The sequence below is a fragment of the Streptomyces sp. NBC_01723 genome, assembly GCF_036246005.1.
GTDB lineage: Bacteria > Actinomycetota > Actinomycetes > Streptomycetales > Streptomycetaceae > Streptomyces.
In genome coordinates this window covers 962,252-1,017,224 of record NZ_CP109171.1, presented here as the reverse complement: position 1 = coordinate 1,017,224, position 54,973 = coordinate 962,252, and the positions used below count along the sequence as shown (strand labels likewise).

The window sequence follows — 54,973 nt, the reverse complement described above, 5'->3', positions numbered from 1 at the left end:
GCTGCGTCGAGGCGGCGGGTGGCTTCCTCGGCCACGGGTGCCATGGCGTCGAGGCCGGTGAGGGTGACCATGGTGCCGGGATCGACGGCCTGGACGATGACTTGGTCTCCGTCGGACCGGACGACCACGTTGCAGGGCAGCAGCAGCCCGATCGAGCGGTCGGCTTCGAGTGCCTGGTGGGCGAGGGGCGGATTGCAGGCCCCCAGGATCAAATAGGGCTCCATGTCATGGCCGAGCTTGGCCTTCAAGGTCGCCTGCACGTCGATCTCGGTCAGGACTCCGAATCCCTGGTCGGCCAGGGCGCGGCGGACGTCCTGCTGTACTCGGTCGAACGGTGCCTGCACGGTCACGGTGCGGTCGTAGGTCACGTGACTTCCTCCTCAACTCTCACTGCGGCGTGGTTCGGGTGCTCCCCTCGGAGCCCCGCTGTGCCGGTTGCCACTCTCTGAAATATACCCCCCGGGGTAAAGGTGTTAGGGTCGATTGCATACCCCCGGGGGTAATTTCCGTGCGGAAGGAGTGTCGAGGTGTTCTTCGTTGACGTGATCGAGTTGGAGGGTCTGGGCAACCGCAGCTACATCGCCGGCGGCGAGTCGGCGGCGGTGGCGGTCGACCCGCCGAGGGACATCGACCAGGTACTGGCCGCCGCGGCGCGGCGAGGGGTGCGTATCTCCCACGTGGTGGAGACCCACATCCACAACGACTACGTCACCGGTGGCCTGGAGCTGGCCCGGATCACCGGCGCCGTCTACCTGGTGCCATCCGGTGCGCATGTCTCCTTCGCCAGGACCCCGGTCTCCGACGGGGACGAGGTCGACATCGATCCCGGCGCCGGTCTGAGTCTTGCGGCTGTTGCCACGCCTGGGCACACGCCGCACCACACCGCCTACGTCCTGCGGGAGGCGGATCGACCTGTCGCGGCGTTTACGGGCGGCTCGCTGCTGATCGGCACGGTGGGCCGTCCCGACCTCGTCGAGCCGAGGCTGACCGAGCAGCTGGCTCGCGCTCAGCACGCCTCCGCGCGCCGGCTCGCCGACGCCCTGCCCGACGATACCCAGGTCCTTCCCACCCACGGCTTCGGCAGTTTCTGCTCGTCGGCGCAGGCGGATGTCGAGTCCACGACGATCGGCAAGGAGAAGGCCGCGAACACGGCGCTGACCGTAGATGTGGAGACCTTCGTCGCCGATCTGCTCGCGGGCTTGGAGGACGTGCCCGCCTACTACGCGCACATGGGACCGGCCAACGCGGGCGGCCCCGACCCGGTCGACATGACCCCGCCCGCCGTCGCCGACCCGCACGAGATCGCCGCGCGCCTGGCGGCAGGGGAGTGGGTCGTGGACCTGCGCAGCCGGATCGCCTTTGCCGAAGGGCATGTGGCGGGCTCGTTCAACTTCGAGGCGGACGGCAAGCTGGCCACCTATCTGGCCTGGATGATCCCGTGGGGCAAGCCGGTCACCCTGCTCGCCGAGACGGCCGAGCAACTGGCGGCGGCACAGCGGGAACTGGTCCGGGTCGGCATCGACCGGCCGGCCGCCGCGGCGACCGGCGGTCCCCGCAGGTGGCTGCGGGAGGGCGACAAGCCGGCTTCGTTCCCGCGGGCGGCGTTCGCGGAACTCGCGGACCAGGATCGCGACGGGATCGTGGTCCTGGACGTACGCCGTGACTCCGAGCGCGCCGAGGGCTGGATCGCCGGTTCGGTCCACATTCCGATCCATCAGGTGCACCGGCGCCTCGGTGAAGTGCCGGACGGCACGGTCTGGGTGCACTGCGCGGGCGGCATGCGCGCGGGCATCGCCGCCTCGCTCCTGGATGCCGCCGGTCGCCGGGTGGTCGCCGTGGACGACGGCTTCGACGCCGCCGCCGACGCCGGGCTGAGCATCGTCACCGGCTGAGCGCACTTGTCCGGGCCCACGTCCGGGGGCCGTAAAAGAGCGAATGACGAGAGAAAGGCGAGAGTGCTGATGTTCTTGTTCCGAAAGAGCGAGAGGCGCGTGTCCGCGGACGAAGCGCGCACTCGTACCGGTGGTGAGCCGCCCGAGGCCGTCCTGCTGGACGTGCGGGAGCGGCCCGAGTGGAAGTCCGGGCACGCCCCCGGCGCCGTGCACGCTCCGTTGACGGGCCTGGCCACGGGCGCGTCCCTGCCCGCCTCCGCCCAGGGACGTCCGCTGGTCGTGATCTGCCGCAGCGGTCACCGTTCGCAGCAGGCCGCGAAGCTGCTGGCCGAACGGGGCGCGGACGCGGTGGACGTGAAGGGCGGCATGAACGCGTGGGCCGCCGCCGGGTATCCGGTCGTCGACGAGCGCGGAAACAGTGGCTCAATAGCGTGAGCATCCTCGTCCTCGCCCTGGTCGCCGGGGCCGTCATCGGTCTGGCCCTCGGTGCCCTGGGTGGCGGCGGCAGCGTGCTCGCGGTCCCCGCCCTGATCTACCTGCTCGGCTTCTCCCCGGCGTCGGCGACCACCGCCAGTCTGATCATCGTCACCGCGACCTCCGCCACCGCCCTCTACGCCCACACCCGCGACGGCAACGTCGCCTGGAGGACCGGGGCGCTCTTCGCGGCGGCAGGTATCGTGCCGGCCTTCCTCGCGGGCGCCGCAGCGGGCCACCTACCGGCACGCGTCCTCACCGGAGCCTTCTCCGCCGTAGCAGCCCTGGCCGCTGTGCGAATGCTCTGCCCGACCGACTCCGAGCCGCCGGAGCGGGTGCGCCCCGCCAGGGCGCTCCGCGCCGGCGCCGGACTCGGCGCGGTGACCGGGTTCCTCGGCGTCGGCGGCGGGTTCCTCGCCGTCCCGGCCCTGGTGGGCGCTCTGGGCCTGCGGATGAAGCACGCGGTGGGCACCAGCCTGCTGGTCATCACCGTCAACTCACTCGCGGCGCTCACCGCGCGAACGGACGCGGGCGGGGACCTGCGCTGGGAGGTGATCGCCCCCTTCGCCGGCGCGGCGATCCTGGGCGCCTGGGACGGCAAGCGTCTCGCCACGAAGATCACCGGAGAGAGACTGCAACGCGTCTTTGCGTTCGTTCTGCTGGCCGTGGCGGCCGTGATGCTCATCGACGTGGTCGTCTGAGCCGCACGCCGCCGCCCCGCGGTGGGGTCAGGCCAGGGACAGGAACAGCTTCTCCAGCCGGCCGCGCAGCTCGTCGCGGTCCTCGGGAGTGCGGCTGCCGTCCTCCACCTCGGTCAGGCACTGCTGGAGCCCGGTGGCGATGATCGCGAACCCAGCCCGGTCCAACGCCCGCGACGCGGCGGCCAGTTGCGTCACGACCTCCTCGCAGTCCCGGCCCTCCTCGATCATCCGGATCACCCCGGAGATCTGCCCCTGCGCGCGGCGCAGCCGGTTCAGGACCGCCTTCAGCTCCGCAGCCGCCAGATCAAGTTCCATCTTCACTCCTCATTGCATACCCCCAGGGGTAATATACTCCCCCTCCGGGGCCCCGCCCAAAGCAAAGGACGACCCTTCCATGACCACGCGCACCACCCTCGGCACCGGTGAGGCCAGCACCCGCCTGCACGAACTGACCGTGATCGACGTCCGCACGCCGGGCGAGTACGCGGGCGGTCACCTGCCCGGCGCTTTCAACATCCCCCTGGACCAGGTCCAGCGGGCGCTGCCCGACATCAGGCATGCTGCCGAGCGCGGAGACGTCCTGGTCGTCTGCGCTTCCGGAGCCCGCTCCGAGAACGCCTGCCGCGTCCTCGCCGACAACGGCATCGCCACCGCCACCCTCTCCGGAGGCACGGGAGCATGGGCCGCCGACGGCCACGACCTGCACCGCCCCGAAGGCGCGGCCCCTGCCCCCTGGGGCATGGAACGCCAAGTCCGCCTCACGGCCGGCACGCTCGTCCTGCTCGGCCTCCTTCTCGGACACCTGGTACACCCGGCCTTCCAGGTCCTCTCGGCGTGCATCGCCGCCGGACTGGTCTTCTCCGCCCTCACCAACACCTGCGGCATGGCCGCCATCCTCGCCAAGCTGCCGCACAACCGTCCCCGCGCCGCCGACCTCGACGACACCCTGGCGAAGCTCCGGGACCGCTGAGCAGGGAGAGGGGCGGGAATCCGGTTCTCCGAGTCCCTGAGCCACCCGCGTCGGCCCCTCGTCGCCGAGCGACGGCTCATTGCTCCATGGCGCTGTGCCGGTCCACCACCGACCCGGCCGCAGTGCGGGAGTGGCCCAAGGGGTGGAACGGACCGGTACGACTGCGGCGTGTCCGCGCTGTACGCAAGGCGGACATGCCGCCCAAGGACAGAGGCCGCCACTGACAAGGATGACCCGGGATCCCGACAGCAGACTCTCCCGCCGCCACACCCGCCTCGAGCCGCTTGCTGGAGACCAGACGGCCGTGCGCCCGCTCGTGGTGGATGCAGTTGCCCGATCAGCGGGGCTCGGAGCACTCCTGGGTGGCATGCCGCGCATGACGTCGCGTGGAGCTCGCGCTCGTGAGTGGGGTCGGGGTTGTCCTGGCGGAGGTTGGCGGACACCAACAGGGACAACCCCGACCGCCAGGTCCGGCTGAGCTTCCTGGGCTGAGCAGGATCGTTTTGGGTGTGGCCGCCGGATCTCCGTACGGTGCGTCACCGACCCGATGACCCGGCCGAACTCTGACGCGGTCGCCGCCCCGAGAACCACAGCCCGTGCGAGGGAACGGACCGTCCGTTACCCGTCAGCGCCCGCGGGTGGGTCGGCGAAGACACCTTTCAGCATCCCGGTGGCCTGCCCCACCTCGATCAGGTAGCCGTCCGGGTCCCTCATGTAACAACGCACCTCCGCCTTACGATCGATCGGCTCGGTCACGAACCGCGCCCCCTTCGCGCTCGCATCCGCATAGAAGGCGGCGATGTCGGCCACCCGAACGTTGAGGAAGCCGGACACCCTCGCCGGGTCTCCCGGCGGCTCCAGCGAGATGCCGGGCTTGTCGGGGGTGGGGCCGCCCCCGGGATTCATGATGATCCAGCTGTTGGCGACCTTCACGATGGCCGGGTTCTCCTCCAGCACGATCTCCCCGCCCAGGACATCGGCGTAGAAGCGCCGGGAGACCGCCACGTCGCGGACGGTCAGGAAGTGAGTGAGGACCAGCCCCTCGGCCGGAGCCGGTAGGTCTTGCTGCGCCATCGTCCATACCTCCTGAACGGAGTGTGGGGATCGAACGGACATGAGCCGAGTGCCCGCCTCCGGCCGCGCCCAGGCATCCCCGCACCCCGATCTCCTCGCCCCCGGTGGGCGTGGCGGAAGCGGCAAACTTCCTGTGCCGACCTACGGTGCTGGTCGCGGCGCTCTCGAACTGCTCACCACGCACCCAAGGGGAACCGATCATGGCAGGACCCGGAACGGAAGCAGGCGCGAGGTCCACAGACGGGACCGGACCTCGTTTCGACGGGCTGCGGGCACTGTTCGTCAACGCCACCCTCAAACGGTCACCTGAGGTCAGCAACACCGGCGGCCTCATCGACCGCAGCGTGGCGATCATGCGGCAGCACGGAGCGCAGGCCGACATCGTCCGGGCCGCCGACCACGACATCGCCACCGGCGTCTGGCCGGACATGACCGAGCACGGCGCCGCACTGGACGAGTGGCCCCAGCTCTACCGTCGTGTGATGGACGCGGACATCCTGGTCCTGTGCGGCCCCGTCTGGCTCGGTGACAACAGCTCCGTCATGAAGCAGGTCATCGAGCGCCTGTACGCCTGTTCCAGCATGCTCAACGACGCAGGTCAGTATGCCTACTACGGCCGGGTCGCCGGCTGTCTGATCACCGGCAACGAAGACGGCGCCAAGCACTGTGCCATGAACGTCCTTTACAGCCTGCAGCACCTGGGCTACACCATCCCGCCGCAGGCAGACGCGGCCTGGGTCGGAGAGGCCGGGCCGGGACCGTCATATCTGGACGCCGCCTCCGGTGGGCCGGACAATGAATTCACCAACCGCAACACCACCTTCATGACCTACAACCTGCTCCACCTGGCGGCGATGCTGCGCGCAGCCGGAGGCATCCCGCCATATGGCAACCAGCGCACCGCATGGGACGCCGGTTGCCGCGCCGACTCCAGCAACCCGGAACACCGATAGCCGAAGCGGAGGTGGACCCCGTGAGCCTCCCGCACTCACCCACCGCATCCGAGTCCTCGCACCGCGCAGCATGGCCCTCACTACGGGTGGCCGACTGGACCAAAACCCGTGACACCCTGCACATGTGGACACAGATCGTAGGCAAGCTGCGGCTGGCCCACGCTCCCATGGTCAACCACTGGTGGCAGGTGACCCTCTACGTCACCCCGAGAGGCCTGACGACCGGCTCAGTGCCCTACGGCGACGGCGCCTTCGATGCGGAGTTCGACTTCGTCGAACACCGGCTCGTCATCCGCAGCAGCAAGGGCGCGAGCCGCGAAGTGGCCCTGAAGCCCAAGTCGGTCGCGACCTTCTACACCGAAACCATGCAAGCCCTGGAGGCGCTGGGCATCGAAGCCGCCTTCCAACGGCGGCCCAACGAGGTGGAACCCTCCATCCCGTTCGCCGAGGACGAGCAGCACTGCTCCTACGACGCGACGGCAGCTCACCTCTTCTGGCGCCAACTGCTACAGGCCAACCGGCTCCTGGGCCGCTTCCGCGCGGAGTTCATCGGCAAGGTCAGCCCCGTTCACTTCTTCTGGGGCGCCATGGACCTGGCCTGTACCCGCTTCTCCGGCCGGTCGGCTCCCACTCATCCTGGCGGCGCCCCGAACTGCGGCGACTGGGTGATGGCGGAAGGCTACTCACGGGAACTCTCCAGCTGCGGATTCTGGCCCGGCGGCGGCGACGAGGGTGCCTTCTACTCCTATGCGTACCCCGAGCCCGACGGTTTCGCGGAACACCCGGTGCGCCCCGACGGCGCCTACTACAGCGCCGAGAACGGACAGTTCCTGCTGCCGTACGAGACCGTGCGCACCGCGCGCGATCCCGACCACGCACTGATGGAATTCCTGCACACCACCTACGAGGCCGCTGCCAAGCACGGCGACTGGGACCGCGCCTCACTGGAGAGTGATCCGCGCCGTTGGGACCGAGCTGCCCTACGAGCAGAGCCGGGCTGAGCGTGTCGTCCCTGACCTGACAATCACGTACTTGGGGGGGGGGGGGGCTGAGAGCGATGTCCGGGCCTCCTGCGGACGGGTGCCCACGTCAGGAACCTTCCGGGTGCCAGGCGGAGATACGGTCAGGAGGGGATGCTGGGGGCGTCCGGGTTGATCACTGGGTGTCCATGGTGGCCCGGGCCGCGATGCCTGATGGGCGGATCCGCCTGCGGAAACGAGCGGCAGGGCGCACCCTGTACGCGTTGATGTCAGCGATCAAGCGCACCCTGCCGCCTGAGAAGCAGGGAACGTGGTCCGCCTGCAGTGATCCCTCCGGTGGGGGCCCGCGCCTGTGCTGTCAGCGCGTCCCCGAAGGCAAGGTCGTGAAGAACCGGGCGCATCTCGACGTGCGGGTCGGCACCGGGCTCGTGATGCTGGACATCGAGGGCAACGAGTTCTGTATCGACTGAATCCAGATACCGGAAAAGGGCAGGACGGGAACAGGCTGCTGGGTCCGGGCAGAACTCACAACTCGTGCACCCGGTAAGTCCGTTCTCATGTGGCGGGCCCGTGGCGTCACTCTTGATCGTCTTCTGAGCGGCGCCTAGGCTCCCATGCCCATGGAGATGGGGGAGCCGGACCGCGGGCGGCGGGGATGGTACGACAGGCCGGTCAGACGTCGTATCGCCGCAGGTCTGCTGGCCGGGGCGGGTCTGGGCATGCTGGGCGTGCTGTTCGTCGTGCTGCCGGGGGTGGTGGTCGACCACGACCTCGCCGGGGCGAGCGTCGCCGCGCAGGACCGGCTGAAGGCGGTGAACGATGTCCGCACGACGCTTCTGCAAGTGGTCGGTGGCCTGATCGTGCTTTTCGGCGCCTACGCCACCTGGCGGCAACTGCGGGTGAGCCAGGACGGATTGCGTGCCACCCGGGAAGGCTACGTCACGGACCGATTCAGCCGCGCCGTCGACCAGCTCGGCAGCGACAAGCTGGATGTGCGCATCGGCGGGTTGCACGCGCTGTGGCGGATCGCGGAGCAGTCCACCCGTGACCGGGAGGCCATCATCTCCATCCAGGCCGCATATCTGCGTACACACCTGCCCTGGCCACCTGCGGGACCGGAATCACCGGCGCCGGACGTGCCCATCAACGACATCGCACCGTTGGAGATCCGCACCGCCGACGCCCAGGTGGCGCTGACCGCGCTCGGCGTGCTCTGCCGGCGCCGGGAGCAGTCCTGGGTCAATCTCAGCGTCACTGACCTGCGCCGAGCGGACTGCGACGGGCTGTGGTTTCCCGAGGTCAACTTCGACCGCGCCTGCATGGAGGCGGCGAGTCTGTACCGCGTCAATCTGACACAGGCGTCCCTGGTCTCGGTCAACCTGCGGCACGCCGACCTCACCACGGGGGTTCTCCGCCGGGCTCGCTGCGTCCTGGCCGACCTGCGGGCCGCGAAGCTGGTCGAAACCGACTTGTGCGACGCCGACTTCACCGAGACCGACCTGCGCGAGGCGAACTTGCGCAAGGCCACCGCGCACGGTGCGGTCTTCCACCGCGCCGACCTCCGCATGGCTGACTTGCGCGGCACCGACTTGAGCACCGCCAACCTCGCCGAGGCACGCCTGACCGGCGCCCTGGCCAGTGAGCACACCCGCTGGCCGGCCGACTTCGATTACACGGCTGCCGGAGTCGTCGACTCCGACGACCCTGGACCCGAGCCCTCGCCCCTGCTCCAGCCGCCGGGGGTGACGTGGCAGGCACCGTCGCTGAGGTCCACCTCCTGAACATGGTGGTCAAGACCGCGGGGAAATCCCGATCCGCCTGACCGCCGTCTGACCGGGCGATGAGTTCTCGCGGTGCCGGGAGTCTCACCAGACGAATGCCGGGGTCGAGTGAAGGATGAACTCATGCGCAACGATGTCTGGCCGATGGTGCATACGGAGCGTGTTGCGCTGATCGACGACCTCGCGCACCTTGAAGAGGAGCGGTGGGGACAGCCATCGCTCTGTGAGGGGTGGACCGTGCATGACGTGGTCGCACACCTGATCGACACGGCCCGGACGACACGTCTTGGGTTTGTGGTCGGTCTCGTCCGTGAGCGGTTCGACTTCGACCGCCAGAACGCACGCGGCGTGGAGCGGGAGCGGGGCGCCTCACCGCAGGAGACGTTGCAGCGGCTTCGGCAGGTCGCGTCGCGTAGGTCGACGCCCCCTGCGCCGCTGGACAGCCGGCTCGTCGAGCAGGTCGTCCACGGTGAGGACATCCGCAGGCCGCTGGGCATCACCCGCTCCTATCCGCCGGAGGCTGTCGTCCGTTCGCTGCGCCTGCAGGCTCGCACTCCCGCGTCGTTCGGCGGAGCCAAGGAGCTGACAGCCAGTATCCGGCTCACAGCGGTAGACGCCGACCTGTCCATCGGAGACGGTCCGGAAGTCAGGGGGCCTGCGCTTTCGCTGCTGCTGGCTGTCTGCGGGCGACGGGTGGCTCTGGAGGAGCTTGACGGACCGGGGACCGATTCCCTCGTGGCACCACGCCGGTGACGCCGGGGTGCGGCCGGCGCGTGGCATGCCCGGGGGCCGACGCCCACATTGACCCGCACCACCTGTGTGCGGGCCGTGGCGCGACGCCGAGACGTCGGCTTCGTGTCGGTGGCCCATCCGGGATCCTCACGCACGGCCACAGTCCAGCGGTCAGCTGCCCGCGGCGAGGTCCCCGTCGAGGAGTCGTGCCGTGAGTTCCATGCACCGCGTCCGGGCCGCGGAGAAGCCATAGGGCATCTTGGTTACCGCTTCGAAGGCACTCATCCGGGCGTCCTCCGCACCGCTCACCTCGGCGTCGTAGATCTCGAAGAGCTTCTCCTCGGCCACCTCCAGTCCGGCCGCATCAATGGCCTGGAGCAGGGCCTTGTGGTGGGCGCAGTGCCGCGCGGCGAGTTCCTCGACCTGCGGGTCGTGTGGGTCGACGGTGTCATCGAGGGCTGCGTCGGCCGCGTCGAGGCGGTCTGCCTCGGCCCGTAGGCCGGGATGGGTCGCCAGGATGATGAACACGCCGGCCTGAATCGCGGCTCCCAGCGGTCCGAAGATCCGTTCCGTGACCAGCAGGGCGTCCAGGTCGGAGGGGCGCAGTGCGCCAGGAGGCAGGTGGCTGAGCCGGTCCGTGACCAGCGGCGAGAGCAGGCCCAGTGGGCTGCCCACGGCCCGCAGGCGCTGGACTGCGGCGCGCTGACGCTTGATGGCGGCCTCCTGGGCGGCCAGGGTCTCCTCCAGCCGTCCCAGGACATCCTCGACGTCCCTGGCTTCGTCGAAGGCGGCCCGCATGTCATCCAGGCTGATGCCGGCCTCGGACATCTTGCGGATCCACAGCAGGCGGATCATGTCGTCGTAGCCATAGCGGCGGCGTCCGTCTCCGCCTCGTCCGGGCTCCGGCAGCAGACCGATCTGGTGGTAGTGACGAATGGCGCGCGGAGTGGTTCCGGCGAAGGCGGCGGCATCGCCGATCTTGACCTCGCGGGGAGGCATGGCGGAGGGATACATCGCAGACAGGGCCTTTCGTGCTCTGGTGCCCTCGACGACACCACATGCCGCTACGGCATGTGCAACCACACACCCCCGGACCCTCATGGGCAGTACACCGGCGAGCCCGATCGGATCACGTGCCACAGCAGCCTTCCTCAGCCACGAGCCCGTCTTCCGGGTGACACGGAAGAGCCCCTGCGCAGCACTGATTCCCAGCGCGTCTTCGCGCGGACCTGCGGACCTGCGGACCTGCGGACCTGCGGATCTGCGGATCTGCGGATCTGCGGACCATGGATGTCAATGGCCCACTAGCACTGAGTGCGATTGGCCCAGAGGTCTGGGCCTCCTCGATCGTAGGCTGGGACGCCCGCGTCCACGAGACGCGATGCCCGCTTCCTGAACCTCTCCCACTCAGAGGTGGAACCCCTCATGCAAGCCATCACCGTCCAGGACCGCAATGCCGGTGTCAGCGGCCTGACCCGCTCCGAGCTGCCCCATCCGCATGCTGCCGAGAACGACGTGATCGTGGAGGTCCACGCCGCCGGATTCACCCCGGGCGAGCTGGACTGGCCCGGTACCTGGACCGACCGGGCCGGCCGTGACCGGACCCCGAGCGTGCCCGGCCACGAGCTGTCCGGCGTGGTCACCGAACTCGGTTACGGCACCACCGGCCTGACGGTCGGGCAGCGAGTCCTCGGTCTGACCGACTGGACCCGCAACGGCACACTGGCCGAGTACACGGCGGTCGAGGCCCGTAACCTCGCCCCGCTCCCGGCCGATGTCGACCACATCACGGCCGCGGCGCTGCCGATCTCCGGACTCACCTCCTACCAGGCCCTGTTCGACCACGCCCACCTGATCACCGGCCAGACCGTGCTCATCCACGGTGCCGCGGGCGGCGTCGGCTCCATCGCCGTGCAGTTGGCCCGCGAGGCCGGCGCCCGAGTGATCGGTACCGGCCGGTCCGGTGACCGCGACACCGCCCTCGGCCTGGGCGCCAACGCGTTCGTCGACCTTCAGGCGGAGAAGCTGGAGGACATCGGGGAGGTTGACGTGGTCTTCGACGTGATCGGCGGTGAGATCCTCGAACGTTCCACCGCGCTGGTCCGTCCCGGCGGCACGCTGGTGACCATCGCCGAGCCGCCCACCGTCCACCCCCGCGACGGACGCGCCGTCTTCTTCGTCGTCGAACCCGACCGGGCCCGGCTGGCCGACCTGGCCCAGCGCCTGCGCGACGGGCGCCTCAAGCCGATCGTCGGGGCCGTCCGGCCGCTCGCCGAGGCTGCCTCGGCCTTCGCGCCGGACAAGCGGACTCCCGGAAAGACGATCATCCGCGTGCCGGGCCCGGAACGGGATGCTCAGAGGTAGGCCGCGACCGGGGGTATCGCTGCGGTTTCCGCGTCGCCCACGCTTCCGCAAGGGATGTCCGGTGCGCTCCCGCGCTTGGCATTCGCCTCCGAGCCGACCTCACCGCGCCGCAGCACGACGACGGCCTTCGCGCTGATCCACTCCGTGGTGAGAGCACAGGATCAGACGAAGGCCGTCTTCACGTCCGCCGGTCTACCAAGCGCCGATCAAGTGCAGGTCGCCGCGTTCAACGTCGGACGGTGAACCTCGAGGTCACGGCAGGGTCCACTTCTGGTTGGCGCCGGTGTGGCAGGTCCACAGGTGGACCGGGGTTCCGTCGTTCCAGGTTCCGCCGGAGGCGTCGAGGCACTTGCCGGACTGTGGGTTGCGTATCGTGCCGTCGGCCTGCGGCTGCCAGGACTGCGCGCCCGTGCCGTTGCAGGTCCAGAGCTGGATGCGAGTCCCGTCCGCGCTGCCACCGCCGGAGACGTCGAGGCACTTGCCCAGTGCCTTCACCGTGCCGTCTCCCTGCACCGTCCACTTCTGCGCGGCCGTGCCGTTGCACGTCCACAACTGGACCTTCGTGCCGTCGGCGGTCTGCGAGTTGTCGACGTCCAGGCACTTGCCGTGCACGCCCTTCACCTCGCCCGCGGACGGACCGGCGTTCAGTACCTTGGCCCGGATGTTGCGGAACGACACCGCGTCACCGTCACCGTGGTTCTGGATGCCGATGTGACCCTGGCGGAGGCTGCGGGCGGGGTCGGTGTTGGTGAAGTCGTTGATCTTGCGGCCGTTGAGGAAGATCTCCAGCCGTTCGCCGGTGACGCGGAGTTCGTAGGTGTTCCACTCTCCGGGTGGGTTGAGTGCGGCGTCCCGCGCGGCGATGTCCGCCGCCTGGAACCCGTACACGGAGCCCGTGGTGCGGTCCGGGGAGTCGGTGGCGTCGATCTGGATCTCGTAGCCGTTGTTCACCGCGGACCAGGGGTCGTCGGAGGCGGGGAAGCCGAGGAAGACACCGGAGTTGGAGTCGTCGTCCATCCTCCAGTCCAGCTTCACGGAGTAGTCGCCGGTGAACTCCCTGGCGTTGTACCACATCATGCCGAGCCCGCCGTACGACGTCAGGGAGTCATCGGCGAGCGTGAAGCCGCCGGGACCCGCCTGGCTCCAGCCGCTGGTGCCGGAGCCGTCGAAGAGGCCGGTGTATCCGGTCTCCGGACGGCAGTCCGACTCGGTCATGCCGGCCGCCCACCGGACACCGCCCAGCAGGTGGCGGCGGAACTCGGCCTGTCCGTAGGACTCGTCGGTGTGGCCGCCACCGGTGTAGAAGGCACGGCCGCCTTGGTAGTCCTTGCACCAGGCGATCGGATGGTCGCCCGACATGGAACCGCCGGAGTAGCTCGACTCGTCCAGCGAGGCCAGGACGCGGGCGGAGGCACGCGGGTTGGAGCGGTAGTCGTACCACTCGTCGGTGCGCTGCCAGGCCCGGTCGAGATGGGCGGTGGCGTCGTGGGCCCGGTCCTCGACCTGGACCGTGGCGGACTGGACGGCGGGATGGGACTGGAAGAGGGCACCCGCCAGACCCTCGTAGAAGGGCCAGTCGTACTCGGTGTCCGCCGCCGCGTGCACGCCGACGTAGCCACCGCCGTTGTTGATGTACTGCTCGAAGGCCGTCTGCTGGGCGTCGTTCAGCACGTCACCCGTGGTCGAGAGGAAGACCACCGCCTCGTAGGGGGCCAGTCCGGCGGCCGTGAAGGCTCCCGCGTCCTCGGTGGCGTCGACGGTGAAGTTGTTGGCCGTTCCCAGTTCGCGCAGGGCCGCCAGCCCGTCGTCGATCGAAGAGTGGCGGAACCCGGCCGTCTTGGAGAAGACCAGGACCTCGTAGTGGGGGTCGGCGGCGGCCTGAGCCGCCTGAGCGGTGGGCGCCGACGGCGGGGACGGTCTCTCGGGCGCTGCCGCGGCGTACGGCGTGGCACTCAGCGCTGCCGCCGCGATCAGGGCCAGGGTACCGATCAGTTTTCTGTGCAAGACGGCGTCATCTCCTTCATTGAGAGGGGACGGACTGCGGAGTTGCGCGGAGCGCGAGGCGGGAGGTGCCGTCTGACGGCGTGCCGGACACCAGTCCCGTCGCACCGCGCACGGGGGGGAGTGCGGGGTTCAGCGGGCATGCCGGGGCGCCGCGCCCGGGCATGCCGAACGAGATGACGGGCGAGTTGCCCCGGCGAAGCTCGCATCGCGGAGATTGGGCGCGGGACGGGGCCCGGAGTTCCCGTCCGTCAGACCTCGACGTCCCGGCATGCTGTGCCGCGATGGGGGATGCACGACGTGGGAGTGTCCGCCGACGCCGTCGGCCAAAGGCGGTCGCTGGGCCGGCTGTGGGTGCCGCCGAGGCGGAGAAGGAGCGTGGAACGGGCCGCCGATGGCAGGTGGGTGCGCCGCCGGCCTGGGGTTCTGCTTCCTAACGGTCGTTTCGTGCGCACAGGTGTCTCCCGAAGCTGTGAGGGGTTCAGGCATGCATGCCCGTCAGACGGCATGTGCTGGGAGTACTGGCGCGCGCCGTCGCGCCGATGTGCGGCTGTCGGCAGGTCATGACATGGCCGCAACAATGAAGCTAGCGGTCATCGGGTGACTGCGTAAGACCTTCAGCGCGAAACACGGCCACTTTTCCCTTGATCGGGACAAAGGGGGCCTTGAGCGCGTTCGAGTGGTAATCGAGTGCTGGGTCGCGGCGGCGCAGGCGTGTCGGGCGCGGTGGCTTTGCGTATCGACATCGGTACGAAGCGTCGCTGATGGATGGTCGGCCTGTTCGGCCACGGTCTGACCGACTTCGTCCCGGAATGGCAGGCCGCCACACGGGGCGCCGGACCTGAGCGGGGCCGGTTCCGGTGAGTGGGGTGCGTCTCACGTTCTAGTATGAAATGAGCTATAACGGTACTTTCCTCCGGCAGGGGAGGGCTTCACCGTGTCTGCCAGGTATCTGCCCGTCTCGGAACACGGGCTCATCGGAGACCTGCGCAGTGCTGCTCTCGTGGGGACGAACGGCACGATCGACTGGTACTGCTGCTCCCGATTCGACGCTCCCAGTGTGTTCGCCTCGATCCTCGACGCCGAGAAGGGAGGGAGCTTCGAGCTCGCGCCGGACGTGCCGGCCCGCACGAAGCAGTTCTACTTTCCCGACACCAATGTGCTCATCACCCGCTTCTTCGCGAATGACGGTGTGGCCGAGATCCAGGACTTCATGCCGATCGTCGACAACTCGCGTGAGGCCGACCGGCATCGGCTGATCCGCAGAGTGGTCTGCGTCCGCGGATCACTGCCCTTCCGGGCCAACGTCTCACCACGGTTCGGGTACGCGACCGAGCCGCACACCATCCGCACCGAGCACGGCTGTCCGGTCTTCGAGTCCGCCTCGCTCTCCCTGGCGCTGACCTCCAGCGTGCCGGTGGAGCACGACGGCCGGGACGTGTGGGCGCTCTTCAAGCTCCACGAGGGCGAGAGCGCCGTCTTCGCACTCGACCGTGTCGGGGAGAGCGTCGCCCCCCGGGCCTGCGCCGTGGCCGAGGCGGAGGAACTGTTCCAGGCCACCGTCCGGTACTGGCGGGGGTGGCTGTCCACGTCGCGCTACCGCGGCCGCTGGCGCGAGATGGTGCACCGCTCCGCACTGACGCTCAAGCTGCTGACCTACGTCCCGACCGGCGCCATGGTGGCGGCACCCACAACGAGCCTGCCCGAGCAGATCGGCGGCGAACGGAACTGGGACTACCGGTACGCGTGGATCCGCGACGCGGCCTTCTGCGTGTACGCGCTTCTGCGGCTCGGTTTCACCGAGGAGGCGCAGGCGTTCATGCGCTTCCTGACCGAGTACGCCCACCCCTCCGACTCCGGAAACGGCCCGTTACAGATCATGTACGGCGTCGACGGTCGCCGGGACCTGGCCGAGCGTGAGCTGCCCGGTCTCGAGGGCTACCGGAGCTCTTCCCCCGTCCGTGTGGGCAACAAGGCGGTCGGCCAGCTGCAGCTGGACATATACGGCGCCCTCGTCGACTCGGTCTACCTCTACGACAAGTGGGGAGAGCCGATATCCAGCGCCCACTGGGACACGGTCTGCGACCTGGTCGACTGGGTCTGCGACCACTGGGACCAGCCCGACGAGAGCATCTGGGAGACCCGCGGCGGACGCAAGAGCTACCTCTACTCGCGGCTGATGTGCTGGGTGGCGATCGAGCGGGCGATGCGCCTGGCCCGTCGTCGCGGGCTGCCGGCCGACATCGCGCGCTGGAGCGGCACGCGCGACGCCATCTACCGCCAGATCATGGACCGCGGCTGGTCGGCCGAACGGAAGGCGTTCCTCCAGCATTACGGCGACAGCGTCCTCGACGCCTCCGTGTTGATGATGCCGCTGGCCAAATTCATCTCCCCCACGGATCCGAAGTGGCTGTCGACGCTGGACACACTGGGGGAGGAGCTGGTCGCGGACTCCCTGGCCTACCGGTATGACCCGCAGGCGAGCCCGGACGGGGTGCGGGGCGAGGAGGGAACGTTCTCGATCTGCTCCTTCTGGTACGTCGAGGCACTGAGTCGCGCCGGACGTCTGGAGGAGGCGCAGCTGGCGTTCGAGAAGATGCTCACGTACGCGAACCATCTCGGGCTGTACGCGGAGGAAATCAGCCACACCGGCGAGCAGAACGGCAACTTCCCGCAGGCGTTCACCCATCTCGCCCTGATCAGCGCGGCCTTCAACCTCGACCGGGCGCTGGGCTGAACAGCGCGGCACCGGCGGAGGTCCGCCGACACATCCTGCAATTCACGCAGGGTTGCAGATGCCTCGCGAATTGAGTGACCTGCCAAGCATGCACAGGCCCTGTTTGGTATTTCGCCTCGCAGATGCGAGATAGAAATTTGTTCGGGGCGGGTGGTCATGGCGGTCACCGCCCCGGTCAGGTCCCGGTCCACGAGGCGAGGTCTCCCATGGTCATGCGCACTCACGACGGCAGCGCCGGTGACGTCGGCTACGGCGGCATCGGCTCCGGCCGGGCCCGCTCGCGCCGCCCCGACCCGACGCCCGCATCGCCCAGGTCATCGCGCAGGCTCTCGGCCGGGCCGACACCGTCCTGAACGTCGGGGCGGGCACCGGCTCCTACGAGAACCCCGCGCACGTCATCACCGCGGTCGAGCCGTCGTCGGCCATGCGCGCGCAGCGCCCCGGCCAACTGGCGACGGCGATCGACGCGGTCGCCGAGGGCCTGCCCTTCGACGACGGCCGGTTCGACGCCTCCATGGCCCTCTTCAGCGTTCACCAGTGGTCCGACACCGCCGCCGGACTGCGCGAGATGCGCCGTGTGACCCGCGGCCCCGTCGCGATCCTCACCTGCGATCCCACCCTCGTGCGCGACTTCTGGCTCTACGACTGCGCGCCCGACGTCCTCGACACCGAGGCCCGCCGCTCCCCGCGCCCGGCCGCCCTGACCGAAGCCCTCGGCGGCACCGTGACCGTCGAGCCGGTCCCCATCCCGCTGGACTGCACCGACGGCTTCAACGAGGCGTACTAGGGCCGCCCCGAGATGCTCCACGACCCCGGGGCCCGGCAAGCCTGCTCGGCGTGGAGCTTCATCGACGACCACGCCCGCGAGGAGTTCGACATCTCCCTGCGCCGTGCCCTGGGCTCCGGCGGCTGGGACGAGGCCTTCGGACACCTGCGCAGCCGCCCGGCATACCGCGGATCCCTCGTCCTGCTGAGGGCCACCCACTGACCGCGGGCGCGACATGTGAGACGTGTACCGACTCGCGGTCGTGTGATCCGGGGTAGCGTCCTCGGCATGGACTTTCGTACCACTGTTGAGCGGGCTCAACTCCTCAAGCAACTGCACGCCCAGTACCAGCCGTTGGTGCTGCCGACTGTCTGGGACGTGTGGTCCGCGCGGACGGCGGCCGGCGCGGGATTCCCCGCGCTGACGATCGGCAGCCATCCGCTCGCCGACTCCCGGGGAGCCGAGGACCAGGAGGGGCAGACGTTCGAGGAGGTGCTCGCCGCGGTCAGGCCCATCATCGCGGCGGTCGACGTCCCCGTGTCCGTGGACCTGGAGGCCGGGTACGGACAGGAACCCGCGGATCTCATCGCCGGGCTCACCGAGGTCGGCGGCGTCGGTCTCAACCTGGAGGACACCGTCCACTCGGAGGGCGGACGCGTGCGCAGTACACAGGAGCACGCGAGCTACATCGCCGGCCTGCGCGCGGCGGCCGACGACGCGGGGATCCCGGTCTGGGTCAACGGGCGCACCGACCTCTTCCTGCACGCGGAGGACGCGTCCGGCGTCCTCGACGAGGCGATCGAGCGGCTGCGGGCCCTGGAGCAGGCCGGCGCCGACAGTGTCTACCCGGTGCGTATCCAGGACGACGACGACCTGCTCGCGGCGGTGGTCGGCGCAGTCTCCATTCCCGTGAACTCCACGGCCCACCCGGTCAAGCACGACCTCGAGCGCTTCCGTCGCCTCGGTGTCGGACGGATCACGTACGGCCCGCTGCTGCAATTCGCGATGACGGACGCGATGAAGGACATGCTCGGGCCGTGGGCGCCCTGAAAGGCTGACCGAGCGACGGGCGCCCCCTGGGGAAGGGCGCCCCGAGCTCCGGCGGCGGCCGCCCTGACCGGACGACCGCACGCCCGTCAGCCGCGATCGACCGCCATCTCACCCAGCAGCGACCAGTCGTCCTGGTCGAGCGACGCGTTCACGATGCGCGGTGTCCGGGCGAGGTGGCGCGGCAGCTGCTCCTGCGCGGCGCGGAAGTGCGCCGACTGGACGTGCGCCGCGCCCGCCTCGTCGTCGCGGAACGCCTCGACCAGGACGTACTCCGCGGGGTCCTCGACGCTGCGGGACCAGTCGAACCAGAGACAGCCGGGTTCCGCCCGGGTGGCCCGGGTGAAGTCGCCGGAGATCTCCGGCCACCGGTCCGCGTGCTCCGGAAGGACCTGGAACTTCGCGGTGATGAAAATCATGGGGCTCTCCCTCTGTCGTGCGGATGCGGGTCCTGCCGGACGGAGCAGGACCCGTCTCCGGATCACGGTACGAGGATCTGAGGTCAGGCGTCGGCCCGCGTCCGTCCCCGGGCCGCCAGCCGCGCCAGCGGTCGCCTCAGCAGCGGCCAGGCCAGCAGCAGCACGATCACCGCGTACACCGTCACCGCGAACGGCGTGTTGACCAGGCCCGTCACGCTGCCGTCGCTGATCTGCAGGGCGCGGCGCAGCTGCTGCTCGGCGTTCGGGCCGAGGATGACGCCGATCACGGCGGGCAGGACGGGCAGGCCGTAGCGCCGCATGCCGAAGCCCACCAGGCCGATGATCAGCAGGATCACCAGGTCGACGACCTCGCCGCCGACGGCGTACGCGCCGACCGCCGCGAAGAACATGATCCCCGCGTAGAGGTACGGCCGGGGGATCCGCAGCAGCTTGGCCCACACGGGTGCCAGCGGCAGGTTGAGCGCGAGCAGCAGCACCATGCCGACGAAGAGGGACGCGATGAGTCCCCAGACCAGCTCGGGTTCGCGCTCGAAGAGGAGCGGGCCGGGCTGGATGCCGTACTGCTGGAAGGCGGCCAGCATGACCGCGGCGACCGCCGTCGTCGGCAGGCCCAGGGTCAGCATGGACACCAGCGTGCCCGCTGCCGAGGCCGACGCCGCGGACTCCGGTCCGGCCACGCCCTCGATGGCCCCCTTGCCCCACTCGTCCTTGTGCTTGGACAGGCGCTTCTCCGTGACGTAGGAGAGGAAGGTGGGTATCTCCGCACCGCCCGCCGGGATCGCGCCGAACGGGAAGCCGATGAAGGGGCCGCGCAGCCACGACTTCCAGGTGCGGCGGACGTCCCCGCGGCCCAGCCAGGGCCGGCCCACCGGGATCGGCTCGGCAGCGCCGCGCCGCAGGTGCGCCGCCACCCACAGCGCCTCGCCGATCGCGAACAGACCGACCGCGACGATCACCACGTCGACGCCGTCGGCGAGTTGCAGCGAACCGAAGGTCAGCCGCTGCTGCCCCGTCATCTGGTCCAGGCCCACCAGGCCGATGGTCAGGCCGATCAGCAGCGAGGCCAGACCTCTGACACGCGAGGAACCCAGCACCGACGTCACGGCGATGAACGCCAGCACCATGATGGCGAAGTAGTCCGGCGCGCCGATGTCCACCGCCAGGTCGGCGACCGTCGGCGCCAGCGCCACCAGCAGGATCGTGCCGATCATGCCGCCCGCGAAGTGGCCGATGGCGGCGGCCGCCAGTGCCTGCGCACCGCGCCCCGCCTTGGCCATGGGGTTGCCCTCCATGGCCGCCACCACCGCGGCGCTCTCGCCGGGGGTGTTCAGCAGGATGGAGGTGGTCGAACCGCCGAACATCGCGCCGTAGTAGATGCCGGCGAACATGATGAACGCCGCGACCGGGTCGAGGCCGTACGTCACCGGCAGCAGCAGCGCCACCGCCATCGCCGGGCCGATGCCGGGCAGGACACCGATCGCCGTGCCGAGCAGCACACCCAGGGCGGCCCACAGCAGGTTGAGCGGGGACAGGGCCGTGCCGAACCCGTCCATGAGGGAGTTGAGGGCGTTCATGTCAGAGCACTCCCATCAGCGGACCGCCGGGCAGCGGCACACCGAGCAGCTTGTCGAAGACGACGTAGGTGAGCAGGGACAGCGCCGCGGCGATCAGCGGGTCGCGGTCCACGCGCCGGCTGCCCAGGGCGAAGGCGGCGCCCCAGAAGAGCAGGGCCCCGGCGACCGGGAACCCGGCCGGCTCGATGAGGACGGCGGCGCCCAGGAAGATCCCGGAGAGCAGCAGCACCGTGCGCCAGTCCGCCGGTTCGGACAGGTCGATGTCCTCGCCGCCCTCGGCCTCGCCCCTGCCGCCGCGCAGGACGTCCACGGCGAGCAGCGCGGCGATCACCAGCAGGCCGATGCCCACCACGATCGGCACCGTCCTCGGGCCGACCGGACCGCGCTGGGTGATGTCGACGTCCATGGTGAGCGCGTCGGTCAGGACGAGGACGCCCAGCGCCAGCAGCATGGCGCACACGCCGAGTTCGGAGTGGTCCCGCAGCCAGGAGCGCCGCTCGGGCGCCGAGGCGCCGGCCGCCTCCGGGGCGGGGGTGGAGTCGGTCGGTGTCGTCACAGTCCCAGCTCCTTCAGCACCGACACCACACGCTTGTCCTGGGCGTCCAGGAAGGTGCCGAACTTCTCACCGGTGAGGAACGCGTCGTCCCAGCCGTTCTTGTCCATCGACTCCCGCCACTCGGGCGAGTCGTGCAACTCCTCGACCAGGCGGGTCAGTTTGTTCCGCTCCGCCTCCGAGAGGCCGGGCGGGGCGACGATGCCGCGCCAGTTGGTGAAGTCCACGTCGTAGCCGGACTCCTTCAGCGTGGGCGCGTCCTTGAGGTCGTCCACCCGCTCCGGGCCGGTCACCGCGAGCACCCTCAGCTCGCCCGCCTTGATCTGGTCCAGGTACTCGCCGACGCCGGAGACGCCGAAGCCGACCTTGTTGCCGAGGATCGAGGCGAGCAGCTCGCCGCCGCCGTCGAAGGGGATGTAGTTGACCGACTTCGGGGCGATCCCGGCGGCCTGCGCCATCAGCATCGGCGCGAGGTGGTCGGGCCCGCCGGGCGACGAGCCACCGCCCACGGGGATCTTGCCCGGGTCCTTCTTCCAGGCGTCGATCAGCTCGCCGATCGTCCTGTACGGCGAGTCCTTGGCGACCACGACGACGTCCTGCTCCTCGGTGAGCCGCGCGATCGGCGTGGTGTCGGCGAGGGTCTTGGGCGCGTGGTTGGAGCGGGCGGCGCCGACGACGCCGAGGCCCATGGACATCGCGAGCTTGCCGTTGCCGTGTTCGCTCACCAGCCGGCTCAGCCCCACGGTGCCGCCCGCGCCGGGCAGATTGAACACCTCGATGTTGTGCGTGAGCCCGGCGTCCTCGGCGTTCTTCGCGGCCGTGCGGGCGGTGATGTCGTAACCGCCGCCGGGCGTGTTGGGAACCATGAAGCGCAGGCCGGGAATCTGCGTGCCGGAGTCGGAGTCGCCGCCGGAGGAGAGCAGCGGCGGTCCCGCGAGCACGAGCACGGCGGCCCCGAGCAGGGCAAGGGGGGTGCGCAGGCGCACGTATGACACCACCTGTCGGTTGGGTAGATCGGTACGGGGAGCCCTGTGGGGAAGGGTGACGTGGGCCACATGGTGCCCGCGCTCCGGCGGCGTGTCTTCCTTGCGGAACCAAGGGAGGTTGTGGTCATTGCGGTCGCCGCTTCATTGCGAAGACGGCACATCTCTTTCCTTCGCCGCAGGTGGGCGCCATGATGGCGACCCGGCACACCCGCCCGCCCCCCAGTCAGCCGAGATCGAGTCCGCCGTGGCACCCACCTTCCGCCGTCAGACCCTCGCGGGCGAGATGCTGGTCCTCCAGCTCGCCATCGTCGTGGTGGTCCTCTGCGCGGTCGCCGCCGTCTCGCTCGCCCAGTCCCGCGCGACCTTCAACCGCGTCGAGGGACGCCGGGTCACCGCGCTGGCCGAACAGCTGGCCGCCACGCCGCTGGTCCGCAGCCAGCTGCTGCGCCCCGTGCCGCAGGAGGCCCTCGCCCCGCTGGTCAACTCCACACAGACCCAGTCCGGCGTCACCTCCGTCACGATCGCCGACGCCGACGGCGGCGTCGTCAGCTCCACCGACCCCACGCTGATCGGCGGCCGGCTGCCGCGCGTGGAGGGCGCCGCCGCGGGGCGCGGCTGGTCGGGGCCCCTGACCCTGCGGGGCAGCCGTGAACTCGTCGCCCAGGTGCCGGTCCTCGGCGCCACCCGGGACACCCTGGGCCGGCATCTGGGCACGGTGATGGTCGGCGAGGCCGACCCGACGGTGTGGCAGCGACTGAGCGGCGCCTCCTCCTACCTCCTCGCCTACCTCGGCATCGCCAGCGGCCTGGGCGTGGCCGGCTCCTGGCTGCTGGCCCGGCGCGTCAAGCGGCAGACCCTCGGCCTGGAGCCGCGCGAGATCGCGGGGCTCGCCGAGCACCGGGAAGCCATGCTGTACGGCATCGCCGAGGGTGTGGTCGCCCTCGATCCGCAGCACCGGCTCACCCTGGTCAACGAGATGGGCCGGCGCCTGCTCGACCTCCCCGCCGACTGCGTCGGCCAGAGTCTGGACGGCCTCGGCATCGAGGGGCGGCTGCGCGACGTACTGGCCGGGACCGCGCCGGACGCCGCCGAGCCCCGCGACGAGGTCGTCGTCCGGCACGGGCGGGTCCTGGTCATGAACCGCATGACCGTCACCAAGGACGGCCGCCCGCTGGGCTCGGTCACCACCCTGCGCGACCGCACCGAACTGGCCCGCCTGGAGCGGGAGATCGGTTCCTTCCGCAGCACCTCCGAGCTGCTGCGCGCCCAGGCCCATGAGTTCGCCAACCAGTTGCACACCATCTCCGGGCTCATCCAGATCGGTGAGCAGGACGAGGTGGTGCGCTACATCCGCGCGCTCAACCAGCGCCGCCAGTCCCTGGACGTCACGCTCAGCCGCCGGGTCCGCGACACCGCCGTTGCCGCGCTGATCACGGCCAAGTCCTCGCTCGCCGCCGAGCGCAGGGTCGCGTTGCGGGTCTCGGACCGCACGGCGCTGGACCGGCTCGTTCCGCAGGACGCCGCCGACGTGGCGACCGTCCTCGGCAACCTCGTCGACAACGCCGTGGACGCCGCCGCGGCGGCGGGTGAGGAGCACGACGCCTGGGTCGAGGTCGAGCTGCGGCAGGACGCCGCCAGCGTCGAGATCGTGGTCCGCGACTCGGGACCCGGCGTGGCTCCCGAACTGGCCCGCGAGGTCTTCTCCCACGGCTTCACCACCAAGGCCGCCCGGCAGGGCGAGCGCGGCATCGGCCTGGCGCTGACCCGGCTCGTCTGCGAACGTCACGGCGGTGAGATCTCGGTGACCAACACCCCCGAGGGGGCCATGTTCACCGCACGCATGACCGTCAGCCACCTCACCGACGCGGTGGCGGAAGGAGCAACGCCATGACGGGTACGAGCGGCACGCCCGACGCGACCGGTACGGCGGGGGCGCCGGCGTCCCACGGCCCCGGCGCCGCGATCGGCGTGCTCGTGGTCGACGACGACTTCATGGTGGCCCGTGTCCACCGCGCCTTCGTCGAACGCGTCGAACCCTTCCGGGTCGTCGGCGTCGCCGGCACCGGCGAGGAGGCGCTCGCCGCCGTCGCCGAACTCCGCCCCGACCTCGTCCTCCTCGACCTCTACCTGCCGGACGTCTTCGGCCTGGACGTCATCCCGAGGCTGCGCGCCGCCGGGCACGACTGCGACGTCATGGTCATCAGCGCGGCCCGGGAGGCGGACGCGGTGCGCGGCGCGGTCCGCCACGGCGTGGTCGACTACCTGCTCAAGCCGTTCGAGTTCGAGGACCTGCGGGTCCGGCTGGAGCGCTACGCCGTCCAGCGCGGGCGGCTGCTCGGCACGGTGGTGCGCAGCCAGGCCGACGTCGACCGCGTCCTGGCGGGCGCGGTACCCACCGCCGCGGCACCGGCGCTGCCCAAGGGCATGAGCGTGGAGACCGCCGAGCTGGTCGAACGCACCCTCCGGGAGGCCGACGGCACGCTGTCCGCGAGCGAGTGCGCGGCCCTGACCGGCGTCTCCCGGGTCAGTGCCCGTCGCTACCTCGAGCACTTCCACACCGTCGGCACCGCGGAGGTCTCGCTGCGCTACGGCGTGGCGGGCCGCCCGGAGCGCCGCTACCGCTTCCGGGGCGCGGTCACCGGCCTGGCGCTCCCGCCCGCAGCCCGTCCATGACGAGGTCGAGGAGCCGGGTGACCCTCGGCTGCCAGTCCTCGCTGGCGTCGACCTGCCAGAGGCCGCCGATGGCCAGGAAGAAGTCGTCCGCCGACACACCGGGGCGGATGGTGCCGGCCTCCTCGTTCGCGCGGAGCAGCAGCTCGGTCGCCTCCGTGACCGGGGCGGGCTCCGGTTTCGCAGGGCTGCCCGGTGCGCTGGTGACCAGCCGGATCGCGTCCGCCAGGCCGACCTTGGTCAGGGCGAACCGGGCGAGCCGGTCCATCCACTCGCGCAGCGCCCGGTCGGGTTCCCGCGTGGCCAGCAGCTCCCTCGCGGCCTCCGCGACCTGCTGCATCTCGTAGCGGTAGACCTCCAGGACGAGCGCCTCGCGATGCGGGAAGTTGCGGTAGAACGTGCCCTGCCCGACGCCCGCCTTCTTGGCGATCATGCTGAGCGGGGCGTTCGCGCAGCGCGTCAGCTCCTCCGTGGCGACGCGCAGGATGCGCTCGCGGTTGCGCTGCGCGTCGGAGCGCAGGGGCGCGTCCGTCCTGTCCCTCTTCGGCGGCGGCACTCCTCCTCCTTCCGGGTTCGTGGCCGAATCCCGTTCTTGCTAACCGGACAGCTGTCCGTTACGTTTCCAAGTGAGCGGACAGTTGTCCGGTTACTTGCCCACTTTAGCGGCGAACGCGGCTTTTCCCGTCACCGGACACCGAAGAAGCTGTCACCAGAGACCAGAGAAGGCTGATCATGGCCCCAGCACCCTCGTCTACGACCAGCGCCGTCACTCTGCACATCAACGGCGAGAAGCACCAGCTGACCGTCGACCATCGCACCACCCTGCTCGACGCCCTGCGCGAGCGGCTCGATCTCACCGGTACCAAAAAAGGCTGTGACCAGGGACAGTGCGGAGCCTGCACCGTCCTGGTCGACGGGCGCCGCGCCGTCTCCTGCCTGAATCTCGCCGTCGCCGCCGAGGGGCGCGAGATCACCACCATCGAGGGCATGGCCGAGGGCGACCGGCTGCACCCGGTGCAGCAGGCCTTCCTCGACCTCGACGGCTACCAGTGCGGCTACTGCACCCCGGGCCAGATCTGCTCGGCGATCGCCGTCATCGAGGAGCACGCGGCCGGCTGGCCCAGCGCCGCCACCGACGACGTACGCCCCGAGGCGGGGCCGCCACCCCTGACACCGGACGAGATCCGCGAACGGATGAGCGGCAACCTGTGCCGCTGCGGCGCCTACGTCTCCATCGTCCAGGCCGTCACGCGCGCCGCCGAGGCGCACGAGGCCGCGGCCCGCGACGACGACCACGCCCCGACCGCAGAGGGGGCGGCGGCATGAGGGAGTTCGGATACCAGCGCGCCGACGACGTCTCCGGCGCGGTGGCGCTGCTCGCCGCCGACCCGGACGCCCGCTTCCTCGGCGGCGGCACCAACCTCGTCGACCTGATGAAGACCGGCGTCGAACGCCCCGCCCGCCTCGTCGACGTCCGCGAACTCCCGCTGGACGGCATCGAACCGACCGCGGACGGCGGCCTGCGCGTCGGCGCCACCGTCACCAACAGCGACCTCGCCGCCCACCCCGAGGTGCGCCGCCGCTACCCCGCGCTGGCCCAGGCGGTGCTGGCCGGCGCCTCCGGTCAGCTGCGCAACATGGCCACCGTCGGCGGCAACCTGCTCCAGCGCACCCGCTGCGGCTACTTCGCCGACCCGAGCCGGCCCTGCAACAAGCGCGCCCCCGGCAGCGGTTGCCCCGCCGTCACGGGCGAGCACCACAACCACGCGATCCTCGGCGCCTCCGACCACTGCGTGGCCACCAACCCCTCCGACATGGGCGTGGCACTCGCGGCCTTCGACGCCGTCGTCACCTACGAGACCCTCGACGGCCCCGGCGAACTGCCGCTCGCCGACTTCTACCTCCCCGTCGGCGACACCCCCGACCGCGAGACCGCCCTGCCGCCCGGCGCGCTGATCACCGGCATCACGCTGCCGCCCGCCCCGGTCGCCGCCCACTCCCGCTACCGCAAGGTGCGCGAGCGTGCCTCGTACGCCTTCGCGATCGGCTCCGTCGCCGCCGCGCTCGACATCGAGGACGGCGTCGTGCGCGAGGCGCGGCTGGCCTTCGGCGCGGTGGCCTCACGCCCCTGGCGGGCGCACGCGGCCGAGGCCGTGCTGACCGGCGCGCCCGCCGACGGCGACACCTTCGCCGCCGCGGCCGACGCCGAACTCGCGGCCGCCAGGCCGCTGCCCGACAACGGATACAAGGTGACCCTCATGCGCAACCTCGTGGTGGCCGTGCTCACCGAACTCACCGAGGAGGCCGCCCGATGACCACCGCCACGACCGGCGGCCGTACGACGGTCAGGGGCGTCGTCGGCACCTCGCAGACCCGCGTCGAGGGCCGCGAGAAGGTCACCGGAGCGGCCCGCTACGCCGGTGAGATCCCCTTCGCCGACCTCGCGCACGGCTGGCTGGTGCTGTCCACCGTCACCCGCGGCCGCATTCGTGCGGTCGAGACCGAACCCGTGCTCGCCATGCCCGGCGTCCTCGCCGTCCTGCACCACGGCAACGCGCCGCGCCTCGAAACCGACTACGTCGGCCTGCTCGGCATCCCGCCGGACCCGACCGCCGCCGTCTTCCAGAACGACCGGGTGCCGCACCTCGGCTGGCCGGTCGCCCTCGTCGTCGCCGAGAACTCCGAGCAGGCCCGCGAGGCCGCCGAGGCCCTGGTCGTCGCCTACGACGAGGAACCCCACGACACCGTGCTCACCGGCGCCCACCCCGAGGCGTACCCGGCCGCCGGGGTGATGCCCGCCGAGACCGTGAAGGGCGACCTCGACGCCGGACTCGCCGCCTCCCCCGTCGTGGTGGACGAGGAGTACACCACCCCCGAAGAGCACCACAGCATGATGGAGCCGCACGCCGCCACGGCCCTGTGGGACGGCGGACGGCTGGAGGTCGTCGACTCCAACCAGGGCACCACCTGGATCCAGGGCGAACTGGCCAAGATGTTCTCCCTGGACGAGTCCGCGGTGCGGGTGCGCTCCGAGCACATCGGCGGGGGATTCGGCAGCAAGGGCCTGCGCGCCCACCAGGTGTCCGCCGTGATGGCCGCGACCGTCCTGCAGCGCCCGGTGCGCGTCGTCATGACCCGGCGTCAGATGTTCTCCCTGGCCGGCTACCGTAGCCCCACCGCCCAGCGGGTCAGGCTCGGCGCCGACGCCGACGGACGGCTGCGCGCCCTGGACCACCGCTCGGTGAGCCAGACGTCCACCGTCTACGAGTTCGTCGAGCCCAGCGCCGGTGTGGCCCGGGTCATGTACGACGCCGAGGCGCACCGCACGGCCAACGAGGTGGTCCGCCTCGACGTGCCGTCCCCGACGTTCATGCGCGCGCCGGGCGAGGCACCGGGCTCCTTCGCGATCGAGTCGGCGCTCGACGAACTCGCCGAGCGCTGCGGCGTCGACCCGGTCGAACTGCGCCTGCGCAACGAACCCGAGACCGGGCCGGTCTCCGGACTGCCGTTCAGCAGCCGCAACCTGGAGGCGTGCTTCCGCGAGGGCGCCCGCCGCTTCGGCTGGGCCGAGCGGGACCCCCGCCCCGGCGTGCGCCGCGACGGGCGCTGGCTGCTGGGCACGGGCACGGCCGCGGCCTCCTTCGGCGCGGGCGCGGCACCCTCCACGGCGCTCCTCACCGCCGAGGCCGACGGCGGCTTCACGGTACGGATCTCCGCCGCCGACATCGGCACCGGCGCCCGTACCGCGCTCACGATGATCGCCGCCGACGCGCTGGAGGTGGCGCCCGACCGGGTCCGCGTCCGGATCGGCGACAGCGACTTCGGACCCGCCATGATCGCGGGCGGTTCGATGGGCACCCGTTCCTGGGCCTGGGCGGTCACGGAGGCGGCCCGCGAACTGCGCGAGCGGCTGGCGCTGGGCACCACCGTCCCGCCCGAGGGCATCACCGTACGGTCCGACACCACCGCCGCCCTGGGCAGCCTCGCCCAGAAGGAACGGCACTCCTACGGCGCCCAGTTCGCCGAGGTCGCCGTGGACACCGCCACCGGCGAGGTGCGGGTGCGCCGCATGCTCGGCATCTTCGCGGCGGGCCGGATCGTCAACCCGCTCACCGCCCGCAACCAGCTGGTCGGGGGCATGATCTGGGGCGTCTCCATGGCCCTGCACGAAGAGGCGGTACGGGACCGCGCGAGCGGTGGCCTCTACGCCCCCGACCTCGCCGGCTACCACGTCGCCACGCACGCCGACATCGGCGACATCGACGCGGACTGGGTGGACGACTCCGACCCGGAGGACCCGGTGGGCATCAAGGGCGTCGGCGAGATCGGCATCGTGGGCGCGGCGGCGGCCGTCGCCAACGCCGTCCGGCACGCGACCGGCGTCCGCCACCGGCATCTGCCGATCCGGCCGGACCGCGTCCTGTCGGCGGCGACCGCGAGCGGGGGAGCGGCCGGCCCGGGCGGAGGAGCGGCGGATGCTTGACATCGCCGCCGAACTGAACCGCTGGCTCGACGAGGGCCGGGAGTTCGCCGTCGCCACGGTGGTCTCCGTGGGCGGCAGCGCACCGCGGGGCCCCGGCGCCGCCCTCGCCGTCGACAGCGAGGGCACGGCGATCGGATCGGTCTCCGGCGGCTGTGTGGAGGGCGCGGTGTACGAGCTGTGCTCCGACGCCCTGCGCAGCGGCGAGACCGTGCGGGAACGCTTCGGCTACAGCGACGAGGACGCCTTCGCGGTCGGGCTGACCTGCGGCGGGGTCATCGACATGATGGTCACTCCGGTCGGTGCGGACGCGCCGTCGCGGGAGCTGTTCCGGGCGGCGCTGGCGACCGCCGCCCGGGGCGGGACCGCCGCCCTCGCCCGGGTCGTCCAGGGCCCGTCCGACCTCCTGGGCCGGGCCCTGCTCGTCCACCCCGACGGCACGTACGAGGGCGGTCTGGGCGGTCACCCGGACCTGGACCGCACGGCGGCGGCCGAGGCCCGTGCCCTGCTGGACAGCGGCCGCACCGGCACGGTGGGCCTCTCGGAGGACGGCTCGCACTGCCCCGGTGGGCTCACCCTGCTCGTCGAGTCCAGCGTGCCGCCGCCCCGCATGATCGTCTTCGGGGCGATCGACTTCGCCGCGGCGCTCGTGCGGGCGGGGAAGTTCCTCGGATACCACGTCACCGTCTGCGACGCCCGGCCCGTCTTCGCCACGCCGGCGCGCTTCCCCGCGGCCGACGAGGTCGTCGTCGACTGGCCGCACCGCTACCTGCGGAGCACCTCCACCGACGCGCGGACCGTGCTGTGCGTGCTCACCCACGACGCCAAGTTCGACGTGCCCCTGCTGACCGAGGCACTGCGGCTGCCGGTCGCGTTCGTCGGCGCGATGGGCTCGCGCCGCACCCACCGGGACCGGGACCGGCGCCTGCGCGAGGCCGGACTGACCGAGGACGAGCTGTCCCGGCTCCGCTCACCGATCGGCCTGGACCTCGGCGCACGCACACCCGAGGAGACCGCGCTGTCCATCGCGGCGGAGATCGTCGCCGCCCGGCGCGGCGGTACGGGCGAACCCCTGACGGGCGGAGCGACCCCGATCCACCGGGACCTGACGGAAACGGCCGCCTGAGCCGAGCGGGCCGTCGCGCATGCCGGCCGGTGCCCGGAGCGATGACGTTCCCGACGTCATCGCACGGGCGCCGGTACCGGCCCGCGCCGCCCGGCCCCGGTGCCGGTGGCGGCGTCCGCACCGGGGATCCCGTGCTCGCCCAGCGGCCCCACCTCCAGCCCCGTCGCGCGGCAGTCCCGCACGAGGTCGGGCAGGGCGCCGAGCGCGGCCCGCCAGCTGTCCCGGGCAGAGGCGTGGTCGGTGTCGTGGAGGAGGATCGTGCCGCCCCCGCCCAGGTCCGCCGCGACGGTCGCCCGCACCGACGCGGGTGTGGCGTCCGACCGCCAGTCCTCGCCCCAGGCGGTCCACAGCACCGGCCGCAGCCCGGCCCGGCGGGCGGCGGCCCAGCGCCCCGAGCTGAGGATGCCGTACGGCGGGCGGTACCAGAACGGCGCCCGTCCCGCGGCCTCGCCCACCACATGGGCGGCCCGCAGCAGCTCGCGCGCGTCCCGCCCCGGCGACGGCAGCCAGGGACGGTCGTGGGCCCAGCCGTGGACCGCGAGTTCGTGCCCTCGCCGGGCCAGCTCCCGGGCCGTCGCCGGGTGGCGTACGACGTTCTCGCCGAGCAGGAAGAACGTGGCGCGCACCCCGAGGCCGTCCAGTACGTCGAGGAAGCGCGGTGTGGTCACCGGGTCGGGGCCGTCGTCGAAGGTGAGGGCTACGTGACCGGGGCGGCCCTGCCCCGCCAGGCCCGGGAACCGGCGCCGGCGCAGCTCCGGCAGCCAGGTCACGGCCGGACCGATGTGGGCCAGCGCGACGAGAGCGGGTGCGAGGGCGCAGACCGCCCGTCCGGTGTGAAACCCCTGACGCATCCCTGGTGCCTCCCGTCCGCTCGGCCCGACTCATGCCCCCCGGCGTCCCCCTTGCCGCCGCCCGGGCCCGTCCCGCGCGGCCGGCGCCGTGTCCCACGCCCCGTGGACCGACGGAGCCCGCGCCAGTCCGACACTGCCGAGGCCGATCAGCGCCACGCCGATCAGCTCGGGCAGCACCCGCACGCCGAGCACGATCTCCTCACCGAACAGACACCATCCGAGGGCGACGCTGGTCAGCGCGTCACCGAGGGTCAGGGCCGGTTGCGACGCGGCCAGCGTCCCCGCCCGCAGGGCGCTCTGCAACAGCAGGAAGCTGACCACACCCACCGCCGCGGTGGCGTACGGCGGCCACTGGGACAGCACCGCGCCCACCCCCTGGGGCAGCCGCCCCGTGACCTCCTTCAGCAGCGCCGCCGTACCGCCGAACCCCACCGCGGCCGCCGATCCGAACAGCGCGGCGCGGGGCGCGCCCCGCACCAGGCTGCCCGCCGAGGCGAGCGCCGTCACCAGGACGAACAGCGCCAGCCCCGCCCAGCCCCACCGGCCCTCGACGGCGGTGTCCTCACCGGCCGAGGGAGCCGCCGCGCCCAGGAACAGCGCGAGCCCCACGGCCAGGGCCACGAAGGCCACCCACGTCCGCGCGTCGGGACGCCGGTGGAAGACCACGCTGCCCACCATCAGGGTGAACAGCAGCTCGCTGGCCATCAGCGGCTGGACGACGGCCAGACTGCCCACCGCCAGCGCGGCCGCCTGCAGGACCGTCGTCACCGCCAGCAGCGCCGCGCCCGCCACCCAGTACCGGTCGCGCACCAGGCGCAGCAGGGAGCGCACCATCGTGTGTCGGGCGCCCGCCCGCTCCTCGTCCTGTGCCGCGGCCCGCCGTTGCAGGACCGACGCCGCAGCGTTGGCCAGCGCCGCGAACAGGGCAAGGACGACGGTGAGGACACTCACCGCCGCGCGTTCCCGCTCATCCGAACCGCGCCGCCAGACGCCGGTACACTCCCGGAGCGGCGCCCCGGACCCGGCACGGCAGCCGCAGCCAGGCCGGTACGTACACCTCGTCCCGGCCCCGCCGCACCGCGTCGCGCACCGCGTCGGCCACCCGCTCGGGGGGCACGGGGCGCGGCCTGGAGCGCCGGTAGGGAGCCCCGCGGCGCTCGAAGAACGGCGTGTCCACGACCCCGGGCACCACATGGGTGACGCCCACGCCGGTGCCCCGCAACTCGTAGCGCAGCGCGTCGGCGAAGGCGCCGATCGCGGCCTTGGCGGCGGAGTACACGGCCTCGTCGCGGACCGCCACGCTGCCGGCCAGCGAGCCGATGAGCACCACCCGGCCCGAGCCCGCGGCCACCATCCCCGGCAGCACCAGCCGTACCAGCCGCAGCGTGGCCAGCACGTTGATGTCGAGCACGTCGTCGACCGTGTGCGGGGGCATGTCCAGGAACTCCCCGGCCCAGCCCACCCCGGCACCCGCCACCAGCAGGTCCACGTGACCCACCGTGGCCAGGGCGAAGTCGGTCAGCTGCCGGTCGGCCCCGGGCAGGGTGAGGTCCGCGGCGAAGGCGGTGGCCGACGCGTCGTCGGCGACCTCCCGAAGCCGCACCGGGTCGCGCCCGGTGAGCACCAGCCGCCAGCCGCCGTCGTCCGCCAGCCGGCGGGCCACGGCCGCGCCGATGCCGGAGGACGCCCCCGTCACCAGCGCCGTCCGGGTCCGCGCGTCCGGGACGCCCGCGGGCTGCCGCCGGGTGTTCGCACGGTCCGCGTCGGGGGCGACGGCCCGCGGTCCGGGAGCGGACCGGGGACGGGAGAACGCATGGACCATGGGGGACCACCTTGGCTCGGGGCGGACACCGGAGGCGTGCGACCGGGCGGTCGGGCTCCGGCGGCCGGCCGGACGGGCGGTCACGGAGTATCCCTGTCAGCCCGCCCGAAACACACCCATGTGGGACGGTTTGGAACATGCCGGGTGGGCAACTTGGTCCGCCGTGCATCCTCGCAGTTCATCGGCCGGCCCCCCGACGGGCTTCCCGGCGTCCCGGCCGGCGGCACCGCCCACCGCGCCGGAGGGCAGCCGTCTGCTGGTGGTCAGCGCGAGCATGGGCGCCGGCCACGACACCGTCGCCGCCGAACTGGTCCGCCGCGCCCGCGAGCGCGGCGGGGACGCCCTGGTCGTCGACGTCCTCGCGCTCCTGCCCTACGGCCTCGGCGGCGCCCTGCGGCGCTTCTACCGCGGGTCGGTACGCCACTTCCCCTGGCTGTACGCCGCGATCCACCGCACCTTCCTGCGCCCCGGCGCAGGGCGCCGCCCCGGCGGCACGCCCCTGGCCCGGCTGGCCGGCGGCAGGCTGCGCGAGCTGGCCGAGCGGTCCGGCGCGGACGTGGTCGTTCCCGTGTTCCACCTCGGCGCCCAGCTGACCGGGCACCTGCGCGCCCGCGGTCTGCTGCCGGTGCCCAGCGTCGTCCTCGTGATCGACTTCGCCGTCCACCGGCAGTGGCTGCACCCCGGTAACGACCACTGCCTGTGTCTCACCGAGGACGCGGCACGCGAGGCGCGCGAGAGCACGGGCCGCCCCGCGGGGACCTGCGGCCCCGTGGTGGCCCCGGAGTTCTTCGCCGGGGCCACCGGCGCCGCCGGGTGGCGGGCGCTGTTCGACCGGCTCGGTCCCGGGCGGCCCCCCGTCGTGGTGTCCGCCGGTGCCTGGGGCGTCGGCTCCCACCTGGACGGCACCGTCCGGTTCCTCGCGGGCCACGGCTTCCTGCCGGTCGTGCTCTGCGGCGGCAACCAGCGGCTGCGCCGCACCCTGTCCGCCACCGCGGGCGTCGTCGCCCTGGGCTGGGTGACCGACATGCCCGGCCTGCTGCACGCCGCCGGCGCCCTGATCGACAACGCGGCCGGCCAGACGGCCGTACAGGCGCTCGCCGCCGGACTGCCGGTCGTGGGGTACCGCCCGATACCGGGCCACGGCGCGGACGGTGTCCGGCGGATGGCCGCGCTGGGCGTGTCGGAGGTCGCCGGGGACGAAACCGCGCTGCTCGGCGCGGTACGCCGGCTCACCGCCCCGGGCCCGGCCCGCCGCGAGCGGATCGCCGCCGGACGCGCGCTGTTCACGGACGACGCCCTGACCCGGGTGACCGACCTCGCCGCCGCCGTGCGCGCCCGCGGCTGAACCGTACGGACGCCGGCCTGTTTCCCCTCGCGGGCCGTGGGCACCCGGCCCCGAGCCGGAGGCGGCGAGAAGGAGGCGAGGACGTGCTGCTGGACGAGTTCCTCACCCGGGTGCGCGACCTCGGCGAGTACCACAGCGACGACGAGGCCGAGCAGGTCAGCAGGGCCGTTCTGTGGGTGCTCGCGTCCCGGGTCGAACCCGAGGAGGCGGCCGCACTCGCCGCCGCCCTGCCCGAGCCCCTGGACGACGTGCTGCGCCCCGAGCGCGGACGGCCCGAGTCCTTCGGACGCGACGAGTTCTTGCGGCGGGTGGCCCAGCAGACCGGCGCCCGGCCGCGCACCGCGGAATGGGACGCGGGCGCCGTGCTTGCGACCCTGACCGAATCGATGCCCCGCGAGCGGGTCGATCAGCTCCTGGCCCAGCTGCCGCCGGACTGCGCCGACCTCGTGGGCGGCCCGGGGCGGGCGCCGCGCTGAACCCCCGGCCGTGGCGACCCGGGTGCGAGGGTCAGTCGCGGTCCGCGCGCTCGGCCCGCTCGGCGTGCAGCTTCTTCACCCGGGCCGTCTCCTTGCGGACGTCGGCCTGGACGGCCTGCTCCCGCTCCAGCCACTCCGGGCGTTCCTGCTTCAGCGTCTCGATCTGCTCCGTGGTGAGCGGCTCCGACACTCCGCCCCGGTGCAGGCCCGCGATGGACACCCCGAGCTTGGCCGCCACCACCGGCCGCGGGTGCGGGCCGTCGCGCCGCAGGTCACGCAGCCACGCGGGCGGTTCGGTCTGGAGCGCGTTCAGCTCGGCGCGCGTGACGACGCCCTCCCGGAACTCCGCGGGTGTGGCTTCGAGGTACACACCCAGCTTCTTCGCCGCGGTCGCGGGCTTCATGGACTGGGTGTTCTGGTGCGACGTCATGCCGTCAAGGGTATCGAGCATGTGAGCGGCCCCCGACCACGCCCGGTAACCTGGCCGGGTGACAGGCTCGGAAGATCGCCCCTCGTTCCGGCTCGCGTACGTCCCGGGGGTGACGCCCGACAAGTGGGCGCGCATCTGGAACGAGCGGCTGCCGGACGTCCCGCTGTCCCTGACCCAGGTCCCCGCGGCCGGCGCCGACGGCGTCCTGCTGGACGGTGACGCCGACGCCGGACTGGTGCGGCTGCCCGTCGACCGGTCCCGCCTCAGCGCCATCCCCCTCTACACCGAGACCACGGTCGTGGTGATCCCCAAGGACCACCTCGTCACCGCGGCCGACGAGGTGACCGCCGAGGACCTCGCCGACGAGATCGTGCTGCACCCCCTGGACGACGTCCTCGGGTGGGAGGAGCGGCCGCCGGGCCGCCCCGCGCTCGAGCGTCCGGCCACCACCGCGGACGCCGTCGAGCTGGTGGCGGCCGGGATCGGCGTGCTGCTGATGCCCCTGTCGCTGGCCCGGCTGCACCACCGCAAGGACCTCACGTACCGGACGGTCACCGACGCCCCCCAGTCGGGCGTGGCGCTGTCCTGGCCGGAGGACGCGCACACGGACCGCGTCGAGGACTTCATCGGCATCGTCCGCGGCCGGACCGTCAACAGCACCCGGGGCCGGCAGCCCGACCCGGCGCCCGCCGGACGGAAGCCGGCGGCCGGCACGCAGCAGTCCGGCATGCGGCAGAGCGGGAAGCAGCAGTCCGGCAAGCAGCAGTCCGGCAAGCAGCAGACCGGCGGAGCCCGGCGCGGCGGCGGTAGCCCGCGCAAGAAGAGCGGCAGCGGCGGCGGGCGCGGCAAGCCTCGCCGCCGCTGAACCGCCGGACCTCCGAACGCGTCAGCGGACCGTCGGACTCGGCGTCGGCGCCGAGGTGTTGACGTCCAGCCCGGGGGGCTGGGTGAGGGACAGCACCGGCTCACCCGGCTGCGGCGCGGGCGGTGTCAGCTGCACCTTGGGCAGGCTCGGAGGCGCCGTCTGCTGGAAGTTGACCTGGTCGAAGTTGACCAGCCCGGTCTTCTCCAGCACGGTGATGTGGTCCAGGACGGTGTCGTTGGCCTGATCCGCCAGCTGCCGCACCAGGGAGTTCTTGGTGTTGGCGCGGATCTTGGCGATGGCCGGGAAGATCTGGCCGTGCGTGATGCGCATGATGTTCACCGCGGTGGTGTCGAACTGCTTGCCCGTGGTCCCGTCCACGGTCGACACGAACTGCTGCTGCTGCGGGGACGCCAGGTTGGGCAGGGTGATGCCCAGCTCGGGAGCGATCTTGCGGCAGGTCGCGTCGAGCCGGGAGTGCCCGACGACCAGGTGCTCGCCGGCCTCCTTCATCTCCGGTGTCGTCCCCCGCTCGATCGCCATCAGCCCCAGCGGGTGCTCCCACAGCCCCGCGGCACGCACCTTGACCACGAAGTCCCGGTCCTGCTCCGTGAGCGGCCCGTACCGCGTGTTGGTGATGATCCTGGCCTGGTCACTGCCCGTGTTCTGCACCCCGAGCATGGTCGGGTAGGCGAGGGCGGTGAGGGTGAGGACCAGGGCACCGGCCACGAAGGCCGTCCCTGCCGTGGTGCGCGTGATGCGCATCGTGCCTCCTGGGGCGAAAACAGGCTCGGACACCAGGAGGTACGGATACGGGCCGTGCTCTGATCACCTCTCCGGGTAAAAACTTGCCCGCGCCGGTCCCGCGAGCCAGTCGTACGCCGCCCGCGCGGTGAACGCGTCCTGGCCCCCGCGCACCAGCAGTCCGGCGGTGGCGAACTCGGGCGCGTCCGCCTGCGCCGCGACGTACGGCACCGCGATGCAGCGCATCCCCGCCGCGTGCGCGGCGGCGGCCCCGGGAGCGGCGTCCTCCAGGACCACGCACTCGGCCGGGTCCGCACCGATCCTGCGGGCGGCCTCCAGGAAGACGTCGGGGGCCGGTTTGCCCCGCGCCACCTCGTCGGCCGAGACGACGGTGCGCAGGTGCGCGTCCAGGCCGGTGCGGGCCAGGATCGCCCCGATGGCCTCGGGCGACGACCCGGAGGCGACCGCCAGCGGGACGCCCTCGGCGGCCAGCCGCTCGACCAGCCTCCGCATCTCGGGGTACGCACGGGCCGAGGTGCGGGCCAGCTCCAGGTAGTGACGGTTCTTGACGGCGAGCAGCTCCGCCACGGGTGCCGTCAGCGCGTACCGCCGCTTCCAGTCGGCGACCGTCTCCTGTGTGCTGATGCCCACGTACGTCTCGTGGTCCGCCCAGGTGAAGTCCGGGACGCCGTACTCGGCGAGGGTCAGCCGACCCGCTTCGTAGTAGTTCGGCTCGCTGTCCACGAGCGTTCCGTCGAGATCGAAGATGACCGAGATGTCGCCGAGAGTGCTCATGCGCTCCAGGATGCCAAGGATCACTTCCGGGCCGAGCGCCCGATCGACTCCACCAGGGGCAGCAGCCGGTGCGTGACGCGTTCGCGGAGCACCACCTCGCTGCGGGTGCGGACCACCCCGGGCAGGCTGATCAGCTTCTGGACCACGTCCTCCAGGTGCGCGTTGTCGCGGGCCACGACCCGGGTCAGCAGGTCCCCGCCGCCCGTGATGGAGAAGGCCTCCACGATCTCGGGCACGGCCGCCAGCGCCTCGCCCACCTCGTCGAGGTGGCCCTGGGTGACCTCGATGTGCACGAACGCGAGCACCGGGTGGCCCAGCGCGGCGGGGGAGAGGGATGGCGCGGTACCGGTGATCACGCCCTCGCGCTCCAGCCGGTCGAGCCGGGCCTGCAGTGTGCCGCGGGCGATGCCGAGGAGCCGGGCGTACTCGCGCACGCTGGTGCCCGGCTGTTCGAGGAGCAGTCGCAGGATGCGGGTGTCGAGCGCGTCGACGGCCATGACGGGCCGGGTCCTCCTTCGTCGGCCATTGGCTCTCGAGTGGCCGGGTGAATGCCACGACGACTGTACCAATGGTCCAGTTCGAAAGCGCCCGGTTGAGCCAGTGGCGGCAGGGATGCTCCTATAGGAGGGTCGATGGCGCTGCGGATCCCGCGGCGCCTTTTTCATGCCAGAACGTTCGGCCGGTGCGAGGGGGCGGTAAGCAGTGCTGAAGAAGGTGTTCATGAGCCCGGACCCGGGGCGGGCGCGGCTGCGGTTCGCCGCGCGCGCCGTCCTCGGCATCGGGGCGGCCGTCGTCGTGTGCGGGCTGGCCGGCGTCTCGCTGGTGGGCGCCGTCATCGGCGGGCTCGCGGCGCTGCTGGCGCTGTTCACCGTCACCGACGCGACCGTCCGCGGACAGGCCGTCACCACCGCGCTGCTGCCGTTGGCCGGACTGCCGGTGCTCGCCGCCGCGGCGGCTCTGCACGACCTCCCCGTGGCCCGCGACCTCACCTTCCTCGCCGTCGTCGGCGCGGGCGTCTACGCCCGGCGCTGGGGCCCGCGCGGGCACAGCCTCGGCGTGTTCGCGTTCATGACCTTCTTCATCGCCCAGTTCCTGCGGGCGACCACGGACCGGCTGCCCGAGATGTTCACCGCCGTCCTGCTGTCCGTGGCGACCGCCGCGGCGGTCCGCTTCGGCGTGTGGTGCTACGAGCGCCGCCGTCCCGCGCCCGCCGTCCCCGCGCCGCCCGGCGGCACCGGACTCGCCCGGATCACCACCCGCCAGGCTGTCCAGGCCACCGCGGGAGCGGGCTTCGCGCTGGTCGTGGGCCAGCTGGTGTCGGGCGAACGCTGGTACTGGGCGGTCGGCGCCGCCTGGTGGGTGTTCGTCAACACCACCTCGCGCGGCGAGACCGTGGTCCGCGGCTTCCGCCGGGTCCTCGGCACCGTCGTCGGCATCGGCCTGGGCTTCCTGGTCGCCTTCCCGCTGGCCGGTTCCGTGGTGCCCACCGCCGTACTCGCCGCCGCATGCGTCTTCGGGATCTTCTACACCGCGGCCGTCTCCTACACCTGGATGATGCTCTGCGTGACGCTCCTCGCCGAGCTGCTCTACGGCCTCCTGGGCGTCCTCAGCCCCGGCCTGCTCGCCCTGCGGATCGCCGAGACCGGCGTCGGTGCGCTCGGCGCCGTACTCGCCGTGCTCTTCCTCCTGCCGGTCACCACCCACGCCGTCACCGACGCCTGGATCCAGCGCGCCCTGCGCTGCGTGCACGCCTGCACCGCCGAGGCCGCCGCCCGGCTCGCCGGAACCGAGGGCGCCGACCCCGCGCCGCGCGTGGCCGAACTGGAGCAGCTGCTCGGCCGGGTCCGGCTGTCGGTCGCCCCGCTCGTGCACCCGCTGAACCCGATGTCCGGCCGCAAACGGCGCGCCCGGCGCGTGCTCGACCTGCTCGACGACTGCGCCCGGGAGATCCGCGGCCTGGTCGCCGTCGCCGCCGACCCGGAGGCCTCGCACGACGCCCGGCTGGCAGCCGCCTGCTGGCGGGTCGAGACCGCGGTGGAGGCGCTCACCGGCGGGGGTGACGTCCCCGTCCACGCGGGTGGACCGCGCGCCGTCGAACCGGCGCTGGCGCACCTCCACGACCTGGAGCGCGCCCTCGCCGAACTCGCCGCGCCCCTGCGCGCCCCCTCCGGGTCCCCGCTGGTCGGCGCCTGAGTCGTCGGGCGCCACGCCACTCGTTTGGTCTAGACCGCATGTGATCGACTGCTACCGTCGCTCCGGGGCGGACGACCGGTCGGCACCGACCCGCGCGGGACGGCGTGTGACGAGTGACGCAGGACGAGAGGGGCAGCGGTGGCGGACGGTGGCAGGCGGCAGCGGCGGGCGTACATCGGGTCGTTCACGGCGGCCGGCGGCCCCGGCATCCTGACGGCGGACGTCGACCCCGACAGCGGCGCGCTCACCGTCGTGAGCGGCACGGACCGGCTGCCCGACCCGTCCTACCTCGCCCTGGCCCCCGACGGAGCCATGCTCTACGCCGTCAGCGAGACGGCCGAGGGCGCGGTGGCCGCCTACCGCGTGAACGGGGACAAGCCCGAGCCCGCCGGGCGCCCGGTACCCGTGGGCGGCGACGGGCCGACCCACCTCAGCCTGTACGACGGTCACGTGCTCACCGCCAACTACGGCTCGGGCACCGTCTCCGCCGTGCCGGTCCGCTCCGACGGCAGCCTCGCCCGGTCCGCGTCCGGCGTCCTGCGCCACACCGGTTCCGGCCCCCATGCCCAGCGGCAGCAGGCGCCGCACGCGCACCAGGTGCGGCCCGATCCGAGCGGGCGGTGGGCGGTCAGCGTGGACCTGGGCACCGACTCGGTCCGGGTCTGCACCCTGACGGACGGAGCCCCGGCCGTGCACCGGGAGACCGCGCTGCGCCCCGGCTCGGGCCCGCGCCACCTGGCCTTCCATCCGGACGGCAGCCGGGTCTACGTGCTCAACGAACTGGCACCCACCGTCACCGTCTGCCGCTGGGACGCGGCCGAGGGCATCCTCCAGCCGCTCACCGAGGTGCCGGTGCTGCCCGGGGCACCGGCCGGGGACGCCTACCCGTCCGGCGTCGTGGTCTCGTCCGACGGCCGATTCGTCTGGACCGCCACCCGCGGCGAGGACGTCCTGTCCGTCCTCGCCGTGGAGCCGGACGGACTGCGCCTGACCGCGACCGTGCCCTGCGGCGGGCACTGGCCCCGGGAGATCACCGAGTCGGGCGGCTTCCTGTACGCCGCCAACGAGCGCTCCGGAGACGTGACCTGGTTCGCCCTCGACCCGGACACCGGCGTGCCCCGCCGGGCCGGCTCACTCGCGGTGCCGGCGGCGTCCTGCGTGGTCTTCGGCTGACGTCGCGCGGGGTCCACGGCCGATTGCCGTGGGCCCTCTTCGCCACACGGCACGACAGAGGGCCCGCTCCCGTACCGGAGCGGGCCCTTCGGCTCCCCTGAGGTGCCGTGTCGCCGTGCCTCGTGCCGCCCGCGACCGCGTGCGCGCGGGCGTCCGCGCGTCAGCGGACCGGAGTGCCCTGCGGCTGCTGCGGCGAGATGCCGAGCGCCGTCGTGTACTTGGCCAGCGCCAGCTTGCCGATCGCCGGGTACGGGCCGAGCGGCTCGGCGGTGGAACAGTCCGCCTCCTTGGCGGCCGCCACCAGCACGGACGCCTCGATCTCGGGGCCGATCAGGTAGGGCGCGAGCGCCAGCTGCTGGGAGCCCGAGGAGCGCAGCTGCTCGGCCACGGACGCGATCGAGCCCTCCTCGTCCAGCGCGGCGGCGATCACCGGAACGGCGAGGCGCGCGGCGAGCAGCATGCCGGTGATCCCGGCCGCCTGGACCGCCTCGTCACCGCCCACGGACGCCAGGATGATGCCGTCCGCGGCGGTCGCCACGGTGAACAGCCGGGCGCGGTCGGCGCGGGCCAGACCGGCCTCGGAGAGCCGGACGTGCAGGGCCTCGGCCAGCAGCGGGTGCGGGCCGAGCACGTCGGTCAGCTCGGCCGCGACCCTGCTGTCCATGACGGCCTGCCGGATCCGGCGCAGCAGCGCGTTGTCCGGACCCGCGAGCAGCGGCACGACGACGGCGACGGGGCCGTCGGGCTCCTTCACCTCCAGGCCGGCGGCGCGCGCCTGCTCGAAGCGGGCGGTGCGCTCCTCGGCGGCGCTCACGAGCACGGCCGACAGCGAGGGGAACTCGGCGTCGTCCCCTTCGAGGTGGCCGACCCGGGCGTCGAGGCCGGGGAGCTCGGAGCGGGCGATGCTGATGACCTCGTCGGCGAGGCCCCGGGTGGCGCTACTGGGCGTGCCCGGGACCGCGAGGACAAGCGCGGGCGCGCCCTCGGGCGCCACCAGGGGTTCGGGGCGGCGGTGCCGTCCCGGCTGGCGGGGGCGCGGCATTCGTACTGGCAGGCCGGACGCGGGCCCAGTGGGGGAGCTCATGGCGCCGCATGTTACTGGTTTCCGGGGTTTCCCTGTTCGGGGAGGGTGCAGGTGAGCGGTATCCGTCCTGTTTTGTCTGATGAGTGATGTACGGATCGGCCGACATCGGCACGATTCACCTCTCCGGCGGACCGGTTATCGGCCTTCCGTCACGGACGTCACCCACAGCATCGCGTCATCACCCGGGAGGGTGAGCGTGCCGGTCGCCAGGTCGGTGGCGATGCGGACCGAGCCGTCCAGGGGATCACCCTCCGCGGCCGTCCGCCGTGCCTGCGGCAGCCGCTTCGCCAGCTCCTCCTCCAGCGGTGCGACGAGCGGGTCGCCCAGCTTCAGCAGGCCGCCGGTGACCGCGAGGCGGGGCTCGCCGTCGCGGGGGCAGACCGCGGCTGCCGAGTCGGCCATGTGCCGTGCCGCGGCGCGCAGGATCTCGGCGGCCACGGGGTCGCCGGGCGCGCAGGCGGCCACGTCGGGAGCGAAGGAGGCGAGGACGGCGGGGCGGTCGGTCCGCGGATACAGCTGCCCGGGGATGCCCGCCGCCGGGCCGAAGCGCTCCCGGGCCCGGGCCAGCAGCGGCGCCGAGCCGCCCTCCCGCCCGTCGTGGGCGCGCAGCGCGGCCTCCAGACCGGCCCGCCCGATCCACGCGCCGCCCCCGCAGTCGCCCAGCAGATGCCCCCAGCCGTCCGCCCGGTGCCAGCGGGCCAGGTCGGTGCCCGTCGCGATCAGTCCGGTCCCGGCGGCCACCACCGCTCCGGGCCGGGGGCCGAGGGCGCCGACGTAGGCGGTCACGGCGTCGGCGACCAGCGCGACCCTCCGGGCTCCCAGCTCCCAGGCGAGCGCGCCCGGCAGTTCGGCGCGCAGCGCGTCGCCCAGGGTGGCCAGCCCGGCGGCCCCGACGACGACGGTGCCGAACCGGCCCACCCGGATCTCTGCGGTCAATGCCCGAACCATGGGCAGCAGTTGCCCCATCAGGTGCTCCGGGTCGATGCCACGGGGCCCGGTGCGCACGGGCTCCCGCGACGCGCGGTGCCCGAGCGGGCCGCGTCCGTCGGTACCGGCGGTGCCCACGACCACGCGCAGCCCCGAGCCGCCGGAGTCCACGGCCAGGAAGCCGCCGCTCACGGCAGCCGCCAGTCGACCGGCTGGCCCCCCAGCCGCACCAGCAGGTCGTTGGCCCGGCTGAACGGGCGGGAGCCGAAGAACCCGCGGTCGGCCGACATCGGGGACGGGTGCGCGGACTCCAGTGCCGGCAGATCGCCGAGCAGCGGCCGCAGGTTGCGGGCGTCGCGGCCCCACAGGATGGACACCATCGGCTTGCCGCGTGCCGCCAGGGCGCGTATCGCCTGCTCGGTGACCTCCTCCCAGCCCTTGCCGCGGTGGGCGGCGGGCTTGCGCGGGGCGGTGGTCAGTGCCCTGTTGAGCAGCAGCACGCCCTGCCGGGTCCACGGGGTCAGGTCGCCGTTGGAGGGCTGCGGCAGGTTCAGGTCGGTGTTCAGCTCCCGGAAGATGTTGAGGAGGCTGCCGGGCAGCGGACGCACCTCGGGCGCGACCGAGAACGACAGCCCCACGGCGTGCCCCGGGGTGGGATACGGGTCCTGTCCGACGATCAGTACCCGGACGTCGTCGAAGGGCTGCTGGAAGGCCCGCAGGACGTTGGCTCCGGCCGGGAGGTAGGTGCGTCCGGCGGCGATCTCCCCGCGCAGGAAGTCACCCATCGAGGTGATCCGCCCGGCGACGGGTTCCAGTGCCTTCGCCCAGCCCGCTTCGACGATTTCATTCAAGGGTCGTGGTGCCACGGGCGTCACCCTACTGCCGTGCGGGTGACGCCGATCAAGCGGTGGCCAAGGCCGGATCCCCCCGCCCGGTTCACGCCAGGACCGCGGCCCGCACGCACAGCACGTCCGGCAGGTGGGAGGCCAACTGCCGCCAGCTGTCGCCGTCGTCGGCCGACGCGAACACCTCGCCGTTGCGATTGCCGAAGTACACGCCCGCGCGGTCCGCGTCGTCCGTGCACAGCGCGTCGCGCAGCACCGTGCCGTAGTGGTCCTCCCGGGGCAGGCCCGCCGACAGCGGCTCCCAGCTCTTGCCCGCGTCCGCGGTGCGGAAGACCCGGCACCGGTGGTCCGCGGGCACCCGGTCGGCGTCGGCGTTGATCGGGAAGACGTACGCCGTGTCGCCGCGGTGCGGGTGGGCCGCCACGGCGAACCCGAACGTGGACGGCAGCCCTTCGCCGATGTCCGTCCAGTGGGCGCCCGCGTCGTCGCTGCGGTACACCCCCCAGTGGTTTTGCAGGTACAGGCGGTCCGGGTCGGCCGCGTCCCGCGCGACCTTGTGCACGCACTGGCCGAACTCCGGGTCGGGGTCCGGCAGGAAGACCGCGGAGACACCGGAGTTGGACGGCGCCCAGGTCGCGCCGCCGTCGGTGGTGCGGAACACGCCCGCGGTCGACACGGCGACCGTCACCGAGCCGGGGTCCCGCCGGTCGGTGAGGACGGTGTGCAGCCCCTCCCCGCCGCCGCCCGGCACCCACTGGGACCGCGTGGGGTGCTCCCACAGGGGCCGGACCAGCTCGAAGCTCTCGCCGCGGTCCTCAGAGCGGTACAGCGCGGCCGGTTCCGTGCCCGCGTAGACCACGTCCGGCTCGGCGGCGGCCGGGTGCAGCTGCCACACCCGCTCCAGTGAGGCTCCGGTGTCCTTGGGGAACTTGACGGCCGGAGCGCTCGGTTCGGTCCAGGTGCGGCCCAGGTCGTCGGAGTGGAACACCGACGGGCCCCAGTGCGCGCTGTCGCCGCCCGCCAGCAGGCGTGGGGTGTCGCCGCGGATGTCCAGGGCGACCGAGTAGACGGCCTGGGCGTTGAAGTACGGACTCTCGTCGAACTCCCAGGTGCCACCCCGCCGGCGCCCGATGAACAGGCCCTTGCGGGTGCCCACGGCGAGCAGTACCTCGGTCATGCCGATCACCTCCGCGGCGTCCTCGTCGACGCCTTTGTCTCGGACACGGGCCAGTCTGCACCCAGCCACTGACAGTCACCTCTGGATTCGGCGTCGTCGCAGGTCGGCGCGGTGATGCGGCATGCTCGCGGAGCCGGGGGAGGGGCGGCACGGGGCCGGAACCCCGACCCCGCCCGGTCAGTCCGCCGTCGGCAGCGCCCGCGCCAGGATGCCGCCGAGGTCGGCCGTGGACGGCAGGGTGCCGAAGGCGTGCCCCCAGTCGCCGCCGAGCCGCGTCGCGCAGAAGGCGTCGGCGACGGCGGGCGGCGCGTGCCGGACCAGGAGGGACCCCTGGAGGGTGAGGGCCATCAGCTCCACCAGCCGGCGGGCACCGGTCTCGGACGCCTCGGTCAGCCCCGTCTCCAGCCGGGCCACGGCGGCGTCCAGGCGGGCGTCCGCCCCGCGTGCGAGGGCGAGTTCCGCGAAGAGGGCGTGCGCGGTCGCCGGGGAGCGGCCCAGCGCGCGCAGGACGTCGAGGGCGTTGACGTTCCCCGAGCCCTCCCAGATCGACAGCAGCGGGGCCTCGCGGTAGTGGCGGGGCATGCCCGACTCCTCCACGTAGCCGTTGCCGCCGAGGCACTCCAGGGCCTCCGCGGTGAACGCGGGGCCCCGCTTGGTCACCCAGTACTTGCCGACGGCGGTGGCGATCCGCCGGAAGGCCGTCTCGGCGGTGTCCCCGCGCACCGCCCGGTCCGCCGCCCCGGCCAGCCGCAGGGTGAGCGCCGTCGCGGCCTCGGACTCCAGCGCCAGGTCGGCCAGCACGTTGCGCATCAGCGGCTGGTCGACGAGCCGGGCGCCGAACGCGCTGCGGTGCCGTGCGTGGTGGCCGGCCTCGACCAGCGTCTTGCGCATCAGCGTCGCCGAGGACATCACGCAGTCCAGCCGGGTGCAGTTGACCATCTCGATGATCGTCTTGACGCCCTGCCCCTCGGGTCCGACCAGCCAGGCGACGGTGCCGTCGAACTCGGGCTCGGACGAGGCGTTGGACCGGTTGCCGAGCTTGTCCTTCAGCCGCTGGATGCGGAAGGTGTTGCGGGTGCCGTCCGGCAGCACGCGCGGCACCAGGAAGCAGGACAGGCCCCCCTGCCCCCTGCCGGGTGCCACCTGGGCCAGCACCAGGAACACGTCGCACATCGGCGCCGACGTGAACCACTTGTGCCCGCGCAGCGTGTACACGCCCGGCTCGGCGGTCGGGGTGGCCGTCGTGGTGTTCGTGCGGACGTCCGAGCCGCCCTGCTTCTCGGTCATGCCCATCCCGGCCAGCAGGCCGCGCTTCTCCGTGGGCGTCCGCAGCCCCGGTTCGTACTCCCGGCCGGTCAGCAGCGGCTCGTAGACCTTGGCCAGCTCCGGGGTGCCGCGCAGCGCCGGGACGGCCGCGTAGGTCATCGACGTCGGGCACCCGTGCCCCGCCTCCGTGTGGCCCCACACCAGTCCGCCCGCGGTGCGCGCGACATGGGCGCCCGGCCGGTCGTCCGCCCAGGGCGCACCCGCCAGGCCCTCCCCGACGGCCACCCGCAGCAGGTGGTGCCAGCTCGGGTGGTATTCCACCTCGTCGACCCGGTTGCCGTACCGGTCGTGGGTGCGCAGTACGGGTTCGTGGCGGTTGGCCAGGTCGCCCCAGTCCTGCGCCTCCGCACTGCCGGCCCGCCGCCCGAGCCGGCGCAGCCCGTCCTCGGCCCATCCGGCGCCCTCCCGCCGCAGACCTTCCAGCAGCGCCGTGTCGTCCGAGGCGTCGTAGGGGGCCAGGGGAGGGGGCTGGTTGGTGACGTCGTGCGTGGCGTACCCCTCCGGGTGGCCCGCGGACTCCTCGTACTGCTCGTCAGGCTCCTGCGCGAGTGTCGTCATGACCCGAATGTTGCACTAGCGCTGCGACCGCAGCAATAGTGCAACACCTCGGGCGCACGTACAGTACGTGCTCATGTGGACGGACGACACGTGCCCGCGCGGATGAACGGTTCCGAGGCCCCCGGCGAGCCGCCGCTGCGCCCGCTGTCCGCGCGGTCGGTGGTTCTGAGCCTGCTGCTCGGCACCCATCCCCCCGAACTGCCGGTCCGGGAGCTGGTACGGCTTGTGGAGGGGTTCGACGTCGGCGGGTCCACGGTGCGCGCCGCGCTCAGCCGGATGGCCGCCGCCGGGGACCTGAGGCGGACGGACACCGGCTACCGGCTCAGCGAGCGGCTGCTGGAACGCCAGCGGCGCCAGGACGAGGCCCTGCGCCCGCGCACGCGCGCGTGGGACGGCGACTGGGAGATGCTCGTGATCACCGCGACGGGCCGCGGTCCCGCCGAACGCGCCGAACTGCGCAGCCGGTTGACCGCCCTGCGCCTCGCCGAACTCCGGGAGGGTGTCTGGCTGCGCCCCGCCAACCTGCGCCGCCCGCTGCCCGCCGCTCTCGACGGCGTCGCCGAGCGCCTCGTCTCACGCCCCGAGTGCCCGGCCGCCGACCTGTCCGCGCGGCTGTGGCCGCTGGACACCTGGTCCCGCACGGCCCGGGACCTGCTGGCGCGGGTCGGCCGGGCCCGGCGGCCGGCCGACCGTCTCACCGCCTTCGCGGCCGTCGTGCGCCATCTGCTCGCCGACCCCGTGCTGCCCGCGGAACTGCTCCCGTCCGACTGGCCGGGGGCGGCCCTGCGGGACGCCTACACGGAGTATCAGCGGGAGCAGTCCGGACAGGTCCGGGCGGGCGGCACCCGGACCTGAGACGTCACCTGTAGGTGATGTCGGAGGACGCGTACTTGCAGTACGTGCCGTCGGCGCCCGAGCCGTTGGAGTCCGGCTCGTCGCCGTCGTCGTTGCCGATGTACTTCTGGCAGGGGACGATCTTCTTGCTGCTGTCCCCGACGATGGTGATGTTGCGCAGGGTCGCGCTGTCGCCGTAGTTGGTGTTGATGCCGGCGATCCGGCCGCCCTTCCAGTTCACCTCGATGGTGTTGAGGTTGATCGTCCGCTTGTACTGCGACGAGCAGTTGCCGCAGGAGCGGATGAAGGTGCCGAAGTTCTTCACCGCGAAGTTGGAGACGTTCAGGGTGCCGGCGCCGTTGAACTGGAAGACCTTGTCGCTGGCTTCCTTGGCGCCGCCGCCGGAGACGGTGTAGACACTCGACGACGAGGAGCCCCGGAAGGTCGCCGCGTCCTCGCCGACGTCCTCCCACCAGACGTTCTGCAGCGTGCAGCTGCCCTTGCAGTGGATGCCGTCCGCGGCGGGGGCGCCGATGATCACGTTCTTGAGGACCGCGCCGGGTGCCAGTTCCAGGATCGGGCCCTGGTCCTCGTCCTGGCCGCCGGAGCCCAGGTCGCCGGTGCCGTACAGGCGCTTCATCCCGTAGTCCTTGGTGCCGGACACCGAGATGGTGGAGGAGACGCCTTCGCTGCCGTTGGGGGTGGGCCAGGTCGCGGCGTGCGCCGAGGTCGCCTCTGTGGTCATGAGCATGCCAACGGAGAGTCCGAGCGCGGCCAGTGCGCCGGCGGCCGCGCGCCGTTGCGCGCGGGGGCGTGTCGCTGCGGTCATGTTCTGATCCCTTCCATAGGGAGTGGGGGTGGAACGGAACATGTACGTGAACGATGTGCGTCGACATGATTGCGATGCACACGCGGTGAGGGGCAAGCGGGGCATTGGGCACCTCGCCGCGTGCGCATCGGTCATGCTGATGAACGGACCGTAGAGGGTAAGCGCTTTCTGGTCAACGCTTCGCGCGAAACGCCACCTCACATGCCCCAGCCGTACTGGGCCGGCATCCGGACGTCCTCGCCCAGCTCCCGCGCCGCCTGCTGCGCCCAGGACGGGTTGCGCAGCAGCTCGCGACCCAGCAGTACCGCGTCGGCCTCACCGTTGGCCAGGATCTTCTCGGCCTGCGCCACCTCGGTGATCAGGCCGACGGCGGCGACCGGCACCGCGGCCCCGGCCCTCACGTGCGCGGCGAAGGGCACCTGGTAGCCGGGACCGGTCGGGATCCGCACGCGCGGGACGTTGCCGCCGGTGGAGACGTCGAGGAGGTCGACGCCGTGTGCCTTGAGGTCGCCGGCCAGCCGGACGGTGTCCTCCCGCGTCCAGCCGCCCTCGTCGAGCCAGTCGGTCGCCGAGACACGGAAGAACAGCGGCTTGTCGTCCGGCCACACCGCACGCACGGCGTCGACGACCTCCAGGGCGAACCTGGTGCGGTTCTCGTACGAGCCGCCGTAGGCGTCGGTGCGGTGGTTGGAGTGCGGCGACAGGAACTCGTGGATCAGGTAGCCGTGGGCGCCGTGCAGCTCGACGATCTCGAAGCCGGCGGCGAGGGCCCGGCGAGCGGCGTCCGCGAACCGGCCGACCACCTCCCGGATCTGCGGGACCGTCAGCTCGGTCGGCACCGGGTGCCGTGGGTCGAACGCGAGTGCGCTCGGCGCCACCGGCTGCCAGCCGTACGCGTCCGGCCCCACCGGGGCACCGCCCTTCCAGGGCTGCGCGGTCGACGCCTTGCGGCCCGCGTGGGCCAGCTGGACGGCGGGAACGGTGCCCTGGGAGCGCATGAAGTCCGTGATCCGGCGGAACGCCTCGACCTGCGTGTCGTTCCACAGCCCCAGATCCTGGGGGGATATGCGGCCATCGGGCGACACGCCGGTGGCCTCCACGACGATCAGGCCGGTGCCGCCGGCCGCGCGTGCGCCGTAGTGCGCGAAGTGCCAGTCGCCGGGGACGCCCGCCAACGGGCCCTGGGGCGCGGCGGAGTACTGGCACATCGGCGGCATCCAGACCCGGTTCGGAATCGTGGTGTCGCGCAGTTGCAGAGGCTGGAAGAGGGCACTCATGGCGGGCTGCTCCCTGGGGTGTGGAGGGGCGTGGCAGCTCGTACGATACTTCTCGTAGTACGGCGGGTGTCAAACTACGGTGGTCCTCGTACAATGAAGCCCCCGGACGAACTGGAGTCGCCGTGACCCCCGCCGCCACCGCCGCAGGCGCCCGCGAGCTGCCGCATCCCACGCGCGGGGAGATCCGGCTGGAGGGTGTGCTGCACGCGCTCTCCGATCCGGTGCGGCTGCGGATCGTGCGGGACCTCGCCGCCGACAGTGACGCGCTCTACTCCTGCTCGCACTTCGACCTGCCGGTCACCAAGTCGACCACCACGCACCACTTCCGGGTGCTGCGCGAGAGCGGGGTGGTCCGGCAGACCTACCGGGGCACGGCCAAGATGAACGGCCTGCGCAGGGGTGACCTGGACGCGCTGTTCCCGGGGTTGCTCGACGCCCTGCTGGCCGCCGCCGCCCGCCAGGCCGCCGCCCTTGGTGTCCTTGGTGACAGCTGACCGCGTGTTCCATCCGCATGGAATGTGATCATTCGGTTACGTTGCGCATGTGCTCGAAGCATCCTTCTTTGATCGTTCTCTTCAGCTTTCCGATCGCTGTCCGGACGACGGTGAGATGTCCGTGCGGCACGCCTGGGTGGTGCGGGAGGGCGGCGCCACGGCTTCCTGGTTCGATGTGCGGCTGGATTTCGCCGACGGCGCCCGGGTGGACGCGCTCGCCGTCCTGTCCGGCCGGGAGGTGCGGGTCGAGGGTGTGCGGGCCGAGCCGCCCCTGTCCCTCGACGACCTCGCCGTGCTCGCCGAGTGGCTGGAGAACCCGCTCTTCGCGGCCTGTGTACCGGCGCCCGGCCGCGTGCTGCCGGCCGTGTCGCGCCGGGGCCGTCCCGCGTGGCCGCGCGGCAGGGAGGAGTGCCGGCTCGTGGCGCGGGAGTACCAGGAGGCCCGCGAGGAGGGGAACGACCCTGTCCTCGCGGTGATGCGCGTGACCGGGCACAGCAGGCGCAAGTCCCTCAGGCTGATCGGCCAGGCGCGTGACGAGGGGTTCCTGGCGCCGCGTCGCGCCCGCCGCTGAGCCGCCGTCGGCCGAGGGTCACAGCATCTCGCGCATCCGCGAGATCTCGCTCGTCTGCTGGGCGACCACGTCGTCGGCCATCTCCTCGACCTGCACGTTGTTGCCCTGCGACTTGACGTCCGTGGCCATGGTGATCGCGCCCTCGTGATGGGTGATCATCAGAGTGAGGAAGAGCTGGTCGAAGGCCTTCCCCCGCGCCGCGCGCAGCTTCTTCAGCTGGGCCTCGGTCGCCATGCCGGGCATCCCGGCGTGCTCGTGCCCGCCGCCCGTCCCCTTCTCGTCCTTCTCCTTCTCGCCGTGGTTCTTCAACCAGCCCCGCATCGCCTCGATCTCCGGACCCTGCGCGGAGGAGATCCGTTCGGCGAGCTTCTTGATCCGGCCCGACTCGGCCTGCTTCGGCACGAGTTCGGTCATCTTCAGTGCCTGGGCGTGGTGCTGGATCATCATCCGCGCGTAGGAGACGTCCGCCGAGTTGGGGGAGTCGTCGTCGGCCCGCTGCTTCTCGGCGTCCTCGGCGGACAGGGTCCGGTTGCCCTCGCCCGGCTGGCCGGGAGCGATCACCGAGGGCCCGGTCCTGGCGGCCGACCCGGTGTCCGGGTCCGAGTCGCAGGCGCTCAGGCCGAGCACGGCCAGTGCGGTCAGCGAGGCCGTGACGAGCGACGCACCGGACATCGCGGAGCGAAAGGGCACAACAACCTCCTGTGGTAGGCGGAATGCGGAGCACCTCGTGGGTGCGATGACCGTCCTAGCACGCTTCCGCGCGTCACTGATCAAAAAACTTCATTGCGTGTTTGTTGCCCCCTGTTGGTATGAGCATGGCGAAGACGATACTGCGTGGTGCGTGAACCGTTCCGACGGGAACGGACCTAGGGAGGAAACAGTGACCCTGTTGAACGACCCGCGAACGCGGCGCAGACGTCTGGGAGTCGCGGCGGTCGCCGCCGGACTGCTCTCCGCGCTGCTCACCGCCGGCCCGGCTGTGGCGACCCCAGACCCCGGGGACGGCCCGGCCACGTCGAAAGAGGTGTCGAAGAGCGCGCGCGCCGAGGTGCGCGAGGCGATAGAGAGCGGCGAGATACCCGGTCAGGACGAGATAGTCCACTCGGACAACATCGAGCACCTGACGAACATCCCCAAGGACGCACTCCCGGGCACCAATTCGGACCTGGCCTTCCAGGGCCAGTACGCCTTCGCCGGCAACTACGACGGCTTCCGCATCTTCGACATCAGGAACCCGAAGAAGCCGAAGACCGTCGCCCAGGTGCTGTGTCCCGGTTCGCAGAACGACATCTCCGTCTCCGGTGACCTGCTGTTCCTGTCGACCGACTCCTCGCGCAGCGACAGCAGTTGCAACAGCACCACGCAGCCGGCGACCGAGAAGTCCTCCTGGGAGGGCATGAAGGTCTTCGACATCAGCGACAAGCGGAACCCGAAGTACGTCGCCGCCGTCGAGACCGCCTGCGGCTCGCACACCCACACGCTGGTGCCCGAGCGCAAGGACGTCTACGTCTACGTCTCCTCGTACTCGCCGAGCGCCGCGTACCCCGACTGCCGGCCGCCGCACGACGGGATCTCCGTCATCAAGGTGCCCCGCAAGGCGCCCGAGCGGGCGGCGGTCGTGGACTTCCCGGTGCTGTTCCCCGGTGAGGGCCCCGACGGTGGCGGCAACCCGGGCGGGCCCACCAACCCGGGCGTCTCCAAGACCACCGGCTGCCACGACATCACCGTGCTGCCCTCCGAGGACCTCGCGGCGGGCGCCTGCATGGGTGACGGCATCCTGTTCTCCATCAAGGACCCCGAGCGTCCGAAGGTCATCGACCGCGTCCAGGACAACGTGAACTTCGCGTTCTGGCACTCGGCGACCTTCAACCAGAAGGCCAACAAGGTCGTCTTCACGGACGAGCTGGGCGGCGGCGGCGCGGCCACCTGCAACGCGGAGATCGGCCCGGACCGGGGCGCCGACGGCATCTACGACATCGTCGGCCGCGGCGACCACCGCAAGCTGGTCTTCCGCAGCTACTTCAAGATCCCCCGCCACCAGGCGGACACCGAGAACTGCGTCGCCCACAACGGCTCGCTGATCCCGGTCAAGGGCCGCGACATCATGGTGCAGGCCTGGTACCAGGGCGGCGTCTCCGTCTGGGACTTCACCGACTCCAAGCGCCCCAAGGAGATCGCCTACTTCGAGCGCGGACCGCTGACCACGGACGGCATGACCACGGGCGGTTCCTGGTCGGCGTACTACTACAACGGCTACATCTACTCGAACGACATCGCCAAGGGCTTCGACGTCCTCAAGCTCGACGACCGGCGCACCGACCCGGCCAAGCGGGTTCACCTGCGTGAGCTGAACACGCAGACGCAGCCGGACTACTTCGACTGAGCCTGTTCGTCGCGCCCGCCGGTCGCGAAGAACCGCGACAGGTCCGCGTCGCACGTCGTCCCGCCGGACACCTCGGTGTCCGGCGGGACACCCATCTCCCAATCCAGCCGGTAACGCTTGAACAACTCGGCGCGCAGCACCGGCACGGGCATCGGTACGCCGGGCACCAGGGCCGCGAAGACGGCTCCCATCAGCAGCGCGCGCAGCATCGGGTAGTCGCGGTCGACGTCCCGCGAGCCGTGCCGGGCGACGGTGTCCCGCAGGAGTTCCGCCAGCCTCCGCTGCTCGGGGCACGGCACGAAACCCACCTCGGCCTGGAGCAGGCCCGCCATGTGCTGGCGCATGAGCACCGGCCGGTCCCTGGCGAGGCCCAGGATCGCGTCGACGGCGCGCGCCATCCGCTCGGCCCCGTCGGCGGTGCGGGGTTCGCGCTCCAGGGCCTCCTCCAGCGTGCGGTGCATCAGCCGGTGCACGGCGGACTGCACCAGCTGGCGTTTGCCGGGGAAGTAGTACGAGACCAGGCCGCGTGCCGAGCCCGCGCGGTCGGCGATGGCGCCCAGCGTGGTCGCCTCGTACCCGTGCTCGCCCACCAGCTCCACGGCGGCTTGCAGAAGCCGCTCCTTCGAACGCCGCCGCAACTCTTCATTGACCGAGGCGCTGCGCGGGGACATGCTGTACTCCTGCGTTGACTGGCTGCCAGCCAACTATACTCGGCGCAGGCGGGCCGGCCCTTCAGAGGTCCGGTCCGGTCATGTCCGTCCCGGGCGACACGGGGGATCGTCCGGGACGGACGCACCCGCCTCGCTGGTTGCCTCGGGCTATGATCGCCGGCGGAGAGCCCGCCGTCATCATCGCCGGTGTGACCGCCGGCCTCGGACTGCTCGTCACGTTCGGCTCGGCTTGTCCGCGGGACGGGCGGGCGCGATCGTCGCCATCATCTCCGCGGTGTTCGCCGCCGCCGTCACCCGACCGGTCGCCGCGCTGCTCGCCGCCTACGGGGCTGGACCTGTCCACGGACAGGATCGGCGCCCTCAGCGCGGTCGTCCTCGCCGGACTCGGCCTCCTCAGCCGTGGCCAGGCCGACCCGGGCGCGCCGGTCGGGGCCGAGCCTCCGCGAACGGTCTGATGCCGTGTCGTGTGGCCCGGCGCCGGGGTGCGGTGGTGCGTGCGTGCCGCACCCCGGCCGGGTGCCCCGGTTCGGGGCCGGGGTCAGCGGGTGGTGCAGCCGCCGTCGACGGGCAGGGCGACGCCGATCACGAAGCTGGCGCCGGGACTGCACAGCCACAGGGCGCCGAAGTCTCCCGCCAGACCAGCTCCACCGTCACCGACAACGTGCCCGAGGGCATGGCCGAATGGCGGAGCAGGCCCCTCGGCACCGTTTATCCGGTGGCCTTCATCGACGCCATCCACGAGAAGAACCGCAACGGTGCGATCGCCACCCGGCCGATCTATTAGGCCTCGGCCGTCACCACCGAGGGCCGGCGGGAGATCCTGGGCTTGTGGGCCGGCGACGGGTGCGAGGGCGCCAAGCACTGGCTGCACATCCTCACCGAGATCAAGAACCGCGGCGTGAGCGCGGTCCTCGTCGATGTCGGTGGCCCCCGGCCTTCTGCTGCCGCGGTGCGTCGGTGCTCAGCTCTCGTGGATGTGGGCGAGGCTGCCGTCGTGTTGTTCGT

The 54,973-nt window shown here is 72.1% G+C and carries 57 protein-coding genes and 1 pseudogene (2 of these 58 cut by a window edge); 31 read left to right on the top strand and 27 right to left on the bottom strand.

All coding sequences use genetic code 11. The features are described 5' to 3' along the window. A protein-coding gene (locus OIE75_RS04845; protein ID WP_307009965.1) for a DUF302 domain-containing protein crosses the window boundary here: on the bottom strand, positions 1–368 show its 5' portion. It extends 31 nt beyond the left edge of the window; only the first 368 of its 399 coding nucleotides appear in the window; it begins with the start codon at positions 366–368; its stop codon lies off the left edge, out of view. 159 nt (positions 369–527) lie between these two features. Between OIE75_RS04845 and OIE75_RS04840 the strand changes: the two genes are divergently transcribed. The 3 genes from OIE75_RS04840 to OIE75_RS04830 all read left to right on the top strand — a co-directional run bounded on the left by OIE75_RS04840 (position 528) and on the right by OIE75_RS04830 (position 3,067). Then, positions 528–1,892, top strand: coding sequence for an MBL fold metallo-hydrolase (locus tag OIE75_RS04840; protein WP_329469690.1), 1,365 nt, complete (start codon positions 528–530; stop codon positions 1,890–1,892). 69 nt (positions 1,893–1,961) lie between these two features. Then, positions 1,962–2,327 carry a rhodanese-like domain-containing protein gene (locus OIE75_RS04835; protein WP_307009962.1) on the top strand — a complete coding sequence of 122 codons (366 nt, stop codon included), beginning with the start codon at positions 1,962–1,964 and terminating at the stop codon, positions 2,325–2,327. After that, complete coding sequence (locus OIE75_RS04830; RefSeq protein WP_329469689.1) at positions 2,324–3,067, top strand: sulfite exporter TauE/SafE family protein; 744 nt, start codon at positions 2,324–2,326, stop codon at positions 3,065–3,067. Before OIE75_RS04835 ends, OIE75_RS04830 begins: the two co-directional genes overlap by 4 nt. A 27-nt stretch (positions 3,068–3,094) precedes the next feature. Here the strand turns inward: OIE75_RS04830 and OIE75_RS04825 are convergent, their stop codons facing one another. After that, positions 3,095–3,382, bottom strand: a complete 288-nt coding sequence (locus OIE75_RS04825) for a metal-sensitive transcriptional regulator (protein ID WP_307009959.1) — start codon at positions 3,380–3,382, stop codon at positions 3,095–3,097. A gap of 79 nt (positions 3,383–3,461) precedes the next feature. On the opposite strand from OIE75_RS04825, the gene OIE75_RS04820 reads away from it, so the two are divergent. Further along, a complete protein-coding gene (locus OIE75_RS04820) occupies positions 3,462–4,037 on the top strand; it encodes a rhodanese-like domain-containing protein (protein WP_329469688.1) in 576 nt (191 codons plus the stop codon). 618 nt (positions 4,038–4,655) lie between these two features. Here the strand turns inward: OIE75_RS04820 and OIE75_RS04815 are convergent. Continuing rightward, a complete protein-coding gene (locus OIE75_RS04815; RefSeq protein WP_307009954.1) occupies positions 4,656–5,111 on the bottom strand; it encodes a VOC family protein in 456 nt (151 codons plus the stop codon). A gap of 200 nt (positions 5,112–5,311) precedes the next feature. Here OIE75_RS04815 and OIE75_RS04810 point away from each other — a divergent pair, with 200 nt between their 5' ends. The 5 genes from OIE75_RS04810 (at position 5,312) to OIE75_RS04790 (ending at position 9,578) form a co-directional block, all read left to right on the top strand. Next, the gene (locus OIE75_RS04810; RefSeq protein WP_329469686.1) at positions 5,312–6,064 is read left to right on the top strand and encodes a flavodoxin family protein; all 753 of its coding nucleotides are present in this window, start codon (positions 5,312–5,314) and stop codon (positions 6,062–6,064) included. Positions 6,065–6,084: 20 nt separating this feature from the next. Then, positions 6,085–7,065, top strand: coding sequence for a DUF5996 family protein (locus tag OIE75_RS04805; RefSeq protein WP_329469685.1), 981 nt, complete (start codon positions 6,085–6,087; stop codon positions 7,063–7,065). Between the two features lie 245 nt (positions 7,066–7,310). Then, positions 7,311–7,514, top strand: a complete 204-nt coding sequence (locus OIE75_RS04800) for a VOC family protein (protein ID WP_443078441.1) — start codon at positions 7,311–7,313, stop codon at positions 7,512–7,514. Positions 7,515–7,664: 150 nt separating this feature from the next. Further along, positions 7,665–8,825, top strand: coding sequence for a pentapeptide repeat-containing protein (locus OIE75_RS04795; protein ID WP_329473933.1), 1,161 nt, complete (start codon positions 7,665–7,667; stop codon positions 8,823–8,825). A gap of 123 nt (positions 8,826–8,948) precedes the next feature. Next, positions 8,949–9,578: a maleylpyruvate isomerase family mycothiol-dependent enzyme gene (locus tag OIE75_RS04790; protein ID WP_307009948.1), complete on the top strand. Its 630-nt coding sequence runs from the start codon at positions 8,949–8,951 to the stop codon at positions 9,576–9,578. A gap of 150 nt (positions 9,579–9,728) precedes the next feature. Here the strand turns inward: OIE75_RS04790 and OIE75_RS04785 are convergent, their stop codons facing one another. Then, positions 9,729–10,571, bottom strand: coding sequence for a MerR family transcriptional regulator (locus OIE75_RS04785; RefSeq protein WP_329469684.1), 843 nt, complete (start codon positions 10,569–10,571; stop codon positions 9,729–9,731). 411 nt (positions 10,572–10,982) lie between these two features. Here OIE75_RS04785 and OIE75_RS04780 point away from each other — a divergent pair, with 411 nt between their 5' ends. After that, positions 10,983–11,921 carry an NADP-dependent oxidoreductase gene (locus OIE75_RS04780; protein WP_329469683.1) on the top strand — a complete coding sequence of 313 codons (939 nt, stop codon included), beginning with the start codon at positions 10,983–10,985 and terminating at the stop codon, positions 11,919–11,921. Between the two features lie 252 nt (positions 11,922–12,173). Here the strand turns inward: OIE75_RS04780 and OIE75_RS04775 are convergent, their stop codons facing one another. Then, positions 12,174–13,925, bottom strand: a complete 1,752-nt coding sequence (locus OIE75_RS04775; RefSeq protein WP_329469682.1) for a ThuA domain-containing protein — start codon at positions 13,923–13,925, stop codon at positions 12,174–12,176. Positions 13,926–14,859: 934 nt separating this feature from the next. Here OIE75_RS04775 and OIE75_RS04770 point away from each other — a divergent pair. The 5 genes from OIE75_RS04770 to OIE75_RS04750 all read left to right on the top strand — a co-directional run bounded on the left by OIE75_RS04770 (position 14,860) and on the right by OIE75_RS04750 (position 18,475). After that, positions 14,860–16,659 carry a glycoside hydrolase family 15 protein gene (locus OIE75_RS04770; protein WP_329469681.1) on the top strand — a complete coding sequence of 600 codons (1,800 nt, stop codon included), beginning with the start codon at positions 14,860–14,862 and terminating at the stop codon, positions 16,657–16,659. Between the two features lie 212 nt (positions 16,660–16,871). Next, positions 16,872–17,012, top strand: coding sequence for a hypothetical protein (locus OIE75_RS04765; protein WP_329469680.1), 141 nt, complete (start codon positions 16,872–16,874; stop codon positions 17,010–17,012). Then, entirely contained in the window at positions 16,964–17,446 is a 483-nt protein-coding gene (locus tag OIE75_RS04760) for a class I SAM-dependent methyltransferase (RefSeq protein WP_329473932.1), read from the top strand. Before OIE75_RS04765 ends, OIE75_RS04760 begins: the two co-directional genes overlap by 49 nt. A gap of 12 nt (positions 17,447–17,458) precedes the next feature. Beyond that, positions 17,459–17,647, top strand: a complete 189-nt coding sequence (locus OIE75_RS04755; protein WP_329469679.1) for a hypothetical protein — start codon at positions 17,459–17,461, stop codon at positions 17,645–17,647. Positions 17,648–17,713: 66 nt separating this feature from the next. Then, positions 17,714–18,475, top strand: a complete 762-nt coding sequence (locus OIE75_RS04750; protein WP_307009934.1) for an isocitrate lyase/PEP mutase family protein — start codon at positions 17,714–17,716, stop codon at positions 18,473–18,475. A gap of 86 nt (positions 18,476–18,561) precedes the next feature. On the opposite strand, the gene OIE75_RS04745 is transcribed toward OIE75_RS04750, so the two are convergent. The 4 genes from OIE75_RS04745 to OIE75_RS04730 form a co-directional block, all read right to left on the bottom strand. Next, on the bottom strand, positions 18,562–18,891 hold the full coding sequence (locus tag OIE75_RS04745; protein ID WP_307009932.1) for a putative quinol monooxygenase: 330 nt from the start codon (positions 18,889–18,891) through the stop codon (positions 18,562–18,564). Positions 18,892–18,974: 83 nt separating this feature from the next. Continuing rightward, entirely contained in the window at positions 18,975–20,486 is a 1,512-nt protein-coding gene (locus OIE75_RS04740; RefSeq protein ID WP_329469677.1) for a tripartite tricarboxylate transporter permease, read from the bottom strand. A gap of 1 nt (position 20,487) precedes the next feature. Continuing rightward, the gene (locus OIE75_RS04735) at positions 20,488–21,042 is read right to left on the bottom strand and encodes a tripartite tricarboxylate transporter TctB family protein (RefSeq protein ID WP_307009929.1); all 555 of its coding nucleotides are present in this window, start codon (positions 21,040–21,042) and stop codon (positions 20,488–20,490) included. After that, positions 21,039–22,025, bottom strand: a complete 987-nt coding sequence (locus OIE75_RS04730) for a Bug family tripartite tricarboxylate transporter substrate binding protein (RefSeq protein WP_307009928.1) — start codon at positions 22,023–22,025, stop codon at positions 21,039–21,041. The genes OIE75_RS04735 and OIE75_RS04730 overlap by 4 nt, the downstream gene beginning before the upstream one ends. Positions 22,026–22,269: 244 nt before the next feature. On the opposite strand from OIE75_RS04730, the gene OIE75_RS04725 reads away from it, so the two are divergent. Continuing rightward, positions 22,270–23,916: a sensor histidine kinase gene (locus tag OIE75_RS04725; RefSeq protein ID WP_307009926.1), complete on the top strand. Its 1,647-nt coding sequence runs from the start codon at positions 22,270–22,272 to the stop codon at positions 23,914–23,916. After that, positions 23,913–24,698 carry a response regulator gene (locus tag OIE75_RS04720; RefSeq protein ID WP_307009924.1) on the top strand — a complete coding sequence of 262 codons (786 nt, stop codon included), beginning with the start codon at positions 23,913–23,915 and terminating at the stop codon, positions 24,696–24,698. Before OIE75_RS04725 ends, OIE75_RS04720 begins: the two co-directional genes overlap by 4 nt. Here OIE75_RS04720 and OIE75_RS04715 read toward each other — a convergent pair. Continuing rightward, entirely contained in the window at positions 24,661–25,251 is a 591-nt protein-coding gene (locus OIE75_RS04715; protein ID WP_329469676.1) for a TetR/AcrR family transcriptional regulator, read from the bottom strand. The two genes, OIE75_RS04720 and OIE75_RS04715, sit on opposite strands and share 38 nt — an antisense overlap. A 176-nt stretch (positions 25,252–25,427) precedes the next feature. On the opposite strand from OIE75_RS04715, the gene OIE75_RS04710 reads away from it, so the two are divergent. From OIE75_RS04710 to OIE75_RS04695, 4 genes are read left to right on the top strand one after another with little or no spacing between them, the layout of a single operon-like run. Beyond that, on the top strand, positions 25,428–26,021 hold the full coding sequence (locus OIE75_RS04710) for a 2Fe-2S iron-sulfur cluster-binding protein (RefSeq protein WP_307009921.1): 594 nt from the start codon (positions 25,428–25,430) through the stop codon (positions 26,019–26,021). Further along, positions 26,018–27,010, top strand: coding sequence for an FAD binding domain-containing protein (locus OIE75_RS04705; protein ID WP_329469675.1), 993 nt, complete (start codon positions 26,018–26,020; stop codon positions 27,008–27,010). Before OIE75_RS04710 ends, OIE75_RS04705 begins: the two co-directional genes overlap by 4 nt. Further along, positions 27,007–29,178, top strand: coding sequence for a xanthine dehydrogenase family protein molybdopterin-binding subunit (locus OIE75_RS04700; protein WP_329469674.1), 2,172 nt, complete (start codon positions 27,007–27,009; stop codon positions 29,176–29,178). Before OIE75_RS04705 ends, OIE75_RS04700 begins: the two co-directional genes overlap by 4 nt. Then, the gene (locus OIE75_RS04695) at positions 29,171–30,301 is read left to right on the top strand and encodes an XdhC/CoxI family protein (RefSeq protein ID WP_329469672.1); all 1,131 of its coding nucleotides are present in this window, start codon (positions 29,171–29,173) and stop codon (positions 30,299–30,301) included. Before OIE75_RS04700 ends, OIE75_RS04695 begins: the two co-directional genes overlap by 8 nt. Positions 30,302–30,357: 56 nt before the next feature. Here the strand turns inward: OIE75_RS04695 and OIE75_RS04690 are convergent, their stop codons facing one another. From OIE75_RS04690 to OIE75_RS04680, 3 genes are read right to left on the bottom strand one after another with little or no spacing between them, the layout of a single operon-like run. Continuing rightward, a complete protein-coding gene (locus OIE75_RS04690; RefSeq protein ID WP_329469670.1) occupies positions 30,358–31,152 on the bottom strand; it encodes a polysaccharide deacetylase family protein in 795 nt (264 codons plus the stop codon). 30 nt (positions 31,153–31,182) lie between these two features. After that, the gene (locus OIE75_RS04685; RefSeq protein ID WP_329469668.1) at positions 31,183–32,103 is read right to left on the bottom strand and encodes a DMT family transporter; all 921 of its coding nucleotides are present in this window, start codon (positions 32,101–32,103) and stop codon (positions 31,183–31,185) included. A 16-nt stretch (positions 32,104–32,119) separates the two neighbouring features. Further along, entirely contained in the window at positions 32,120–32,974 is an 855-nt protein-coding gene (locus tag OIE75_RS04680) for an SDR family NAD(P)-dependent oxidoreductase (protein WP_329469666.1), read from the bottom strand. A gap of 274 nt (positions 32,975–33,248) precedes the next feature. Between OIE75_RS04680 and OIE75_RS04675 the strand changes: the two genes are divergently transcribed. Continuing rightward, complete coding sequence (locus OIE75_RS04675; RefSeq protein WP_329473931.1) at positions 33,249–34,319, top strand: MGDG synthase family glycosyltransferase; 1,071 nt, start codon at positions 33,249–33,251, stop codon at positions 34,317–34,319. An 83-nt stretch (positions 34,320–34,402) separates the two neighbouring features. Continuing rightward, on the top strand, positions 34,403–34,795 hold the full coding sequence (locus OIE75_RS04670) for a DUF2267 domain-containing protein (RefSeq protein WP_329469665.1): 393 nt from the start codon (positions 34,403–34,405) through the stop codon (positions 34,793–34,795). A gap of 31 nt (positions 34,796–34,826) precedes the next feature. On the opposite strand, the gene OIE75_RS04665 is transcribed toward OIE75_RS04670, so the two are convergent. Beyond that, complete coding sequence (locus OIE75_RS04665) at positions 34,827–35,225, bottom strand: DUF5997 family protein (protein WP_307009909.1); 399 nt, start codon at positions 35,223–35,225, stop codon at positions 34,827–34,829. Between the two features lie 58 nt (positions 35,226–35,283). Here OIE75_RS04665 and OIE75_RS04660 point away from each other — a divergent pair, with 58 nt between their 5' ends. Further along, complete coding sequence (locus OIE75_RS04660; RefSeq protein WP_329469664.1) at positions 35,284–36,090, top strand: LysR family transcriptional regulator substrate-binding protein; 807 nt, start codon at positions 35,284–35,286, stop codon at positions 36,088–36,090. A 21-nt stretch (positions 36,091–36,111) separates the two neighbouring features. Here OIE75_RS04660 and OIE75_RS04655 read toward each other — a convergent pair whose 3' ends face one another. The 3 genes from OIE75_RS04655 to OIE75_RS04645 all read right to left on the bottom strand — a co-directional run bounded on the left by OIE75_RS04655 (position 36,112) and on the right by OIE75_RS04645 (position 38,123). Then, positions 36,112–36,852 (bottom strand): DUF4142 domain-containing protein, encoded by a 741-nt coding sequence (locus OIE75_RS04655; RefSeq protein ID WP_307009906.1) that lies wholly within the window; start codon positions 36,850–36,852, stop codon positions 36,112–36,114. Between the two features lie 63 nt (positions 36,853–36,915). Further along, positions 36,916–37,626, bottom strand: coding sequence for an HAD family hydrolase (locus OIE75_RS04650; RefSeq protein WP_329469663.1), 711 nt, complete (start codon positions 37,624–37,626; stop codon positions 36,916–36,918). A 20-nt stretch (positions 37,627–37,646) separates the two neighbouring features. Further along, positions 37,647–38,123, bottom strand: a complete 477-nt coding sequence (locus OIE75_RS04645) for an Lrp/AsnC family transcriptional regulator (RefSeq protein ID WP_125489566.1) — start codon at positions 38,121–38,123, stop codon at positions 37,647–37,649. Between the two features lie 205 nt (positions 38,124–38,328). Here OIE75_RS04645 and OIE75_RS04640 point away from each other — a divergent pair, with 205 nt between their 5' ends. After that, on the top strand, positions 38,329–39,819 hold the full coding sequence (locus OIE75_RS04640; RefSeq protein WP_307009903.1) for an FUSC family protein: 1,491 nt from the start codon (positions 38,329–38,331) through the stop codon (positions 39,817–39,819). A gap of 138 nt (positions 39,820–39,957) precedes the next feature. Next, positions 39,958–40,992, top strand: a complete 1,035-nt coding sequence (locus tag OIE75_RS04635; protein WP_329469661.1) for a lactonase family protein — start codon at positions 39,958–39,960, stop codon at positions 40,990–40,992. Between the two features lie 160 nt (positions 40,993–41,152). Here the strand turns inward: OIE75_RS04635 and OIE75_RS04630 are convergent, their stop codons facing one another. From OIE75_RS04630 to OIE75_RS04610, 5 genes are all read right to left on the bottom strand, one after another. Continuing rightward, complete coding sequence (locus OIE75_RS04630; RefSeq protein WP_329469660.1) at positions 41,153–42,076, bottom strand: sirohydrochlorin chelatase; 924 nt, start codon at positions 42,074–42,076, stop codon at positions 41,153–41,155. A 135-nt stretch (positions 42,077–42,211) separates the two neighbouring features. Continuing rightward, on the bottom strand, positions 42,212–43,195 hold the full coding sequence (locus tag OIE75_RS04625) for an N-acetylglucosamine kinase (protein WP_329469659.1): 984 nt from the start codon (positions 43,193–43,195) through the stop codon (positions 42,212–42,214). Continuing rightward, on the bottom strand, positions 43,192–43,869 hold the full coding sequence (locus OIE75_RS04620) for a uracil-DNA glycosylase (RefSeq protein ID WP_122620777.1): 678 nt from the start codon (positions 43,867–43,869) through the stop codon (positions 43,192–43,194). Before OIE75_RS04620 ends, OIE75_RS04625 begins: the two co-directional genes overlap by 4 nt. Before the next feature lie 70 nt (positions 43,870–43,939). Next, the gene (locus OIE75_RS04615) at positions 43,940–45,094 is read right to left on the bottom strand and encodes a WD40/YVTN/BNR-like repeat-containing protein (RefSeq protein WP_307009895.1); all 1,155 of its coding nucleotides are present in this window, start codon (positions 45,092–45,094) and stop codon (positions 43,940–43,942) included. A gap of 108 nt (positions 45,095–45,202) precedes the next feature. Beyond that, positions 45,203–46,909, bottom strand: coding sequence for a DNA alkylation response protein (locus OIE75_RS04610; RefSeq protein WP_329469658.1), 1,707 nt, complete (start codon positions 46,907–46,909; stop codon positions 45,203–45,205). A 102-nt stretch (positions 46,910–47,011) separates the two neighbouring features. On the opposite strand from OIE75_RS04610, the gene OIE75_RS04605 reads away from it, so the two are divergent. Next, positions 47,012–47,764, top strand: a complete 753-nt coding sequence (locus OIE75_RS04605; RefSeq protein WP_329473930.1) for a PaaX family transcriptional regulator C-terminal domain-containing protein — start codon at positions 47,012–47,014, stop codon at positions 47,762–47,764. A gap of 4 nt (positions 47,765–47,768) precedes the next feature. Here OIE75_RS04605 and OIE75_RS04600 read toward each other — a convergent pair whose 3' ends face one another. Further along, positions 47,769–48,572, bottom strand: a complete 804-nt coding sequence (locus OIE75_RS04600) for a pectate lyase (RefSeq protein ID WP_329469657.1) — start codon at positions 48,570–48,572, stop codon at positions 47,769–47,771. 197 nt (positions 48,573–48,769) lie between these two features. Beyond that, positions 48,770–49,849 (bottom strand): NADH:flavin oxidoreductase/NADH oxidase, encoded by a 1,080-nt coding sequence (locus OIE75_RS04595; RefSeq protein WP_329469656.1) that lies wholly within the window; start codon positions 49,847–49,849, stop codon positions 48,770–48,772. Between the two features lie 122 nt (positions 49,850–49,971). Here OIE75_RS04595 and OIE75_RS04590 point away from each other — a divergent pair, with 122 nt between their 5' ends. Continuing rightward, positions 49,972–50,343: an ArsR/SmtB family transcription factor gene (locus tag OIE75_RS04590; protein WP_307009887.1), complete on the top strand. Its 372-nt coding sequence runs from the start codon at positions 49,972–49,974 to the stop codon at positions 50,341–50,343. Between the two features lie 115 nt (positions 50,344–50,458). Then, complete coding sequence (locus tag OIE75_RS04585; protein WP_307009885.1) at positions 50,459–50,914, top strand: DUF6214 family protein; 456 nt, start codon at positions 50,459–50,461, stop codon at positions 50,912–50,914. Between the two features lie 18 nt (positions 50,915–50,932). Here the strand turns inward: OIE75_RS04585 and OIE75_RS04580 are convergent, their stop codons facing one another. After that, the gene (locus OIE75_RS04580) at positions 50,933–51,586 is read right to left on the bottom strand and encodes a DUF305 domain-containing protein (RefSeq protein WP_373463061.1); all 654 of its coding nucleotides are present in this window, start codon (positions 51,584–51,586) and stop codon (positions 50,933–50,935) included. Between the two features lie 208 nt (positions 51,587–51,794). Between OIE75_RS04580 and OIE75_RS04575 the strand changes: the two genes are divergently transcribed. After that, complete coding sequence (locus OIE75_RS04575) at positions 51,795–53,297, top strand: LVIVD repeat-containing protein (protein ID WP_307009881.1); 1,503 nt, start codon at positions 51,795–51,797, stop codon at positions 53,295–53,297. Here OIE75_RS04575 and OIE75_RS04570 read toward each other — a convergent pair. Then, a complete protein-coding gene (locus tag OIE75_RS04570) occupies positions 53,285–53,968 on the bottom strand; it encodes a TetR/AcrR family transcriptional regulator (RefSeq protein ID WP_329469654.1) in 684 nt (227 codons plus the stop codon). The genes OIE75_RS04575 and OIE75_RS04570 overlap by 13 nt on opposite strands. Before the next feature lie 610 nt (positions 53,969–54,578). Between OIE75_RS04570 and OIE75_RS04565 the strand changes: the two are divergent. Next, positions 54,579–54,884, top strand: a pseudogene (locus OIE75_RS04565) (transposase); the annotation flags it as partial. Positions 54,885–54,929: 45 nt separating this feature from the next. On the opposite strand, the gene OIE75_RS04560 reads toward OIE75_RS04565, so the two are convergent. Next, positions 54,930–54,973, bottom strand: partial view of a hypothetical protein gene (locus OIE75_RS04560; RefSeq protein ID WP_241000106.1) — the end only. Its footprint extends 205 nt past the window's final position; the window shows 44 of its 249 coding nt (coding positions 206–249); its start codon lies beyond the right edge, outside the window; its stop codon occupies positions 54,930–54,932.

Excerpts from the sequence above, each read along its gene's own strand:
- OIE75_RS04835 (WP_307009962.1), top strand. The coding sequence starts at position 1,962 with ATGTTCTTGTTCCGAAAGAGCGAGAGGCGCGTGTCCGCGGACGAAGCG.
- OIE75_RS04825 (WP_307009959.1), bottom strand. The coding sequence starts at position 3,382 with ATGGAACTTGATCTGGCGGCTGCGGAGCTGAAGGCGGTCCTGAACCGG.
- OIE75_RS04820 (WP_329469688.1), top strand. The coding sequence starts at position 3,462 with ATGACCACGCGCACCACCCTCGGCACCGGTGAGGCCAGCACCCGCCTG.
- OIE75_RS04815 (WP_307009954.1), bottom strand. The coding sequence starts at position 5,111 with ATGGCGCAGCAAGACCTACCGGCTCCGGCCGAGGGGCTGGTCCTCACT.
- OIE75_RS04810 (WP_329469686.1), top strand. The coding sequence starts at position 5,312 with ATGGCAGGACCCGGAACGGAAGCAGGCGCGAGGTCCACAGACGGGACC.
- OIE75_RS04800 (WP_443078441.1), top strand. The coding sequence starts at position 7,311 with ATGTCAGCGATCAAGCGCACCCTGCCGCCTGAGAAGCAGGGAACGTGG.
- OIE75_RS04795 (WP_329473933.1), top strand. The coding sequence starts at position 7,665 with ATGGAGATGGGGGAGCCGGACCGCGGGCGGCGGGGATGGTACGACAGG.
- OIE75_RS04790 (WP_307009948.1), top strand. The coding sequence starts at position 8,949 with ATGCGCAACGATGTCTGGCCGATGGTGCATACGGAGCGTGTTGCGCTG.
- OIE75_RS04785 (WP_329469684.1), bottom strand. The coding sequence starts at position 10,571 with ATGTATCCCTCCGCCATGCCTCCCCGCGAGGTCAAGATCGGCGATGCC.
- OIE75_RS04780 (WP_329469683.1), top strand. The coding sequence starts at position 10,983 with ATGCAAGCCATCACCGTCCAGGACCGCAATGCCGGTGTCAGCGGCCTG.
- OIE75_RS04765 (WP_329469680.1), top strand. The coding sequence starts at position 16,872 with ATGCGCACTCACGACGGCAGCGCCGGTGACGTCGGCTACGGCGGCATC.
- OIE75_RS04755 (WP_329469679.1), top strand. The coding sequence starts at position 17,459 with ATGCTCCACGACCCCGGGGCCCGGCAAGCCTGCTCGGCGTGGAGCTTC.
- OIE75_RS04750 (WP_307009934.1), top strand. The coding sequence starts at position 17,714 with ATGGACTTTCGTACCACTGTTGAGCGGGCTCAACTCCTCAAGCAACTG.
- OIE75_RS04745 (WP_307009932.1), bottom strand. The coding sequence starts at position 18,891 with ATGATTTTCATCACCGCGAAGTTCCAGGTCCTTCCGGAGCACGCGGAC.
- OIE75_RS04740 (WP_329469677.1), bottom strand. The coding sequence starts at position 20,486 with ATGAACGCCCTCAACTCCCTCATGGACGGGTTCGGCACGGCCCTGTCC.
- OIE75_RS04720 (WP_307009924.1), top strand. The coding sequence starts at position 23,913 with ATGACGGGTACGAGCGGCACGCCCGACGCGACCGGTACGGCGGGGGCG.
- OIE75_RS04710 (WP_307009921.1), top strand. The coding sequence starts at position 25,428 with ATGGCCCCAGCACCCTCGTCTACGACCAGCGCCGTCACTCTGCACATC.
- OIE75_RS04705 (WP_329469675.1), top strand. The coding sequence starts at position 26,018 with ATGAGGGAGTTCGGATACCAGCGCGCCGACGACGTCTCCGGCGCGGTG.
- OIE75_RS04700 (WP_329469674.1), top strand. The coding sequence starts at position 27,007 with ATGACCACCGCCACGACCGGCGGCCGTACGACGGTCAGGGGCGTCGTC.
- OIE75_RS04695 (WP_329469672.1), top strand. The coding sequence starts at position 29,171 with ATGCTTGACATCGCCGCCGAACTGAACCGCTGGCTCGACGAGGGCCGG.
- OIE75_RS04690 (WP_329469670.1), bottom strand. The coding sequence starts at position 31,152 with ATGCGTCAGGGGTTTCACACCGGACGGGCGGTCTGCGCCCTCGCACCC.
- OIE75_RS04680 (WP_329469666.1), bottom strand. The coding sequence starts at position 32,974 with ATGGTCCATGCGTTCTCCCGTCCCCGGTCCGCTCCCGGACCGCGGGCC.
- OIE75_RS04675 (WP_329473931.1), top strand. The coding sequence starts at position 33,249 with ATGGGCGCCGGCCACGACACCGTCGCCGCCGAACTGGTCCGCCGCGCC.
- OIE75_RS04665 (WP_307009909.1), bottom strand. The coding sequence starts at position 35,225 with ATGACGTCGCACCAGAACACCCAGTCCATGAAGCCCGCGACCGCGGCG.
- OIE75_RS04655 (WP_307009906.1), bottom strand. The coding sequence starts at position 36,852 with ATGCGCATCACGCGCACCACGGCAGGGACGGCCTTCGTGGCCGGTGCC.
- OIE75_RS04650 (WP_329469663.1), bottom strand. The coding sequence starts at position 37,626 with ATGAGCACTCTCGGCGACATCTCGGTCATCTTCGATCTCGACGGAACG.
- OIE75_RS04645 (WP_125489566.1), bottom strand. The coding sequence starts at position 38,123 with ATGGCCGTCGACGCGCTCGACACCCGCATCCTGCGACTGCTCCTCGAA.
- OIE75_RS04630 (WP_329469660.1), bottom strand. The coding sequence starts at position 42,076 with ATGAGCTCCCCCACTGGGCCCGCGTCCGGCCTGCCAGTACGAATGCCG.
- OIE75_RS04610 (WP_329469658.1), bottom strand. The coding sequence starts at position 46,909 with ATGACGACACTCGCGCAGGAGCCTGACGAGCAGTACGAGGAGTCCGCG.
- OIE75_RS04605 (WP_329473930.1), top strand. The coding sequence starts at position 47,012 with ATGAACGGTTCCGAGGCCCCCGGCGAGCCGCCGCTGCGCCCGCTGTCC.
- OIE75_RS04600 (WP_329469657.1), bottom strand. The coding sequence starts at position 48,572 with ATGACCGCAGCGACACGCCCCCGCGCGCAACGGCGCGCGGCCGCCGGC.
- OIE75_RS04595 (WP_329469656.1), bottom strand. The coding sequence starts at position 49,849 with ATGAGTGCCCTCTTCCAGCCTCTGCAACTGCGCGACACCACGATTCCG.
- OIE75_RS04585 (WP_307009885.1), top strand. The coding sequence starts at position 50,459 with ATGTCCGTGCGGCACGCCTGGGTGGTGCGGGAGGGCGGCGCCACGGCT.
- OIE75_RS04580 (WP_373463061.1), bottom strand. The coding sequence starts at position 51,586 with ATGTCCGGTGCGTCGCTCGTCACGGCCTCGCTGACCGCACTGGCCGTG.
- OIE75_RS04570 (WP_329469654.1), bottom strand. The coding sequence starts at position 53,968 with ATGTCCCCGCGCAGCGCCTCGGTCAATGAAGAGTTGCGGCGGCGTTCG.